The sequence below is a fragment of the Paenibacillus septentrionalis genome (assembly GCF_042659865.1).
GTDB lineage: Bacteria > Bacillota > Bacilli > Paenibacillales > Paenibacillaceae > Pristimantibacillus > Pristimantibacillus septentrionalis.
In genome coordinates, this window is the sequence record NZ_JBHSTE010000003.1 from 187,484 (window position 1) to 237,056 (window position 49,573).

Annotated in this window: 39 protein-coding genes and 1 riboswitch (1 of these 40 only partly in view); of the genes, 6 read left to right on the forward strand and 33 right to left on the reverse strand. The window is 44.9% G+C overall.

Going from position 1 to position 49,573, the window contains the following annotated elements; all coding sequences use genetic code 11:
* The 5 genes from ACFP56_RS09295 to ACFP56_RS09315 form a co-directional block, all read right to left on the reverse strand.
* Positions 1-168: the 5' portion of a hypothetical protein gene (locus ACFP56_RS09295; RefSeq protein WP_379233643.1), read on the reverse strand. Its footprint begins 120 nt before the window's first position; only the first 168 of its 288 coding nucleotides appear in the window; the start codon lies at positions 166-168; the stop codon falls past the left edge of the window.
* A 370-nt stretch (positions 169-538) separates the two neighbouring features.
* A complete protein-coding gene (locus ACFP56_RS09300; protein ID WP_379233645.1) occupies positions 539-1,096 on the reverse strand; it encodes a hypothetical protein in 558 nt (185 codons plus the stop codon).
* Between the two features lie 668 nt (positions 1,097-1,764).
* Positions 1,765-3,720: an LTA synthase family protein gene (locus ACFP56_RS09305; protein ID WP_379233647.1), complete on the reverse strand. Its 1,956-nt coding sequence runs from the start codon at positions 3,718-3,720 to the stop codon at positions 1,765-1,767.
* Positions 3,717-5,675 carry an FAD-dependent oxidoreductase gene (locus ACFP56_RS09310; protein ID WP_379233649.1) on the reverse strand — a complete coding sequence of 653 codons (1,959 nt, stop codon included), beginning with the start codon at positions 5,673-5,675 and terminating at the stop codon, positions 3,717-3,719. The genes ACFP56_RS09305 and ACFP56_RS09310 overlap by 4 nt, the downstream gene beginning before the upstream one ends.
* 360 nt (positions 5,676-6,035) lie before the next feature.
* Entirely contained in the window at positions 6,036-7,985 is a 1,950-nt protein-coding gene (locus ACFP56_RS09315) for a glycoside hydrolase family 127 protein (protein ID WP_379233651.1), read from the reverse strand.
* Positions 7,986-8,205: 220 nt separating this feature from the next.
* Here ACFP56_RS09315 and ACFP56_RS09320 point away from each other — a divergent pair, with 220 nt between their 5' ends.
* Positions 8,206-9,066 carry a helix-turn-helix transcriptional regulator gene (locus tag ACFP56_RS09320; protein WP_379233653.1) on the forward strand — a complete coding sequence of 287 codons (861 nt, stop codon included), beginning with the start codon at positions 8,206-8,208 and terminating at the stop codon, positions 9,064-9,066.
* Between the two features lie 120 nt (positions 9,067-9,186).
* On the opposite strand, the gene ACFP56_RS09325 is transcribed toward ACFP56_RS09320, so the two are convergent.
* From ACFP56_RS09325 to ACFP56_RS09335, 3 genes are all read right to left on the reverse strand, one after another.
* On the reverse strand, positions 9,187-9,822 hold the full coding sequence (locus ACFP56_RS09325) for a pentapeptide repeat-containing protein (protein ID WP_379233655.1): 636 nt from the start codon (positions 9,820-9,822) through the stop codon (positions 9,187-9,189).
* Between the two features lie 34 nt (positions 9,823-9,856).
* Positions 9,857-11,605: a methyl-accepting chemotaxis protein gene (locus ACFP56_RS09330; protein ID WP_379233658.1), complete on the reverse strand. Its 1,749-nt coding sequence runs from the start codon at positions 11,603-11,605 to the stop codon at positions 9,857-9,859.
* A gap of 439 nt (positions 11,606-12,044) precedes the next feature.
* Entirely contained in the window at positions 12,045-12,797 is a 753-nt protein-coding gene (locus ACFP56_RS09335) for an IclR family transcriptional regulator (RefSeq protein ID WP_379233660.1), read from the reverse strand.
* A 251-nt stretch (positions 12,798-13,048) separates the two neighbouring features.
* On the opposite strand from ACFP56_RS09335, the gene ACFP56_RS09340 reads away from it, so the two are divergent.
* Together ACFP56_RS09340 and ACFP56_RS09345 are read left to right on the forward strand one after the other, a co-directional pair.
* Complete coding sequence (locus tag ACFP56_RS09340) at positions 13,049-14,035, forward strand: alpha/beta hydrolase (RefSeq protein WP_379233662.1); 987 nt, start codon at positions 13,049-13,051, stop codon at positions 14,033-14,035.
* A 164-nt stretch (positions 14,036-14,199) separates the two neighbouring features.
* Positions 14,200-14,928 carry a class I SAM-dependent methyltransferase gene (locus ACFP56_RS09345; protein WP_379233664.1) on the forward strand — a complete coding sequence of 243 codons (729 nt, stop codon included), beginning with the start codon at positions 14,200-14,202 and terminating at the stop codon, positions 14,926-14,928.
* An 80-nt stretch (positions 14,929-15,008) separates the two neighbouring features.
* Here the strand turns inward: ACFP56_RS09345 and ACFP56_RS09350 are convergent, their stop codons facing one another.
* From ACFP56_RS09350 to ACFP56_RS09405, 12 genes are all read right to left on the reverse strand, one after another.
* A complete protein-coding gene (locus ACFP56_RS09350) occupies positions 15,009-16,487 on the reverse strand; it encodes a UDP-N-acetylmuramoyl-L-alanyl-D-glutamate--2,6-diaminopimelate ligase (RefSeq protein ID WP_379233666.1) in 1,479 nt (492 codons plus the stop codon).
* 307 nt (positions 16,488-16,794) lie between these two features.
* On the reverse strand, positions 16,795-17,385 hold the full coding sequence (gene folE, locus ACFP56_RS09355) for a GTP cyclohydrolase I FolE (protein ID WP_379233668.1): 591 nt from the start codon (positions 17,383-17,385) through the stop codon (positions 16,795-16,797).
* Positions 17,386-17,417: 32 nt separating this feature from the next.
* On the reverse strand, positions 17,418-17,675 hold the full coding sequence (locus ACFP56_RS09360; RefSeq protein ID WP_379233670.1) for a YneF family protein: 258 nt from the start codon (positions 17,673-17,675) through the stop codon (positions 17,418-17,420).
* 90 nt (positions 17,676-17,765) lie between these two features.
* Complete coding sequence (gene queG, locus ACFP56_RS09365; RefSeq protein ID WP_379233672.1) at positions 17,766-18,914, reverse strand: tRNA epoxyqueuosine(34) reductase QueG; 1,149 nt, start codon at positions 18,912-18,914, stop codon at positions 17,766-17,768.
* Complete coding sequence (rnhA, locus tag ACFP56_RS09370) at positions 18,914-19,351, reverse strand: ribonuclease HI (RefSeq protein WP_379233675.1); 438 nt, start codon at positions 19,349-19,351, stop codon at positions 18,914-18,916. Before rnhA ends, queG begins: the two co-directional genes overlap by 1 nt.
* A gap of 15 nt (positions 19,352-19,366) precedes the next feature.
* Positions 19,367-19,891 (reverse strand): signal peptidase I, encoded by a 525-nt coding sequence (gene lepB, locus ACFP56_RS09375; RefSeq protein ID WP_379233677.1) that lies wholly within the window; start codon positions 19,889-19,891, stop codon positions 19,367-19,369.
* A 4-nt stretch (positions 19,892-19,895) separates the two neighbouring features.
* Positions 19,896-20,447: a DUF402 domain-containing protein gene (locus ACFP56_RS09380; RefSeq protein ID WP_379233679.1), complete on the reverse strand. Its 552-nt coding sequence runs from the start codon at positions 20,445-20,447 to the stop codon at positions 19,896-19,898.
* Between the two features lie 177 nt (positions 20,448-20,624).
* Positions 20,625-21,566: a copper amine oxidase N-terminal domain-containing protein gene (locus ACFP56_RS09385; RefSeq protein ID WP_379233681.1), complete on the reverse strand. Its 942-nt coding sequence runs from the start codon at positions 21,564-21,566 to the stop codon at positions 20,625-20,627.
* 296 nt (positions 21,567-21,862) lie between these two features.
* Positions 21,863-22,894, reverse strand: a complete 1,032-nt coding sequence (locus ACFP56_RS09390) for an alpha/beta hydrolase family protein (RefSeq protein WP_379233683.1) — start codon at positions 22,892-22,894, stop codon at positions 21,863-21,865.
* Positions 22,895-23,124: 230 nt separating this feature from the next.
* Entirely contained in the window at positions 23,125-23,895 is a 771-nt protein-coding gene (gene srtB / locus ACFP56_RS09395; RefSeq protein WP_379233685.1) for a class B sortase, read from the reverse strand.
* A gap of 113 nt (positions 23,896-24,008) precedes the next feature.
* Complete coding sequence (locus tag ACFP56_RS09400) at positions 24,009-31,064, reverse strand: carboxypeptidase regulatory-like domain-containing protein (RefSeq protein WP_379233687.1); 7,056 nt, start codon at positions 31,062-31,064, stop codon at positions 24,009-24,011.
* 530 nt (positions 31,065-31,594) lie between these two features.
* Positions 31,595-32,020 (reverse strand): GNAT family N-acetyltransferase, encoded by a 426-nt coding sequence (locus ACFP56_RS09405; protein WP_379233689.1) that lies wholly within the window; start codon positions 32,018-32,020, stop codon positions 31,595-31,597.
* Positions 32,021-32,321: 301 nt separating this feature from the next.
* Between ACFP56_RS09405 and ACFP56_RS09410 the strand changes: the two genes are divergently transcribed.
* A complete protein-coding gene (locus ACFP56_RS09410) occupies positions 32,322-32,930 on the forward strand; it encodes a superoxide dismutase (protein WP_379233691.1) in 609 nt (202 codons plus the stop codon).
* A gap of 163 nt (positions 32,931-33,093) precedes the next feature.
* Here the strand turns inward: ACFP56_RS09410 and ACFP56_RS09415 are convergent, their stop codons facing one another.
* Positions 33,094-34,455, reverse strand: a complete 1,362-nt coding sequence (locus tag ACFP56_RS09415) for an IS1182 family transposase (RefSeq protein WP_379234651.1) — start codon at positions 34,453-34,455, stop codon at positions 33,094-33,096.
* A 220-nt stretch (positions 34,456-34,675) separates the two neighbouring features.
* Between ACFP56_RS09415 and ACFP56_RS09420 the strand changes: the two genes are divergently transcribed.
* Positions 34,676-35,575 (forward strand): hypothetical protein, encoded by a 900-nt coding sequence (locus tag ACFP56_RS09420; protein ID WP_379233693.1) that lies wholly within the window; start codon positions 34,676-34,678, stop codon positions 35,573-35,575.
* An 89-nt stretch (positions 35,576-35,664) separates the two neighbouring features.
* Here ACFP56_RS09420 and ACFP56_RS09425 read toward each other — a convergent pair whose 3' ends face one another.
* From ACFP56_RS09425 to ACFP56_RS09435, 3 genes are all read right to left on the reverse strand, one after another.
* Entirely contained in the window at positions 35,665-36,777 is a 1,113-nt protein-coding gene (locus ACFP56_RS09425; RefSeq protein WP_379233695.1) for a S1C family serine protease, read from the reverse strand.
* Positions 36,778-36,847: 70 nt separating this feature from the next.
* The gene (locus ACFP56_RS09430) at positions 36,848-38,056 is read right to left on the reverse strand and encodes a hypothetical protein (RefSeq protein WP_379233697.1); all 1,209 of its coding nucleotides are present in this window, start codon (positions 38,054-38,056) and stop codon (positions 36,848-36,850) included.
* Positions 38,057-38,414: 358 nt separating this feature from the next.
* A complete protein-coding gene (locus ACFP56_RS09435; RefSeq protein WP_379233699.1) occupies positions 38,415-40,085 on the reverse strand; it encodes a ribulokinase in 1,671 nt (556 codons plus the stop codon).
* Between the two features lie 379 nt (positions 40,086-40,464).
* Here ACFP56_RS09435 and trxB point away from each other — a divergent pair, with 379 nt between their 5' ends.
* Positions 40,465-41,388, forward strand: a complete 924-nt coding sequence (gene trxB / locus ACFP56_RS09440) for a thioredoxin-disulfide reductase (protein ID WP_379233701.1) — start codon at positions 40,465-40,467, stop codon at positions 41,386-41,388.
* A 97-nt stretch (positions 41,389-41,485) separates the two neighbouring features.
* On the opposite strand, the gene ACFP56_RS09445 is transcribed toward trxB, so the two are convergent.
* From ACFP56_RS09445 to ACFP56_RS09485, 9 genes are all read right to left on the reverse strand, one after another.
* Positions 41,486-41,932, reverse strand: coding sequence for a DUF2269 family protein (locus ACFP56_RS09445; protein ID WP_379233703.1), 447 nt, complete (start codon positions 41,930-41,932; stop codon positions 41,486-41,488).
* A 24-nt stretch (positions 41,933-41,956) separates the two neighbouring features.
* The gene (gene thiD / locus ACFP56_RS09450; protein ID WP_379233705.1) at positions 41,957-42,760 is read right to left on the reverse strand and encodes a bifunctional hydroxymethylpyrimidine kinase/phosphomethylpyrimidine kinase; all 804 of its coding nucleotides are present in this window, start codon (positions 42,758-42,760) and stop codon (positions 41,957-41,959) included.
* A gap of 127 nt (positions 42,761-42,887) precedes the next feature.
* Positions 42,888-44,015, reverse strand: a complete 1,128-nt coding sequence (gene thiO / locus ACFP56_RS09455) for a glycine oxidase ThiO (RefSeq protein ID WP_379233707.1) — start codon at positions 44,013-44,015, stop codon at positions 42,888-42,890.
* Positions 44,016-44,034: 19 nt separating this feature from the next.
* On the reverse strand, positions 44,035-44,811 hold the full coding sequence (locus ACFP56_RS09460) for a thiazole synthase (RefSeq protein ID WP_379233709.1): 777 nt from the start codon (positions 44,809-44,811) through the stop codon (positions 44,035-44,037).
* Between the two features lie 5 nt (positions 44,812-44,816).
* Positions 44,817-45,014 (reverse strand): sulfur carrier protein ThiS, encoded by a 198-nt coding sequence (gene thiS / locus ACFP56_RS09465; RefSeq protein WP_379233711.1) that lies wholly within the window; start codon positions 45,012-45,014, stop codon positions 44,817-44,819.
* On the reverse strand, positions 44,998-45,648 hold the full coding sequence (gene thiE, locus ACFP56_RS09470; RefSeq protein WP_379233713.1) for a thiamine phosphate synthase: 651 nt from the start codon (positions 45,646-45,648) through the stop codon (positions 44,998-45,000). Before thiE ends, thiS begins: the two co-directional genes overlap by 17 nt.
* Before the next feature lie 20 nt (positions 45,649-45,668).
* Entirely contained in the window at positions 45,669-46,679 is a 1,011-nt protein-coding gene (locus ACFP56_RS09475; RefSeq protein WP_379233716.1) for a ThiF family adenylyltransferase, read from the reverse strand.
* Between the two features lie 78 nt (positions 46,680-46,757).
* A riboswitch (TPP riboswitch) is annotated at positions 46,758-46,867 on the reverse strand.
* A 139-nt stretch (positions 46,868-47,006) separates the two neighbouring features.
* Positions 47,007-48,185, reverse strand: a complete 1,179-nt coding sequence (locus ACFP56_RS09480; RefSeq protein WP_379233718.1) for an acyl-CoA dehydrogenase family protein — start codon at positions 48,183-48,185, stop codon at positions 47,007-47,009.
* A 124-nt stretch (positions 48,186-48,309) separates the two neighbouring features.
* Entirely contained in the window at positions 48,310-49,344 is a 1,035-nt protein-coding gene (locus ACFP56_RS09485) for a LacI family DNA-binding transcriptional regulator (protein WP_379233720.1), read from the reverse strand.
* Positions 49,345-49,573: the final 229 nt, after the last annotated feature.

A 49,573-nucleotide genomic window follows, 5' to 3' on the forward strand; every position in this document is an offset into this window, starting at 1 on the left:
ACTAACTCCAACAATCCTGACACCATCAATCCCATGTGGGAGATTGTGGTAAACGATTTCGTTATTTTCATTTTTAATTGCAAATACATATTGGTTCTCATTCGTTATTAACGAGCCTAGTACAACCTTTGTTACTTCTCCTGTTTCCTCTGATACATCTATATACATATTTACTGGATTTATATTTTCAATCTTGTCGTATACCTCTCTGACTAGACGACTGTAGGGGGAGCTATGAGACTCGGTTATAACTTGCGAGTTATACGGATTTACCGAATTTTGATTCGATATCTTCAAATAAGCATAAACAAAGATTGCTATTATTAATAATAAAAATAGCAATGCCAGAACGGTCAAAATGTGTTTTGAACGATATTGAATACAAATTCCTCCCTTCAGCAAATCAAAATGTTATTAAAATAACATTAACGTATTCTACAAATACTAGCAACTTATCCTCTACATATAATGTAATATTTTTCGACTTAAAATAAAAATTGTGGAGAAGAAAATCTTCTCCACAACGACTAACATTACATTAATTAAAGATCCTTCCCGTTCCTTCTAAATAATATGAATAAGTGGTTACTGGCTTAGAAAGACGGAAATAAATATCGCCTTTTGGTACATTATTGAATGTTACACTATGAGTAGTTGGGCCGTTAGGACCATCACAATGTACTGGCATATCTAAAGTGTAGCCGATTAGTGTACCGTCACCTTTGTATAAATATATAGCAAAATGTTGATGTTCTAGGGAGTATCCGTCTATACTAGTCCAACAAGCATCATCAATTCTTATTGTAACATTGCTTCCATTATTAGAAAAAGTTCTTGAAGTCAGATTAGATGAAAAATTGAATTCAAAATTAAAAGGTAAAGCAGTAGAGGAAAATGCAGAAAACTGACTATCCAATGGACTATATGTAATAGAATTATTCGAAGTATTTACTCGTGTCTCATAAACAATTGTAGGTTGAATTTCAGATAATCTAGCTTCGCTTACATAATCAACACTATCAGCACTTACCAAGGACGCCGATAAAGAAAATGAAAGAACCAGTGTTAAGATAATTATAGTAATTTTATTTCTCATTAAATTACCTCCCAATTAAGCTAAATCTTTTACTCTACCAAATGTTTAGATTACTCGCTAACTTTGCAGTTTAGTGGTTTAGACAACAAAATAAAATTTCTTACTTAGAGCATTTACAAAAAATACTTATGATAATACTTCTATGTTGCAAATCTTTGTCATTGTTCTGTTTATACATAATCGACTTAAACTGTTTGTTGATTATACTCTATTGATTCACCCCCTTTATATTAACGGTCAATAATAGTATAAAACATACTTTTTTTGTTTGTAAACTGAAAAACTAACAAATATATCCTTTTTTCCACCCCAATGAAACCAATCATTCCTCTAACAATTTGTATTGCCCTTCAATAAAGCTACAAGCAAAAACTAGATATACTAAAATTTGTCTTGTTCTACATATTTTTAACTAACAACATCTCGTAGCTTTGCTAATGTAATATGTCTATTTTTTATCCATTGTTGGTTGTTGAATGTCCGCCTGTATGCTCAGAAAAAAGCGACCATGCCCTCGTGGGACTGACCGCTTCCTTCCTATACAACAATAGCTAACTATTCGCATCGCTTCGGACAGCTTTTCACAAAATGATCTGAACGGATATAACGATGTACTCGGCATGCTCGCTGACTACTATCCACCTTCATGAATGGTAAAGCTATAGCAACTAATCCAGCGTATAGCCTTCTAGCGGTGTCTTGCGAATAAATGCGCCGTCTACATAATCGGCCAAGTATCGCTTGCCGAACATCAAATCATACTGCACCTTGCGGTAATCATCCACCAATGACTTGGAGTGCTCAGGTACTTTGGCATATAACTGGCTCTGCGCATCAACATAGAGCGGTCCTGTCATAACGGGAAGCTGCTTTGCCAGCTTGGAGCCAAGCGCAAACTGCGCAGGCTTGCTTATATGGAGCCCATCCATGATGACGGACCCGAGGAAGGCATAGCTCAATGCGGGATACGATTGTTTATCCATTGGAATGTTTGACCAGGTGGCGAATGGAATGCTTCGCATCCGCTGCCACTCCTCAAGCGACCAGTCCCATGCGCTAGAGCTGGAAATGAGTCCCCCTTGCAAATAAACGGAATATTGCTCGCCCAGCATCGGCAAATGGTCGCCGTAGAAAATAATTACGGTCGGCTCGCCTGATTGCTCAAAATGCGCAATTAAATCTCCCAGCGCTCTATCGGCATCGCGCACACCTTGAGTGTATGTTTGCAAAATCTGAGCCGCATCTTCTGTCAGTTCCCCCGAAACCTGCACCTCATGCTCCTGGTAGCGCGGTTTGCTGTACGGTCCGTGATTTTGCATCGTAACAGCATAAATAAACATCGGTCTGTCGGAAGCTGTAACCTCCTCGATAATGCTCTTTGTCACTTCCTCATCTGAGATATATGCGCCTTTGAACTGAGGATTATCAAAGCCTGTCTTGCTCTTGAAGCGCTCAAAGCCAAACGACTTGTACACCCGATTGCGGCTCCAAAACCAGCCGTCATACGGATGAATCCCCATGCTGTAATAGCCTTGGTCTTCAAAATAGGAGGCCAGTGTCGGCAGTGAATCGCCTACATGCTGCTGATAAGGCACCGCCCCTTGCGGCAGCAAACTCATCGACAGACCGGTCAACACCTCAAACTCGACATTGCTTGTCCCGCCGCCAAACTGCGGCGACAGCAGATACCCTGAGGTAAACTGCTGCTGCAAACCTCGTACAGTCGGGATCGGGTCCTCACTGAAAGACACATTCGGCAGCAGCGTCGGGTCCCAGAAGGCTTCATTCATAATGAAAATAACATTCGGCTTAACCTCGCTACCGGCTGCCGAATTGTCCTGCCCATCGTTAGCCGACTGAGCGCTGGCCTGTTGAATGGCGACTATGCTTTCCGCAATTCGGGCAAGCTCCTCCTTGCTGTAGCCCTCGGGCCGTTCAATAATGGTATGCTTTACATTCATGACGAAAGCAGCTGCCAGCCCGTTATCGGTGTAGTTTTTATTCTGATTCCAGACGGTTTCCTTATAACCAAGCTCCTTGGCCAGCTTGCCAGCCCATGGTGACTGCACGCCTGCCGCGTACAGCACATATATGGACAACAGGCCAAGCCCAAGCCGCGCCAGCAGCGGCAGCGAAAGCTTTGGCACAACGATACGCAGCAGAAATATGCAGGCGATACACAGTAATACGACCAGCAGCTTGAAGGCCGTCGAGAAGCTGGAGATGTAAGAGAAAATATTAAGCCCCTCTTTTCTCAGCATCAAATCCCAAGGGAAGAACGGCTCTCCAATGAGCGAGGACTTGAAATAGCTGGTCAAGGCTGCCAGTGCCAATAGCAAAGCCGATAGGCCAGAAGCAACCAGAAATCGGCCGACAAGCGCATAGATCAAAACAAACACAGTCAAATAAATACCGTAATTGAACATCGAGATGGTAGTGTTCTCCAACATCCATGCAAACGCGCTGATCAGAGAGCCGCGCTGCAGCGTCTCCGTCCACAGCATTAAGCCAATCGGCAGCAACAGCGTCATGCCTGTTATAATACTGTATTTTCGCCGCAGACTCCCCTCTAAAATTCGCTGTAGCCCAGCTCGCCAGGCATTGATGCGTGCAGTAAATATCATTGTGCATCACCTGCCTTGCCTGAGGGTGAGGGAGCACTTGATCCATACTCCGAATAGTTTGCATAATTTCTCAGTACATCATCAATAATCAAATACACTTCTCCGTTCGTCAGGGATGTCCAATCATCGATGGCAGCCAATGTTTCACCGACAAGCCATTTTTGATCAACAAAATGCTCCACTGTTCCTTTCTGCTGATCCAATCCCATCAAAGCAGACAAAATATGAATGGCGCATTCCAGAGATAGCGGACTGCTCTTCATCTCCTCTTCAGCAATATCCTGTACGCCCGCAGCAGCATCTCCGGCAAATTTGTCAGGTACGGCTTGACGCAATTTAGGCGTATGTCCAAGCAGACGCATCGGATTCGATGGCTCGTCCAGCTTGAAGCCTTCATTATTATAACTGCCGGTCGTAATTAGCAAGCCTATAGCTGTCAGCAGACCGCGCGTCGCTTTATGCTTCAGATAGTAAGGAGTCGGAAACTTGTTCATTTTCAGATCAACGCCTTGCTCTGTAAGCAGGCCGCGCAGTTTTTCCATATACTCCTGCGACTTCGACATTTCTCGTACAGTGATGCCTTCATTAATCGACATTGCTGCGGCTGCTCCTGCCGCTTGGCCTGTCGCCATTCCGAGCGGCACGACTCGCGCGCTGCCGTGGGCCATTGATTGAAAGCTTGCTGAACGGCCCACAACGAGCAAATCATCAACCTTCAATGGAACAAGCGAGCGGAACGGCACACCGTATTGCATTGGCTTCATCAGAATATATCCGGCATCCTTGCTGCCTGTACTGTGCAGATCGACCTGGTAGGAGCCGTAAGCAATAGCATCATAATGATCGCGATTTTCCATCAGGTCACGGATCGAAAGAACATATTCGCCTACAATATGTCGGCTTTCCCGAACGTATAGTTCTTCTGCTACACCTGCATATTCCACTGCTTCGAATTCTTTAACAGTTTGTTTCATATAGTCAATAAAGCGCGGCGCTTCTTGTTTGCCGATCTCATAGCCTTCCTTGCGCGAATTCGGATCAAGCGGATCAACACCGAACACCATCATCGCATTAATTAGCGCTGTACCATCAGCCTGCCGACCAATGTTGAGCGATCTTACGCGCACCCGATCCGGGTCAGTAGCAACGTATCCTGCTGCTTCAGGAAACCCCCAAATGGTTGTCCCGAACTGACCGCTGCCCTTGCGCTTGCCAAAGGCTGTCCAAACTTCATCGGTAATGCCTTTAATTTTAATAACGAGTGTTACAGCCGTTTTTGCTTCTTTATCGCCCATATCCTCACGCCCTGTCAGATATGGCACTCCTGCTGCTGCAGCAATATCGGCATCCTGCGTAGCATCAATCACGAGCTTGGCTCGAATGCGAGTTTGATTGTTGTCCTTGCTGACAACGTCAAGTCCGCTCACCTTTAACGTCGAGTCGTTAGCTTCAACCACTGGTTGCATCTCGGAAACGTTCATCATCAGATCGATATTTGGTTCGTCCTTCACCATCTTGAAGAACACATCCGCCGCTGTTTGCGTGTCGAAGGAAGTGCCTTCGAGCTGATCGAACCATTCGCGGAACAATCCTTCGTTGAGAAACTTCAGTTTATTGGAAAACGACGGTTGTGACGGCGAATTATTAAGATCAAGCGTATTTAACCCTCCCAAGGTAAACAAGCCGCCCAGTCGGTCGCGGTCGCGCCCATCGATCAGCAGCACCTTCATGCCGTTACGGGCTGCCGAGATGGCAGCCATCACGCCTTCCGGGTCGGTTCCGGCAACAATCACATCATACTCTTCTTTTTCTACCTTCGTATATTGGCCAACGTCCATCGATTCCGGCTGATTATTGCTCTTGTCCTCAGACTTGTCATTGATGACTAGTATAATTGCAACAATAGCGATAATTAAGAATATAGATAACAGTCCAAGTCCAAGCTTTGTTTTCATCGTTAACAGCTCTCCTTCAATTGTTTGCATGAGTCCAATTGTAGAGAGCTGTGTTTAATTACTACTGTCAGATCGCTGTATAGCGGCTGAATAAATGCTTAACATTTGCTTAATAAATACATGCGAAAACTTCAGCTTTCAGCGGGTAAGAGTAGAGCTGTTAAGCCAATCTACACGATTAACAATCAAGTTCCTGCTTATCTAGCTTCATCGCAATATACACGATCAGTATTGGTAGAAAGTGTGCGCCTCTATTCACGGGCAATAATAGAATAAAGTATACTTTTTTGTGTTTGTAAACTAAAACCTTAATAAAAAAAAACTTCACCTAGTCGAAACTAAGCGAAGTCTTCATATTTACTATTCTTTTACCCAAACCATCATTTCGCCTTCACCGCGATTGGCCCACGTATAGTATGGGATAAAGGTGAGCTTCTTAGGCTTTTGCTGAAGCTCGGCATTCGCCGCATACAACTCGTCGCTCCAATCACTAGCCTCCTCAATCAACCCGTCAGCCTCGATCGTTACGACACCGCCAGCCAGCTCATCATTGAATGCAAGCTTCAGCTCGGCATTTTTCGGCAAGCGTACATGCTGCAGGTTGCCTCCGTTGTCTGCTTCCTCGATGCAATACACGATTGGCCCGCGCTGTAGTGCAACCTTGCCCGCATTGGCTCTAATTTTCGGGTGGCTCTTCATTCTCTTGATCGACATATCAAGCTTCAGCTCTACTTTATCTCCGTTCTTCCACTCTCTGTGGATCACAGCATAACCATCCTTCATCAAGCCGGACAGCTCGATTTCCTCGCCGTTTACATAGATTGAAGCATGGTCTGACCAGCCAGGAATGCGTACAGCCAGCCCGAAGCTAACAGGTGCGTCAACTGACACCTCGTATAATACCTTGCCCTGCCACGGAAGCTCAGAGACTTGTGTAAGCTCAATGCTGTTGCCATTAAGCTCAACCTGCGTTTTGCCTCCAATAAACAGATGCGAATAAATCGTATCGTTGTTTACAGAATACAGATAGTCACCTAGTGAAGACAACAATCTTGCTAGGTTCGGAGGGCAGCATGCACAGCCATACCACTCTGGTCGAACAGGCTTAATATGGTTGTAGTTATGGTTATGTCCATGGCATTGAGATGGAAATACCTCTAGCGGATTAACGTAGAAGAAATGCTTTCCATCCAGTGCCATGCCAGAGATGACAGTATTGTACAACGCGCGCTCCATCACATCTGCATAATGTGCATGAGGCTCAAGCTGCAGCATGCGTTGAGCGGAAAAGATCAGCCCGATTGAAGCACAGGTTTCAGCGTAAACCGTGTCATTCGGCAAGTCATAATCAACTGAAAACGCCTCGCCATGTACCATTGATCCAATGCCGCCTGTAATGTACATTTGCTTGCCTACAATGTTGTTCCAAAGCGTGCGGCTCGCATTAAGAAGCGTCTCATCATTCGTTTCTCTCGCAATATCGATCATGCCTGACAACATATAAACAACACGCACCGCATGTCCTACCGCCTCTGCCTGCTCTCGTACAGGCTTATGCACCTGGAAATATTTTTTGTCGATATGAATACGGTTTTTGTGCCATATACTCGTCCAGCCGCGCTTTTCAGCTTCCTCCTCGAAGAAGTTGTTCGTGCCGCGCATATCGATAAAGTATTTGCTCAAGTTTAAATATTTTTCATTGCCCGTTGCATGATACAGCTTTACAAGTGCAAGCTCAATCTCCTGATGACCGTCATAGCCAGGAAGCTGATCCGGACCATCGCCAAACACCTCTGCGATATGGTCAGCAAAACGGCATACGATATCAAGCAGCTTAGTTTTGCCTGTCGCTTCATAATAGGCTACTGCCGCTTCAATCATATGTCCAGCCGTGTACAGCTCGTGCGCTTCTGTCAGGTTCTTCCACTTGTCTTCCGGTGCCTTAATCGTGAAATACGTATTCAAGTAGCCATCAGGCTGCTGAGCTTTTTCAATAATGTCAATCATCTCATCCGCGATTGCTTCGAGCTCCGGATTAGGCTGCTTCATTAATAGATACCCTACCGCTTCCAGCCACTTAGCTACGTCAGTATCCTGAAAGACAAAGCCGTAAAATTCACCTTCCGCGAGGCCTGCTGCTATTTTAAAGTTTTGAACCGCGTGACTTTTCTCAGCGCCCTCAACACGATCATTAATGGCTTCCCACTGATAAGGAACGACGACATCTCTGACAAGCTGCGTATATTGCCCCCAGAACGAATCATCAATATTCACCTGCTTCATTGATACAAAGCTATTTGCTGTAACCATAATAATTCCTCCCCATGATTGGCTTAAATCTGTATTTGCTTCAATTGCTGCTTTGATAGCCTGGACATATTTTTCATAGAAACGTTTCTTGCCTCACATTACATGGTGAAGCTACGTTAATTTCACACTACAGCTTTATTTTATGTGTTATGATTACAATACACGATACAGAAAACCAACTAATTTCTTATAAAATCTCACACTAAGACAGGTGAACATGATGAGCTATATTTATTTTAACAGCCCGCCGTCACCCTACTATCTTGAAAGCGGCTTTTCAGACTATGAGATCGGGGAATCGCATCCGAACAGACACAGTCTTAACCTATTCGACCTCATAATCGTTCGCAATGGCAGTCTGCACTTGGGAGAGGAAAAAGAAAGCTGGCTGCTTCACGAAGGACAGACATTAATATTACTGCCTGACCGTTACCACTATAGTGTGGAGCCTGTTACGACTGATACATTTTTTTACTGGATTCATTTTCAGACGGTTAATGATTGGGTTGAAAGCGAACAGCTACATTACAAATTTCAGACTGAAAAACATCAGGATTGCTTTAATCCCGCTCCTTACACGATGCAAATTCCAAAATCGATGCAGCTCCTCTACCCACAGCAGGCCTACCGGTTAGTTGAGCAAATGAATGACGCGAATAAGCAAATAGAGCCCAAGGCGTACTGGCAAAAGCAGCATGCTTTCGAGGAGTTGTTGCTTATGATGGACATGAAGCAAACCAACAGGCAAACAAGCAGCATCGTACGTCTAGCGGAGCAGGTCGAGCACTATATTCGCAATCATTACCGACAGCAAATCACCAATCAGGCACTATCACTCATTTTCAACTATCACTATAACTACATTACGAAAGCGATGAAGCAGGTGTACGGCTATACACCAAGCGAGTATGTCTTGAAGGTGCGATTGGATCAAGCGAAAATGCTACTGCTTAATACGCATTTATCCATCTCTGATATTGCCGAAAACGTTGGGTTCGATAACGCCCCGTATTTCTCAAACTGCTTTGCAAAGCATGTAGGCGAAGCCCCTTCCAGCTACCGCAAAAAATATTATGAGTAATGTAAAACAATCAACGCCTGAAAAGTAGTAATACTCGTAAAGAACAAAAAAAGCTATGCACCCACCTTCACACGACGCTCAGATGGCTCTGAGCCTCGGTTAGGCTATGCATAGCTTTCTTTAATCTTTAATGACGAGTCCCAAAAGCGAAGCAAATTGCATCGCCTGATAACGCGATACCTTGCAGCCCTTCAGATGCTCAATTGCTACAGTCAAGGATGAGAACTCTGAGCTGCTCATATCGACCTCCTTCAAAGAGGTTCCGTCAAAGTTAACAGCATCGAGTTTGCATTGCTCATAACTTACCTTTTTCAGCTTACAATTAAAAAAATCAGCATCCTGCAGCAGACTGTCAGTAAACAACGTTTTCTCCAGCTTCGACTCACCGAAGTTTGATAAGATTAGATTGCTTAGCAAAAACTGTGTAGTGCCAATACTCGACCTCGTAAGCTCGGTTCCGACAAGCTTACAATTTACGAATTCGACTCGATGTATAGAAGAGCGGCTTAGCTTGGCATTGGAAAGATCACAATGCTCAAGCCTCACATCAAGCAAATCCAGTGAATCAATGTTGCATCCCTGCAAGCTACAGCCCTTGAGTACAACATTAGCAGCTCTAAACCGGGAGAAGCTTTGTCCATCGAGCTGTTGATTCGTAATGATGATATTTTCTAGCTCAACAGAATGGTCTTCCGGCTCCTGCCAAACTCCTTCTATTAAATGCGAGCTTAATTTCGGCGCATCAAGCTTCATCATTCTGCCCCTCTCCTGTATAGCTTTATATTAAAGCTTAAACCTTAAATTTACCAACAGCCTGTCTAAGCTCATTAGCAAGGTTCTGCAGCTGTTGAGAGGAATGCGACAATTCTTCGATTGAAGCAAGCTGCTCCTCAGAAGCTGCGGCAACCTCTTGCGAATGAGACGAAGATGCATTGGCCATTTGCTCCAGTTCAACCATTGAAGCAGCAATTTCTTCACTTCCTGCAGACATTTGCTCAGATGCAGCAGACACTTCTTGAACTTGTCCAGATACCTGGTTCACGGCTTCATGAATAGAGCGGAAGGATTCGCCTGAAGCGTTGACCAGTTCTGTACCTACTCGAGTTTCACGTGCAGATTCAGACAACGAAGCGCTAACTCCTTCCGATTTGGAACGGATTTCCTCCAGAATGGCTGCAATTTCATCAGACGATTCCTTCGAGCGCTCCGCCAGCTTGCGAATCTCCTGTGCAACAACAGCAAAGCCTTTCCCGTGTTCACCTGCGCGAGCAGCTTCAATTGAAGCGTTCAGCGCAAGCAGATTCGTTTGATCTGCAACCTCCGTAATATGACCAATTATATCGCCAATCCGCTCACTGGATTGATTAAGCTGCAGCATTACTTCGGCAGCACCTGTTACTTGCTTTTCAATCGTATGCATCTGCTTCACAGCTTGACTTACCACAGTTTCGCCTTCCGCTGCTAGATGTGAAGTATCTGTAGCTAGTTCGGATACTGTTGAAGAGGATTCTGCAATTCTCTGAATAACAATCGCCATTTCTGTCATTGCACGTTGACATTCCTGCGCACTTGCAAGCTGTGTTTCCGCTCCTGCGGATACGCTTTGAATTGCTGATGAAATATCATTCATAGCAGACTCTGATTGACCCGCTGTCTCTTTTATTGCACTGGAGGATTCGGAGACTTCCTTCGATGTATGATCGATATGTACAGCAAGCTCTCTTAAGCTTGTAACCATTTCATTAAATGAACGAGCAGCTTGTCCAATTTCATTGCCAAAGGTAGTCGGAACTTGAACCGTAAGATCACCATTCGCAGCTTTCTTCGCAAGTCTAACAAGGGTACGTAATGGCTGGATGACAATTCGAATAATCAAAGTAGCTAATATAATGGCGATTATAGCTGGAATAACAGCGATTATCGTACTTTTAAAGAAGGTTTCAATTAAAAAATCCTTCACGATGTCATAATCAAAGTCAAGCCCCATCACCGCGACAGTTGTGCCTTGTGCATCACGCAACGGCGCTAAATATGTTATCCAGTCACCATAATCATCAGTATATTCTTCCGATAGTCCTGACTGATTATTTAGTGCTTGTTGAAATTGTTCAAGAAGCTCTTCGCTTGCTATGTAGATATCCCCTGCCTGATGACCTACATCCATAAATGTATTGCTCGTTTGCAAAAACGTTAGCTCGTTTTGTTCTTCAGTTTTCGTATAATTCGTTGTAAGAAAATATGCTCTTACAATAAGCTCATCATCGATCGTCGCATTCAACAAACGATTCAAAATATCCATTTCGGCAGAAGAGGATGTGCGATCTCCATTCATCCATTCCATCGCTGATTCTATATACTGAATATCCATTTGCGCCTGAGCCTGTAATTTTTCTCCGATCGCTTGAAATTCACCGAACTTCGCTTGTTTCTGCGCATCATACGACACGTAATTCATAACTATTGCCTGTGTCATAAAAAGAACGGCCAAAAGAATAGAGCTGGAAAAAACTAATGACTGCTTCTTAATCCATTTGATCATTGCTGTACTCCCCTTTTTGCTGGTGAATGTGAACTTGATGATAATAGCTGCTAATTGTTAGTTGCGTATAAGGAAAGAATAAGAAACCAATGAGCAAATATCTAAACTTTACTCAACGCAACTAGCAAACATATCATCGGTTTTCCAAATCGATTGATATAGTCCTTTTGTACAAATCAGGAAATAACACCAAAGAAATAGTTCTTAAGAATGAAGGAAATACTGCTTGCTACATAGAAAAACAAGATTTTTAATCACATGTACCTACTCCTAAAGTAACATGTTTCTTATCCATTAATTGTTAAATTGTGATTAGAGAAAATTTTTCCATTGACTAAAAAAGAGTACAAAAACCCCGAACTGTGCTACGAAATACAAATTTCGTATGACAATTCGGGGTTTTTATAAATACCTGGTTGCTTATTGCGTTCGGTTTTGACTACAATCTTGTCATCATGCTCATTCGTTTGGCAGCACTTTGCATGATAGGTGCATATTCTCTCATCCGATCCAAGTCAAGTCTTCCTGATGGACCTGATACAGCAAGAGCAGCGATGATATGTCCTTCTCGATCAAAGATCGGTACCGAGACTGCAGCCACTCCGCTTTCACGCTCCTCAAAGCTGACGGCATAGCCTTGCTCAAGTACCTCGCATAATTCACTCTGATACGTATCCATCGTAAGCTGATCTCTTAGCTGCCATGTTGGATGCTGCCAGATTTCCTGCTGGTCCTCTTGGCTTGCGTAAGCAATCAGCACCTTGCTTGAGGCCCCAGCATAGAGAGGAAAGCGAGCACCTACTGGCGCTACTCTTCGAACTGGCTCATTGCTTTGTACAGATTGAATACGAATCCGTTCAACACCTGAGCGTACATAGATACTAACCGTTTCACCCAGCTGATCTCGTAGTCTCTCCATTTCCTTCTGCCACATCATGGACTGATCATTGGTTGTTGACAGATTCGCAGACAACTCCCATACCATTAATCCGAGCTGGTAACGATCGGTTGAAGCGTCTCGTTCAATGAAGCCCTTATCCTCCAATGTTGCCAACATGCGATGTACCGTACTTTTATGCAAACCGACCTCCTGCGCCAATTCAGTCATGGCCCAGCTAGGGCGAATCGTAAAGCAAAGTAAAATATCGAGCGCTCTTTCCACCGAACGAACGGTGTTTTTCCCTTCTTCCACGAGCATCCCTCCTGCTTCCATTGTATCATGTGACAATCGGAACTAACAGTAGATTGTTTCATACAATAAAACTAATTTTCAAATCCATTGATATTTATTCTCATTTAGTATACTATGCTTCCTTTTAGATGTACATTTCATTTTGCCGATTGGATAAGCATATTCATGCAAGTATGAGATAAGTTCCAGTTGACAGTCGAAACATGTCAGTCTAGCATTAAATGAAAAGGCAGGTAAAGAGGTGAGTCAACATGAGCAGCCCAATTATGCAAGCAACTGCAACAGCAGCTGCACCCGACATCAAGTTAAATCGCAAATCAAAACTTACTCATTTCTCAATTGCCAGTACAGTCGCACTGCTTGCCTTTATCGGCATCATCGTCATTGTTAGTCATGCTATTATCGCTTGGAATCTAGCTTTTCCTTATGTACCGCCGCTTGAAAGCAACCCTTTGGAGAAAAAACAGCTTTCCTATGAGGTAGTGGTTTATCCAAGCAGAAGTGGGGAAACGACTGTTGACAGCTGGTTTATTCCTGCAACTCATGGTGCTTCAGGTGATGAATCGAAACAAACGATTATTTTATCTCATGGATATGGTGCCAATCGTGAAGAAAGCTGGGTCCCGATGTACGATTTGGCTGAACTTATGCATGAGCTTAACTATAATGTCATCATGTTTGATTATGGCTATGCGTCAAAAAGCTATAATGCACCTGCTACATGGGGAGCTGAAGAAAAAAATCAACTGCTGGCGGCAGTTGATTATGCTAAAGAACGTGGTGCGCAAAAAATTATCGTTTGGGGCTTTTCAATGGGTGGCGGCACCGCACTCCAAGCAGCTTTAGAATCGGACCATATCGATGGATTAATTTTGGATAGCCTGTTCTTGCCCAGTCCTGATACGCTCTACACCAATATTAAACAGTATATCGGACTGCCGAAGTATCCGACAACTGCGATCATTAGCAGACTGCTTCCCCTTTGGACGAATCACGCTTTTTCAAACAAACCTGCGGAGACCATTCTCCAGAAACAATATGAAATCCCATTGTTTATTATCCATGGTACAGCCGACAATAAAGCTGATGTTTACATTGCAGAGCAAATTGCAGCCAATCAATTAGTTCCCCAATCTCGGATTTGGGTTGTCGAGGGTGGTCAGCATGAGCTTATATTCCGTAAAGACCCCAATGTATATATGAAAAATATCTCGCAATTTTTAAGTTCATTTTATTAACGATCTAGTATGCTTATGAGGCAGCCAAGTATTCTAATTTGGCTGCTTTTCTTTTTGCTGTTTTTTGCTATAATTCAAACAACAGGATAGGTTATACAGCTAAATGGCTTCTTATTCTGTTGAAGATGAGACGAGTAAGTTGAGATGAGGAGAGATGAGTGAGTATGTACAATGAACCCTTGTATGAACAAAATGGAGTTGCGATGACCAGTCGTGCCTTCGATGAGTATTGTCGCATGTTTTTGCTTGAAAACGAACTGCCGGCTAGTGGCCGGATTCTGGATGTGGCAGGTGGCGCATCGTCATTTACCGCTGAACTGTGTAAGCGAGGCTATGATGCATTTGCTTGTGATCCGCTTTATAAGCTAACGCCTGATGCCATGCTTGAGCATGGATTGAAGGAACTTGAGCTTGCTGCTGCAAAACTGGCTGCCAAGCTGGAAGCTTTCGTATGGAAGGATTACTCCTCATTAGAAGAGCATGATGCAATTCGTCATGACGCATTACAGCAATTTATTATGCATTATCGCCATGAAAAACAGCAGCAGACGCTTTCTCATAAGCCATTACGCTACGTTACTGCCGAACTGCCAACGCTGCCGTTTCGAGATCATAGCTTCGAGCTTGTATGCTGTAACCACTTTTTGTTTTTGTATCAAGAACAGTTTGATTATTCGTTCCACCTGCAAGCCTTACAGGAGATGCTGCGTGTTACCAAGCAAGGAGGGCGTATTGTTGCGTATCCGCTTGTCGGTTTCCGCAACGAGAGATATCCGCATCTAGATGAGCTGATCCATGATCTGCAAAAACAGCAAATATCAGTGAGACTACGTAGTACACCTTTTCGCTTTCTTCCTGCTGCCGAGCATTTTCTCGAAATAACGAAACAATAAAACGAGGGCGCAGCATAGTCTGCTACTTGCCTGTTGGCGGTATAGACTATGCTGCGCCCTTATTGCATCACAATTGCAAATTAAGACGAAGCGTTATAGCCGAGCTCGATCAGTTTGTCGCGCGCGACTTCTTTATCATCAAAATGCGTTTTTTCCGTTCCGATAATTTGATAATTTTCATGACCTTTGCCTGCAATGACAATAATATCACCTTCACCTGCACCTGCAATCGCTTGTTCAATAGCAGCCTTGCGATCCACAATTGACGTATAATGTTCAGCACTTAGATGACCTGTCATATCCTCTAGTATCGCAGCAGGGTCCTCCGTTCGAGGATTGTCTGACGTAAAGTACACGTAATCAGCTAATTGAATAGCAATATCGGCCATAATTGGTCGTTTTGTACGATCACGATCACCACCACAACCAACAACGCAAATGAGCTTGCGTGGCTCAAGTTGACGGGCTGTATTCAGCACATTTTCCAGACTGTCTGGTGTATGTGCATAATCAACGACCACTGCAAAAGGCTGCCCTTGCTGCACCGTCTCAAAGCGTCCCGCTACTCCTTTTACACCCTCGATTGCAGCTTTTACCTGCTCCAAGGTAAGTCCCTCGGGCAAAACGGCACTAATCGCTGCCAATAGATTGTAGACATTGAACTTACCGATTAGCGAAGTTTGAATCGTTGTTGTTCCTATCGGCGTTTGCAATGAGAAGCTTGTGCCCGAAGCTGTAATGTTAATATCCGTAGCTCGTACAAGCGCTTGCTCGCTTAACCCGTACGTGATCAATTGCGCGCTTGTTACACCCGCATAAGCTTCACTCCAAGGATCATCCGCGTTCAGAACAGCATATTTGGGCTGAGCGTAGTCATTGCCGAGTTGTGAAAACAACAGGCTTTTTGCTTGCCCATATGCATCCATCGTCTTATGATAATCGAGATGATCCTGTGTCAAATTCGTAAATACCGCTGTTTTGAACTGACAGCCATGGACACGTCCCAGATGCAGCGCATGCGAGGATACCTCCATTACGCCGTACTCAACGTCTGCTTCCACCATATTATGAAAATAACGCTGCAAATCGTAACAAACTGGCGTCGTAAGCTTCGCTTCTTCTTGAAAGCCCGGGTAGCGAATTTCAATTGTTCCGATTACCCCGGTCGCATGCTGGTGGAACGTTAGCAAATGCTCAATCAAATTCGTCGTCGTCGTCTTTCCATTCGTACCTGTAACACCAATCAGCTTCAGCTTAGACGTAGGAGAGCTGTAAAAACGATCCACCATCAATGAGGCTGCTCTTACAGTACTAGGCACATGCACATAAACAATGCCCTCCACCTGCTCGACTTCCTGTTCCACGACAATGACGGTAGCGCCTCGCTCAATTGCTTGTGGAATGTAGTCATGCCCGTCCATATTGGCACCCTTCGTACAGACAAACACATTGCCTGCTTCAACAACCCGCGAGTCATTATGAATGCCTGTCACTTCCGTTTCAACGTCACCCGTTACATTTACAAATAATAATGGCTGAATCAGCTCTTTTAATTTCATCTATAACACTCCCTTGGCCTATTACTCCGGCCCAAAATGATCCCGTAAAAATGTTCCCTGTATAAATGCTATGCATTCAATGCCAGCGTTAATACGCATTACTGATCATGATGCAGTATGGCTTCCATAGCTACTTCGGTTCGTCACGATGTATGCAGTATTATGAACATTCATTGTGCTATGAAGTATTTGCAACTCTCTCGCCATTATACTCTATTTAGTTCCTCGTATACAGTTTATGAGGAGCGAAAGCAAAGAGGCGCTCAACTAGTATAGCAACCGTTGAACGCCTATCATAATCTTGCTGTTATTTGATTAATTGCATAAATTCAGATCGTAGCGCAGGATCATGCTGATACAAGCCTCGCGCTGCCGTCGTAACCGTTTTGCTGCCTGGTTTTTTAATGCCTCGAGCACACATACATAGATGCTCGCCTTCAACTACGACAAACACGCCTTGTGGATCCAGCTCCTCATCAAGCACGTTGGCGATTGTTGAAGTAATGCGCTCCTGAACCTGCAAGCGGCGAGTAACGGCTTCAACCAGACGAGCCAGTTTGCTAAGGCCAACGATTTTACCGCTTGGCAAATACCCAATATGCACTTTACCAAAGAATGGCGCCATATGATGCTCACACTGACTGTAATACACAATATCCTTTACAATGACGAGTTCTTCATGATTTTCATCAAATACTGCACCTAGTACTTCACGCGGCTCAACCTCGTAGCCTGCGAAAATTTCCTCGTACATGCGCGTGACACGTGCCGGTGTTTCAATTAACCCCTCACGCTCAACGTCCTCGCCAATTAACTTCAATATTTCCTTGATATGCTCTTCTATTTTTTCACGGTTGCTGGAAACCTGGGAATTGACGTAATCTTTCTTGCCCGCCATCCTAGTTCGCTCCCTCCTGCTCCTACGTATAATTATTTACGAGGAAACTTTTGATTTTTCATCATTTGCTGTGCTTTTTGCATTTGCTTGCTGTTCAAATTATAGCCCATTTGCTTTGCCATTTTTTGCATCATTTCAGGATTCATATTCGCAAGCTGTTTCTGCATCATTTCTGGGTTGTTTTGCATATTTTCAAGCTGCTTGCGCAGATAAAATACTCCGATGATAAATCCACCAATTAGCCCAACCACAAGCGTTACAATAGGAATTACAATATCATACCACGCCATATAGTTCACCTAGACCTTTCAATACAATGTTAGCTTTGACATCCCTGTATCATATCATGAAGCAAGCATTTAAGCAACAAATGTTCGTGCTTATTGCTCAGTATTCTGCTGAGACAACGCTTGCTCTATCTTAGTCCTCGCAGCTTCATCCTTTTCATGTGCAAGTGCTCGTTCAAGTGACTCTCTCGCTGCCTGCGTACCAATTCTGCCAAGCGCCCAAGCAGCTGTTGCACGAAGTACCTCGCGTGGGTCTTTAATCAGCACCTCTGTTAAGGCTGGTACAGCTGTGGCGTCCTTAAAGTTCCCAAGTGCTATGACCGCATTACGCTGGATCGGCTTTTTACCTCGCCACGCACCCGAAACATGACCGAATTGCTCCTTGAATTGTTTATTGCTAAGCGACAGCAATGGAATTAGCAGCGGCTTGGCGAGCTCAGGATCAGGTTGAAGATCGTCATGCTGCGTCCAGTTTTTCCCGCGATTAATCGGACATACGATCTGACAGGTATCACAGCCATACAAGCGATTGCCGATTTTACGCATATATTCATCGCTAAGCAATGTTTTCGTCTGCGTTAAAAAGGAGACGCATTTCTGCGCATCCAGCTCTCCCGGACCAACAAGCGCACCGGTCGGACAAGCATCTATGCATTTCGTACAGCTTCCGCATTGCTCCGTTACTTGCTCATCAGGCTCGAGCGGCAAATTCGTGATCATCTCGCCAAGATATATCCATGAACCTAGCTCTGGGTTAATAATGGAGCAGTTTTTTGCACTAAACCCTATTCCTGCGCGCTCGGCAACCGCGCGATCAGACAATTCTCCGGTATCAACCATGCTCTCCGCTCGAAGATCTGGTACGCGCTCACGAAGCCAATTCTCCAGCTTGCTTAGACGATCGCGCAGCACATGGTGGTAATCATTTCCCCAGGATGCGCGGGCAAAAATTCCGCGTCTTGCCCCTTCCTCCGATTTCGGAGCATTTTCCAGCTTGGAGGAATAGGCAACCGCGATGGCAATTATTGATTTGGGACGATCGAACAGCAGCGATGGATCCGTGCGTCGATCCAGATCCTTTGGCTCAAATCCTGATTCTCTGCCTAGCTCCCGATGCCGGATTAATCGCTCCTTTAACGTAACAAAAGGATCAGGTGACGCAACCCCAATCGCGTCAATACCCAAATCCTTTGCTGCTTGCTTCATGTCTTCTTTTAATGTTGCCCATTGGTTCATATTCATCATTTATAACCCTTAATAGCGGCACGAGCCAGCTCGTCACAGCGATTGTTGAACTCGTTGTCGCTATGTCCTTTTACTTTCACATATTGTACCTGATGCTGCTTCATCAAGCTCCACAGCTGCTTCCATAGATCTTGATTCTCAACAGGCTCCTTCTTGCTGTTCATCCAGCCATTGCGCATCCAGCCATATATCCAGCCCTTCTGAAAGCAGTTCACCACATAAGCAGAATCGCTATAAACCGTAGCCTTGCAGGGCTCCTTTAAAACCTCCAACGCTTTAATGACCGCCATAATCTCCATCCGATTATTAGTTGTTGCGCGATCACCACCGCTGAGCTCCTTGACATGCTTGCCGTAAAACAACAACGCTCCATAACCGCCTGGCCCAGGATTGCCTGAGCAAGCACCGTCCGTATAGATCATAACTTCCTTCACAAGCCAGGCCTCCAGTTAAAACCACTTAAATTCAGATAATGGCCAGATTACGCCATCAATGCGACCCAAAATCTCATCTTCAGCAATTGGACCAAAGCTGCGACTGTCATTACTCATCATCAGCTTGCGGTTGTCACCCATCACATAGTAATGCCCTTCAGGGATAATTAGATCGATAGATTCGTTGCCTTCGATCTCGGAGTTCGTGTAGTCTTCTTCAACAGCCTCTCCGTTGCGATACAGCATTCCGTTCTTGATTTCTATATGGTCACCGCCAACACCAACGACACGCTTGACAAAATATTTATTGTTAGGTTCTGTTTCAATTCGTGGATTGTTCAGCACAACGATATCGCCCGTCTTAGGCGAGCCGATCAAATAGACAATCTTGTTAGAAAATAGCCATTCTCTATCTACCAGGGTAGGTTCCATTGATTTGCCGCTGACAATAGCTGGCGAGAATAAAAAAGCTTGTACTAAAAATACTATAACAAACGAAATGGCGATCGTTTTAATCCAATCCCATAATTCTGACAACATGCCGTTACCCCTCTCCATTAAGCTCCATCCACTTATTATAATAGTATTTTACGGTCTGTTCATGGAATGGCGCCTCTCCCTCTTCTATGCGCTTTAACAACTCGTGAAGGCCTGCTCGAACCTTTTCTTCAACGACGTGAGAATAATGATATAGCTGCTTGTGTTGTTCGTATTCATCCTCATCCACGACGACACATCTTCCGTCCAGCGTTAGCAGCACATCAAGGTCATAATCGATATACGTAATCGTCCCTTGTGCGTAATAAGGAGGCGAAGCAATGTTGCAATAATAGCGAATCCCGCTATCTTCCAGCAGCGCTACAACATTGTACCAGCAGCCTGGTATGAAAAACGAAACAGCAGGAACACGACTCACCCACTGCTTGCCATTGGCCTCAACAATCGGTGTTTGCTGGTTAACGATTACGATCATTTCCTCCTGCTGATGCGGCTCGAGCAGTTCAGCATGCGGAACTAGCCAATTTTGTTGCCAAACACGATGCACATGTCCATCATGCTTAAAGCTCTTGATCACACAATGCTTAAATCGACTCATTCTGCATGCCTCCCTTCTTTATTGCCTATTATTATACCCTAAGAAGTAGGCCGCTGTCTCTTTTTGCATACAATTGCTAGTTGTGAATGTCAGGATTTATTCATTCAAATTCAATTGTACAAGCTTGACACAAAGAGCACGCAGCGATTTCTTAATACTCACTCCGCGCTCTTTTTATTAATCAATCTTCTCTGCTAGTTTCATGGTGTTAGTCACACCTTCATTGCTTATATCAATAGTTAAAAACTTTATCCTTGAATTGTCAGAATCAAGTAATGCGATATTTCCTGTTATGGAGGCATTTGACGACAAGGACCAACTATTAAGGTAATCTCCACCGTTACCAAAAAGATTGTTAGTAGCTAGGGCAAGCGATAAACTGCGTGAAGGTGCATGTGTTACGGCTATCTTCTTCTCCAGATCAGAATTTTCAAAAGAGATTGTATTCTTGCTTCGATTAGCAATTGTGACCGTCAGCCATAAAACATGATTCGCTGACTTATAGTTTTGAAAGCCATATCTATCCTGTAATGCTTTAGCTTCCGCTGAATCAGTTTTGAATAAATAAGCTTCTTCTAGCGTAACTTGAAGCCCGTTAGCGGAGACTGTCACTGGCAGTTGTTCAATCTGTTTATAACCGATGTCGTCGAAATTATCGCTTACTTTCTCCGTTCCTGTCATAAAATTAACGGTATTGGTATGTTTATTATAGCTGACCTTTAAACCAAGCCCCTCTGCAACAGAACGAACTGGAATAAATACACGCCCCTGCTTCATTTCAGCTGATGTGTCCATTGTAACGGATAAACCATTAACCGTAATTTCCTTCTTGCCAACAGTAACGGAAACGGTATTACTGCCCCGTGTTAAGGTCGCAATTTGCTTAGTATTATCCCATTTGATGTCCTTGCCTTCCACCCCAACTACATTAGCAATTAAACGCAACGATGCCATATAGCGATTTTCCTTATTAATGTATTGTTGCGGCTCTCCAGCTGGCGTAACAAACAACCTTCCATCAACCCTGAAAGTCGGTACATCGTCCTTAGCTGCCGACACACTGCCAAGCATCGTAATGAGCAAAACAACGGCTAAAACAAGACTTACTGCCCTTTTCATTTCTATCAAACTCCTTTTTTCATTAGATCATTATTTTCATAACTGTGAAGCCGAATTTTTTCGTGCTTACATCCACGCATCCACGTAGAGTGCGACAGCCCGCACATTTTACCCTTGCGCAGTAGGCACTTGCAAACGTTTTAGTGCGGCTCGGTTTAAATGCACCTTAAATTGGTTTTATTTGCACTTCACTAATGCCAAAATCCCTTATTCTATGCGTGGTGCGGATCTTCCAGTAATTTTATGTTCGCTTCCGACCCGCACCTTGCTCTGGCTTAACATAACGTCCATATCAACTAACCCTCTGCCATGAGCTGCTCATATAACCAGTCTACCGAGCTTTCCCCAGATATTTGATGTCCCCCCTTATGGATATCGCTTGCTAGCTTCTCCTCTGCCCCCAACCGTATATATGTCTCACGCAGCTCAGCAAGCGCCTTTACTGTATACTCAATAGGAAAAATCTGATCCTGCTCACCCGCTTCTACAAATAAAGCTCGCGGCGCAATCAGTCCGATAAGATCAGGCTGTTCAGCCTCAAGCGCAATACCTGGCAAGTAGTTATCGATACAATGCCGCATCGCCAATATGCTGCCAGCAAACGTATTCACCCAGCCACAAAGCACCGTTGCCCTAACACGCTCGTCCAATGCTGCTGTATATGCTGCAATTAACCCGCCGCCCGAAAAGCCAAATATTCCGATTCGATCTTGCTGTACATCATCGCGTCCCTGCAGGTAGTCTAATGCACGCATTGCTTCATACACCCGCATGCCAGCAAGCGTTCTACCATTAGCAAGCAGTTGTGCCGATAGTGTTGGGCAAGAATTATAGTGGGCATCAGCCTTCTTTTCCTCAGACATGCGCCGTACACCAAATCCCATAATCTCAGGAACTACAACCAGCATCCCCTTTCGGACCAATTGAACGGCAAATCGATTATGAATGCCTGGTTCCTCTAGCAGACTCCCCGACTGATCCATGCCAATTGCTTCATGCTGACCGCTGCCATGCCCATGACAGGCAAGCACAGCGGGCCAAGGACCTGCTCCTGCAAATTTAGGGATTAACACCATCACCGGAACATTCACATGCTCCATCGTACCGTATGCAATCCGCTCCAAGTAAAAGTCGTCATACTCTCTGCGCTCGAGCAGCTGTGGCTCAAGTGGGATCTTCGTCTCTGGAAATGCCCCCAGCGCCCGTTGCAATGCTGCTAGTGCTTGATGGTGACGCTCAATCGAAGACAAGCCCCTCTGCTTCTGTTCTCGTAATCTAACGGTTTGTTCGTTCAATCCTCGGATTAATGCATCAGTCGACCAATCCAATTTTTCCAGCTCCTTTACATGCTTTTTTTATATGAAACTTGATTGCGCAGTCCGTTTATTAGCTTGTTGTTCATTCCTACTATGGTCTTTCTGCCTTAAACGATAGAATCCTGCATCTAGCAAGCTAATAGATACTTTTATATGCGTATTAACTACCCTACCAAAGCAAAAAAAGACGACCACCCAAAGATCATGACATGATCTTCAGATGGATCGTCTAACGTACCACTCTATTCCACTCGTTTGGCATGTACAATAAATCTTGCATCGCTTACCTCATACGTACACGTAACCAATGTTAGCAATTGATCATCCGCCGTAATCTCAATGTCCGACTGATAAAGCGAGCTGTCAACAATGGCATGCAAATATTCGCTGTACTCCTGCTTGCTCTCAAATTCATACTGAAAAAACTGATGCTCGGGGGAATAGACATAGACGGAAAAAATCTGCCAACGAGTAGGCTGTTCCAATGTGTCTAACGTAATGATCGCATGCTCCTTAAAGGTTGCCACATCCTTATAACGGAACAACTCGCCAAACATGCTGCCATCCTTCATATGGTGACCATAAATAACAGTATGCGTGTCCGTAAGTACGCTCTCATTTCGATAATCCATAAAAATCGCACCATGAGACGATCGTTTTCGATCAATATTGTGATTCAGGTAATATTGATTGTCCGTATGCTGCACGACTGGATAATCTATCTCTGTGCCTGCGATGCTGAGCCATCCTACAATATCGGCATTAACCTCAAGCAGGCCATTAAACCGTTCTTGATACTGCTGCTGCAAGAGGTGGGAGGAAGGTTCTTGTTCTATGCCGCTTTCTGCAGGTGGTTCAGCATTGGCTTGAACAGCCGCCGCATACTGCTGACGCAGTTGATCATTCATTTGACGATTCAAGTATCCATCGTATAGGTACGTTGCGATATTGATGCCGCTATACACAAAAATACCAACCAGTATGATGAGCAGTAGATACTTCAGTTTTTTCACAGTTATACAGCCCCGATCTATGACATGACAGATAAACGATTCGGTATATCTCTAATAAGGAATGCGTACATCCTATAAGAATGTACGCATTCTGGGATTAAACATTCAGAACATTATTGCTTGTGCACTCTTCTTTTTCCGAGCAGCAGCATTGCTGCAAGAAGTAGGCCGCTTCCTACAAACAACCAAATCATCATAGAGATTGAATCACCTGTTTTTGGCAAATGATTCGAAGCACCTCCAGCGTTAGTGCCTTTATTGCCTGTAGCACCACTGTTTGGATCTGGCTTCTTAACGCCACTCACTGACTCACCATCCTTAGGGCCTGATCCTGGGTTGACTTCATCATCTGATCCGTTTCCAATTGGGGAAACATCGCCATCTCCAGGTGTTGGAGTTGGTGCAGGCGTTGTTGGATCTGGTGTTGGTTCAGGAGTCGGTTCTGGTGATGTTGGATCTGGTGTTGGGCCTGGAGTCGGTTCTGGTGACGGCTCCGGCGTTGGTTCTGGTGATACTGGATCTGGTGTTGGATCTGGCCAGTAATATGGCTTCACTAACGCATTACAGTTATCTTTTATACTAATCGTACCAAGATAAACTGCACCCTCATATACCGTGTAAAGCCCCGGTTCAATCGTATAAGGGATCGTTGCCTGACCATTTTCATCCGTTGTACCTGTTGCCATTACCACTACTCGGCTTACATCTCTAATTTCAAATGAGACATCTTTGCGCGGTGCACCGTTTACGTTTTGAATAGTTAACGTAAAGACTGGACATGCATTTACCGATACCGCGACAGTCGCTCTGCACATTTCATCAATGTAGCTTACGGTAATGACGCCAAGCTCTTTGCCTGACTCATTCAGTACAGTGTACGTCTCACCTTGCTGCAATTTGGTCTTATCGCTAAATACGATTTGACCATTCGCATTGGTAATGCCCGTTTCTACAATTTCACCTGCTTGGTTCACAATTGTAACTTTCACATTTGAGCCAACAGGAGCAGAATCACTATTGATTACCGTTAGTACAAAGGTTGGACATGCATTTTTAATCACGATGCCTTGACACTGATTTTTGTACGTAACTGTAACCGTGCCTAGCTCAGCGCCTAACGTATCGTCGCTATTAGCTTCGTATACGGTAACTTGACCTGGCGCCTGATTAGTCGGCAGAACGATTTTTCCATCTGCATCAGTTATATAGACTTTTTCAGTACCTGCGCTGTCCTTGACAATAACGCGAGCATTCGCTTTAGGTGTTACACCGTCTGGACCGATAACTGTAATTTCGAATGCCGGACATACGCGAAGTTTTTCAACTTCAGCTTCGCAATTACCTGTGTAAGATACCACAAACGTACCTAGCTCCTTGCCTGCCTCAACACCAAAGCCGGCAATCGTTACACGGTATTGTCCTGGCGCTGTTGTCGAAGAGAATACAACTTGACTATCTTCGTTAACTGTTCCTGTGAAGGAAGAATTCGTTGTCGTATTCGTCAGCATAACTTCTGTCCCTGGTGCTACGAGTCCGTCCTCGTCCTTCAATGTCAGAACGAAGGCTGGACATGCAGGCAATGGCTGTACGGTTGCTGCACAGTCTGTTCCTACTACGAATTCACCAAGCTTCGTAGTGCCCTCGTACACTTCATATTGACCAGGTACAAGATTCGTAATCGTAGCTTTACCCGTTGTATCCGTTGTAACAGTCGTTACTGGATTATTCGTCGCTTTATCAACGAGTGTTACGGTTGCAGTAGCACGCGTTCTGCCATCTGCATCATTTACCGTTAGTACAAAGACTTCACACACTCTTGATACTTGCAATTCAGCCTCACAATTAGCCCCTTGGTAGCTAATGACAACATTGCCGAGATACTGTTGATGTTCATACAGCTTGTAAGTGCCAGCTGCTACCGTAGTCGGAATCGTGAACTTACCGTTCTCATCCGTTGTTGCAGTAGCAATGACTGCATTTGCCGTATCCTTGAGCGTGACTGCAACATTAGGTCTAGGGCTTCCACTCTCTGTGTTCACTGTAATCGTGACGACTGGACATGCATTTTCAGGAATGATCACTGTTGCGCGACATTCTTCATCGATGTAGCTGACTGTAATGACACCAAGCTCTACGCCAGATTGGCTCACGACCGTATATGCTTCATCCTGCTGCAGCTTAGTTTTATCGTTAAATACGATTTGACCATTGCTGTCTGTCGTACCTGTTGCTACAACCTCATCTGCCTCATCCTTAATCACGACATTCAAATTAGCAATTGCCGTAATTGAATCGATATCGTGGACAATCAGTGTGAAGGTTGGACATGCATTTTTAATAACGATGCCTTGGCAGTCTTGTTTGTACGTGACTACAACCTGACCTAGCTCTTCACCAGTCGTATTGTCGCTATTAACCTCATATACGGTTACCGGACCAGGTGCCTGTGAGGTTGGCAAATAAATTTTTCCAGCAGCATTCGTTGTGTAAGGTATTTCAGTGCCTGCGCTGTCCTTAACAAGTACGCGTGTATTAGCCTTTGGTGTTACACCGTCTGGAGCGATAACTGTAATTTCGTATACGAAACATGCACGAAGCTTCTCTACTTCAGCTTGGCAATCTCCTGTATACGTCAGGTTAAATGTGCCCAGTTCCTTGCTGGCATCGCTGCCCGTGCCAGGTATCGTTACGCGATACTGTCCTGGCGGTGCAGTAGTCAAGCTCGAATCTAATGAAACCTGACCGTTTGCATTTACAGTTCTTGTGAACGAAATGCCTGAATCGTTGATATTCGTAATTGTAACTTCTGTGTCAGCTGTTACTAGACCATCCTCGTCTTTCAGCGTCAAGACAAAGGTTGGACAAGCAATTGGCTGCTGTACGGTTGCTGCACAGTCTGTTCCAACTACAAATTCATCATTAATCGCAACACCATTTACAGCTACTAGATATGTGCCCGGCGGAAGATTTATAATGGATACTTCTCCATCTGCATCAGTGTTCGAAACTGGCTGCGGCACCACTTTAGCTGGATCATTTTTATCGGTAATCGTTACCGTCGCATTTGCATGCGGCTCGCCATCTGCATCTCTAACGGTTAATACAAAAATTTCGCAGACTCTTGCTACCTGCAGTTCGGCTTCACAATTTCCTAGATAACTGATCACGACATTCCCGAGCAACTGGTTTTCTTCATACAGCTTGTAAGTACCTGCTGCTACAGTAGTCGGTACCGTGAATTTGCCATTGTCGTCCGTAGTTTCCGTTGCAACTATATCTCCAGCTGTGGTCTTTAAGGTTACTTCAACATTCGGCCTTGGGCTTCCATTCTCTGCATTCACTACAATGGTGAAGAGTGAACAAGCAGGTGCCGGCTGTACTGTTCCTTCGCAATCACCAACAGTATACTTAACCGTGACTGTACCTAACTCACTATTATCCACTGCGCCAAGGACTGTATATACGCCTGCTTGCACAATAGCACCAGATGTACCTGGACGATTCATCGTTACTTGGCCTAAATCATTAGTCGTACCTGCATAAACTTCCACATTGTTTCCATCAACGAGCCTAATCTCTTTGTTAGGATCAATAAGTCCGTCAACGTCCCTTACAGTTAGCGTAAACGTTGGACAAGCGTCTGTAACAGCAACAGTCTCATAGTTGTTAATGACGTAAGGTCTGCCGCTTCTTGACGTGTCGACAGCTGCACCCATTGTAATCGTAATGTCTGTTGCAGTTTCATAGCCAGTCGGTGTCGTTTCTCTCAATGTATACTGACCGTAGCGAACGTCTTCAAATGCAACAAGTCCATCAGCATTTGTTGTTCCCTCATAGAGCATCACGTTATTGGCTTTGTTCCACAGCTCGAATTTAACGCCCGGAAGCTCGATAGTGTTACCCGTCAAAGGATTCACACCAAACTTTTTGAGCTGCAGCGTTCCTCTTGTACCGGAAGCACCCGTATCCGAAACGCTGTACTTGAATACATCCTGGTCACTGCCTTCCGTGCTTACTCCCGCACCTGAAGAACCATGATAATTAATTGACGCTTCATTGGATATAGGTTCTCCAGCATTGCCGTCCCCTAGAAAAAAGGTTGAATACGTAATGATAAAGCCTTTTCCATCTAGATTTCCGAGATCTAGACTAAAGCTGCCATCAGCATTGACCGTAATATCGTCAGGATCAATATCAACTGAGCTTCCTACATCTGACGTTCCACCTGAATTCAACTTAATCTCTTGCTTTTTGAACGTATTCGTTAATACCTTCTGGTTGGATGATGGTTTATCCGTTAGGATGATATTTCCAATTTTTGAATTGGAAGCATTCACCGTAACAGTCCAATTCGTAACATCATCATCAGGACGTACTTGAGCTGATTTCGTGATGAGCTCATTTGCATGGCTGCTAATCGTTGCTGTTTCCGTGTGTTCATAGCTGCCATCATGCGGTGTACGAAATACGGCTGTATTTGTGTATTGTGTAGCGTTAGTTCCCGGCTGACCATAGATGTCATCGGAATCCTTTGATTTGTACTCGATTAAGTACGCTTCACGATTCTCCGTTGGCGTTAAACCTGTAAAAGTTATGACGAAGCCTGTTACTTTTCCGTCTGCGTCTGTTAAACTTTCGGTAACGTCCCATTTAGATGGATCTAGCTGAGGCTGATTTGTTGTTACTCCATCTTCTGTGCGTAAATCCAATCTCGTAACTGTAATTTGATCCTTCAAAGTACCATTTGGAACAGGAATGTAATGACCGCTGCCTAACGTATCTGTTAATGTCGCTCCATTAATATCCTGCTTGTTAATATTCACTGCTACGCGCCAAGCAAATTCTTGAGTGTCATTGTACACATTCACTCGCTTGTAACCATTGTCTACGGTAGTGGTGCCTGGTCTATAACTAGCTGAGTCTAATGCCTCGTTGTTTGTACTAGTAATACCTTCCCATGTTGCATTAGCGGTATTTTCATACTCCCTTGCAACTCCGCCGTTTGGCTTAATGTCAAACTTAGTTTTGTATTGAATGGTAACGAGACGCTCTGCAGGAATGCTGTCAATTGCCACCTTGAAACCTTCAATACCAGCAGCTGGAGCATTGTCGTTCGGGTCTGTAATCGTAACTGTTAATCCATTTGCACCCGTAACGCGGAAGAAATCTGATCCTTCCCACTCTGTTAGCGTATGCTTTAGAGAATCTACAGTATCTCGTTGAACCGTTGTAAATGCATCCTCAACGACAAAGTTCCTTAACTCTTTTTCAGCTCGAATGGTCAAGGTCCATGTAATCGTTTTGTTCGCATAATCAATGGTCCCGCCACCTGTTTTAACAAAGATGTTCGGCGTCAGATTTACCGTTGCAGTCTTGGACTCACCACTATCCTCTCTCGTTACCGTGTTGGTAATCGTACCCCTATTATCATAAGTAACGAACTCATCCTCAAGCACGGTCTGATACTCAATAAGGTAAGCGGCAGTCACTTTCCCCTCACTATTGGCCTGCTTGCTGAAGTCAAGCTCGAAGCTATAGTCTTCAGAAATGAGGTCATAGTCGTTTGGATCTACGAGCGTTAAATTTTCAGCATTTTGACCATCGTTAGACAATGTTACTTGATACACCTTGAAGGTTGTATAGTCAATTTTGTGCTTACCAGTTCCAGTGAGCTCACCTTCCATCTTATCTGTAAGCTTTGCCTCACCAGCATCAATTTTCTCCCCGAGCCAGTTGTACTTAATCTGCCATTTTGATTCATATTTGCCACGGTAGTTATCAAGGCTCTCGTGATTTTTCTCGAGGCTTGGTCCGTATTGAACAGTTTGACCTGCATCAACTTTGGTATTAGCTGGAATACCATTTCCAGTTAACTCAGCAATATTTGTATATCTCATGCTTGATGAGGTCGGATCTGCAGTTACTTCCGTGTAATACGTTACTTTGTAAGCAAAATAACCATCCTGCAGATTAATAGGGAAAGCAGCAGCGCTGTTATCCGTAGAGACAACAGTACCCGGATTGTTTCGATCAAAGCCAGCCAACCCAACCTTATACTGTTCGACTGTAATAGCCCCTGTCAATTCATGCTTAGAATCCGGCTGATCATCCAAACTGGCCCCTTCAAGCTTCTGTCCAGCTGTGTTCACCCAGACCGTCCATGGAATCGTTACAGTTCCTTCGGCATCACGTTCAATGGCTCCAGCACCTTTTGTAATTAAGCTCCCGCTACCAATCGGATCAAATACAAACGGAAGCATAACATTTGCCGATCCTAAAACAGGAATATCTAACACTTGCTCAAGCTCACTCTCATCTGCAAAGTTATCAAACTTTGCAATGAATCTGAAGAAGATTGTACCGGGCGAGCCTGACTCCAGATCGCTGTCCAACGTTACCGTTACTTCCTTGGAAGTCGCATTGTACGTAGAGTGATATGCGAGCCAGCCATCTGTCTCTTCCAATTCTCTTCTTTGATTAAATGAACCAGGAGTTTGCTCTTCAATCATATGAGCGGGCAATTGGAAGGTGAAAGTAGATCCTACTCCATAATCCATTGATGGATCTATTTCGAACTCGTACTGTAAATGTACAGTATCACCTTTTTTAGGATTAGGACCTGTGTAGGCAGCTAAATCATCGGCATCTGCTATGAGTTGACCACTTGCGCTAAAAAGATTCAGACCTACAAATTTCATAGCAATATCTGTTGCTTCAAGCTCTGTAGCTAGAAAAGCCATCATTGCTAGTTCTTCTTCCGATTCAGGAGCATTCTCTTCTTCATTATCCTCAGGTGTTGCTTCTGCTCCATCCTCAGGAGTCGCTTCTGTTCCATCCTCCGGAGTCGCTTCTGCTCCATCCTCAGGAGTCGCTTCTGCTCCATCCTCAGGTGTTGTTTCTACTCCATCCTCTGGAGTCGCTTCTGCTCCATCCTCAGGTGTTGCTTCTGCTCCATCCTCAGGTGTTGCTTCTGTCCCATCTTCAGGACTAGTTGCAGTGCCTTCCTCTGGTGCTTGTGCTGCATCATCAGCTGGAAGTGTGCTTTCCTCTGATTCACTCGTAGCTGGTGGCGGTGTCAGAGGATCATTTTCAGCAAACGCTGTAATCGGTGCAAAGATGACCTGAAGCACCAAAAGCACTGCAAGTATTGCGGTATTAACTCTCTTCATCCTTCTCTCCTTTTCTCGGTTGAGAGAGCGATACCTATGTTTGCTGACAAACGCAGCCAGTTCACTGGAAGGGTTGCAGCAATACATAAGGTCTGCCTCTCTTCTTCCAGTGTATTAATTCTCGTTTGCAGAATACGTAAACGCCTTTGAAGGGGTATGAAGACAAGCCGTTAAGCAAGTCAAACATGAAGCGTTTAGTAAACGCAACCCTTTAATCGAGCCAATGACTATTCCTCTCACCTCCTTTCAAAGTCACGGCTCTTCCAATTTTTGTGCATTTTGTTCCCAGTATACGAAATCAATCTAAAAAATTTCTGAACAATTTCTGTACAAGCTACAAATGAGCTCTAATCATCCTATTATTTCGTTTTAGTTTTAGTTTTATGTTTCTATTTTTGGAAAATAAAAACAGGCCGTGTCTTATCAGCTTGATAAGGCACGGCCTGCATTCTACCTATTATGGTTTGCTATACAAAAAAGCATTCGCCATGAAAATCCACAGCAAATGCTTATAAAATGGCTTGTCCGAACTAACCTGCAACTATACTTAATTTTTTAAATGATTTAATAAAGTCAGTTGCTGCAAAACCTAACGATTCAAATAATGGAAAAATCGGTTCGTTAGTCTCGTCAGCCGTAACATAAATCTTCGAAACTTTCTTTTGATCAAAGCGCTGCTTTAATGCTGATATTAGCTGCTTGTCAACCTCTTGCTCCTGATACGCCTTCGCAATAACAATGCGATAGTAATATCCCTTGTTGTTATCTATGGTGCCTATGATTACGCCAACTATGTCATTGTCAGCTTCTGCAACGATGACTAGATCGCTATCCCAGCCGAGTTGACGGCCAAATGCAACTAACGTCTGTTCACATACTTCTTCAGAAAGCACTTCTTCAAAGAGCTCTTTGACACTGCGATAATCAGCCAATTGAATCGAACGTATATTCATCATTTACACCTACTTCTAAAAGTTCAATACCAGAACATAATGCGACAGTTTCTAGTAAAATCCTTTTTATTTAGACATATTATATATTGAATTTGTGTAAATGAACATTATTTTTTCTTGCAAACGCTATCATTTACGCCTGTAAGCGTATTTTTTTGATTAATATGTATAAGTTGACAAGTATGGCAGCAAACTAGGCTGGGCTTAAAAATACAACGTACTTTTTCAACACGAATGTTGCTTTATTCTGCCAAATGGGTGATAATAAATAAAGTAACTACATAATTAATTGGAGGTTATAAAAATGGCACATCAACTACCAGCACTACCATATGCTCATAATGCTCTTGAGCCGCACATCGATGCTTTGACGATGGAGATTCACCATGGCCGTCATCACAATACTTATGTAACAAACCTTAACGCAGCTTTGGAATCAGCTCCTGAGCTACAAAGCAAATCAGTGGAAGAGCTTATCGCTAACCTTGACAGCGTACCTGAAGCAATTCGCACTGCTGTTCGCAACAATGGTGGCGGACATGCTAACCACAGCCTTTTCTGGGAAACAATCGGTCCTAACGGCGGTGGCGCTCCAACTGGCAAGCTTGCTGCGGCAATTGACAGCAAATTTGGCAGCTTCGACAACTTCAAAGCTGAATTCGCTAAAGCAGCTACAACTCGTTTCGGTAGCGGCTGGGCATTCCTTGCTGTGAACAACGGCGAGATTGAAGTATACAGCCTGCCAAACCAAGATAGCCCAATTATGGAAGGTAAAACTCCTGTTCTTGGTCTAGATGTATGGGAGCATGCTTACTACTTAAACTACCAAAACAAACGTCCTGACTACATTGCAGCGTTCTGGAACGTTGTAAACTGGGACGAAGTTGGCAAACGCTACGAAGCAGCTCTTTAAGAGACGTTCATCCTAATGAACGTGAGCAGCCTGAACACTATGTTCAGGCTGCTCAGATTGATGACAAAAGGGACTTAGAATCGTCGATTCTAAGTCCCTTTAAGCACTTTTAAAGGATTTTTTATGAACTTAAGTGCTAGTTGTACGTTCTCGATTGTACTTGTTATGCGTATTCCGGACCTTGCCACGTCCAGTTTGCTATCTTCTTTAAATTCATGGCAGCAAACGTAAGCATCGCCTGCATGGACAATTTTTTCAGCCCTCTTAGGGTTGTCCATCGCATGCCATGCTTTTCTTTGGCGTCTGCAAATACACGCTCAATCGTTTCTTTTCGTTTTGCGTAGATCTGCTTCACGTCAAAACGATGTCGCAAGTGCTCCGTTTCTTCTATGTATTCCTGCCAGATATGTCGAGTAACGACCTTTTGTTTACTTTGACTCGTCGTACATCTTGCTATGGATGGACATTGCTGACAGACTGTACGTAACGATTTATATTCACGATATCCTTCCTTGTTCGTCGTCGAATAACGAAGAACTTGGCCCTCTGGGCATAGATAACAGTCATAATGCTCGTCATATACGTAGTCGTGTTTGTAAAAGAATCCTGTTTTGGTACGTGGTCTTGTGTAAGGTAATACAGGTAACATCTTTTGGTCTAACAAATACTTCGTAAGGGCGGGTGTTTTGTAAGCAGCATCTGCAGCTACAGCTTTGGGTTTTCCTACATGTTTCGTTACTTGTTCAACTAGCGGTACTAAAAGATGACTGTCATGAACATTCCCAGGTGTAACCTTTGCACTTAAAACAAAGCCATTTCGGTCGGATGCGGCATGAAACGAATAAGCAAATTGCTTCGTTCGCTCATCTTTGACGTAATAGCCGCTCTCTGGATCTGTCGTGCTTTCTTTTATCTCTTTTTCTTCTTCATCACCCTGGAACTTATCTGGAGGGAAAGGCTTTTTTTCGTGTTCTTCACGGTCTTGATTGATTTCTGTTTCAAGCATCGATTGATAGGCGCGCGTCTCTTTACGCACCATCTTCTTTTCAAATTTACGTTTGTTTGCACTTGCTTTGACATGTGTGGAGTCCACAAATACATGCTCAGGGCTTAATAGTTTTTTCTCCGCAGCGACTCGCAGAATCCGATAAAAGATTTGCTCAAAGAGGTCCGTATCCTTGAATCTCCGTTCATAGTTTTTACTAAAGGTGGAGAAGTGAGGGACCTTGTCATAAAATCCATAGCCCAAGAACCAACGGTAGGCAACGTTCGTTTCGACTTCCTCAATGGTTTTACGCATCGAACGAATCCCAAATGTATACTGAATGATCGATAATTTAATGAGAATAACAGGGTCAATACTAGGACGTCCATTTTCAGCATACAGATCCTTCACGAGATCATAGATGAATGAAAAATCTAAAGCCGCTTCCATCTTACGAACAAGATGATGCTCAGGTACGAGTTGTTCTAGCGCGACCATTTCAAGTTGCACTCGATTTTCTGACGTTTGCTTCGTAAGCATCATTTCTCACCTCCAGATTAGTTCATTCTATTTTAAAGCAAAAAAGACTGCCGATAAAGTCCTTTGGACTTTGTCGACAGTCTGAGCAGCCTGAACACTATGTTCAGGCTGCTTTTTTTTGTGTATTTACCGATGCGATATGGAACCCATTTCCATGGGCGCGCATAAGCTACTGCAGGACGAATGCCTAATTCACTCACAAAGGAGTTTGAATACTTACATGAGTAGCGAACAATTGTATTTTCAACCACCATCAAATCCGTGTGATTGCCGTCAAGCCTTTGGCTCCCCTGTAGTTGTGCCTGTACCTCCAGTTGTTTTCCCACCAATCGTTGGACCTGGACCATTTGCCCCTTGGGGGCAGCCTTATGGTCAACCATGGGGAACTGGCCCGTGGGCACCTGGACCTTGGGGACCTGGACCATATTCGCAGCCGCTGCAGCCATTAGCTCCAGGACAAACGCTGTTGCAGCCAATCCCGACACCTGCAGTACCGCGTGAAGAAGAATGGCAAAATTTCGAATGGAGCTCTTATGAATCAGATCAAGAATCAACAACAGATAGACCTACGCCTCAGCATGGACCTGGTCATGATGGGCATGGACATGGGCACGGGCATGGACATGGGCATGGACATGGGCACGGACCTTGGGGACCTGGGCCTTGGGGGCCTGGACCTTGGGGACCTGGACCTTGGGGACCTGGACCTTGGGGACCTGGACCTTGGGGGCCTGGACCTTGGGGACCTGGACCTTGGGGACCTGGACCTTGGGGGCCTGGAGCATTAGGGCCTGTTCTCCCTATCCCGCTACCTCTTCCTATTGGAGGACCGCGTGAAGAAGATGTTTATGTAAACATTAACGGGGGCACGGTATATCCTAACGCTACCGCAACTTATCGCGTTCAGTATCAGCCAGGTATTACTGTGTACGATGCGCTAAGCAGTACTGGTGCGATCCAGCTCTCTGGGCAAGGCGATATTCTTGTCGTTAGCGGAATCGCTGTTGGCGGAAACGTCAACTATGAGCTAAGTACAAATGGGCGTGCTATCTCAGAATCGCTGTTGAGCCATCAGCTGCAGCCGCATGACCAAATCAGCATTGAACTCCTTTACGCATAATAAACTGATAAAAGCGAAAAAAAGTATCCCTCCAACTTGAATCCTTGTTGGCAGGGATACTTTTTTGCTGAAACTAACGTTAGTCTAATTTATTGCAAATATTTGCTTTTGCTATTAAGCAGCTTTAGTTGGTCATCATCATAGCCTACGCGAAACGTGATTTGCTGCTTAACAAATTTGTAGGAGCCGTCCACTCGTTCATCCGCGGAAATAACAACGGTAACCATTGCTTCATCATCTGTAAGCGAGATATGCTCATCATCAATTGAAATATTACGCAAATGAATCAGGCTATCCCTGAACTTTACATAGCTTGTGCTTTCCTGCCAATCAACCCCGAGCAACGTGTAAGCATATACATAGTCACCGATATTGATTGCATCATAAAAGTGCTTCACGAGATAGCTCGCCATCTGGTCAAGCGGCTGCTTATCCTCCACCAACGTCTGTTCACCATCGGTTAATGAAATACCAGGAAGCATCGTCATTGGCTCTAATGACCAGCCCTCAATGAGAGGGAGCACATTTACAATCGGAATACTGAAGCCAATCGAGCTGTTTTCCAAGCCCGCAGAGTTAATGCCGAGCACTGATCCAGTAGTCGTATCTACAAGCGGACCTCCACTATTGCCATGCGAGATCGGTGTAGAGATCTGATACAAATCGTTATAGGTATATGGCGAAATGAGCAAGCTTCGTCCAACACCACTAATCATGCCTGTTGTCACCGTGTTGTGCAGCCCAAGTGGACTGCCAATTGACAGCACCTCATCCCCAACACTTGCTTTTTCATACTTTACTAGATTCAGACTGTCATGGCCTGCAAGCTCTGGAACTCTAACAACTGCTACATCGATTTCCGTACTGATGCCTATCACTTCACCTACTAATTCACGTGCATCCGCAGTTTTCACCCGAACATGCCGCACGCCAGACACAACATGGGCATTTGTAATTAAATCGCCCTTGTCATTATACAAAAATCCAGATCCTTGATTGCCTGAGTCCGTTTCAATCATCACTACATATTTTTGTGTTTCAAAAATAATGTCCTTCAGTGATTTTGTTTTTTCCCCGACTGCAAGCAATGGCGCTCCTTTCAACTGTCTCGGGATCATTTCCTTTAATTCAAAATAGGTAACAAAACCTCCACCCAGCATAAGGAGAATACCGAGAAAGACCAGTACAGCTCTCCAGTTCATACCTCTCCTCCTAACACAAAAACACGATGCAGCTGCTCAACCCTTCTTAACATAAAACAGATGGTCGAGGCTATTCCAGGCTCCATGAGCTCTCTACAATCTTAAGATTAATTGTATCCTCATAATCTGTATCATCAGGCAAGATTACCGTAAATTTCATTCCTTCTCCTGATGCAATGTAGTCTGGGGTTACGCCCGTTTTTCCGCTTCTAATGAGTGTTCCGTCCTCGTTTTCAATCTTGTACGTAATGGATACATTATAGATAGCACGCGTCGCTACGTTTTTCATATCCGCAACGATGACAATATCTCCTAACTCATTCAACCCTTTTTCAAATTCAATCAGCTCAATAGCTGCTGTCTGATTTATATAATCCTCTGCAGCAGCTTCCTCCATCGCACGTTGAATCCGCTCTTCCTCAGCTAGTGCATAAGCTGCTTGCTCCTGCTTTACGCGCTGCTTCAAATCCATAAGCACATCATCTCCACGAACCCAGCCAAGCGCTTCATCCGTAATCGAGATTGCAGACGTGTACCGTTTACGATCAAGCAATGCATTGACCTCTGCAGTGGCAGTCGTGCGAATACGTTCAACAATTTGATCCTTCAAGGTAGTCGCTTCTTCTCCAATCAAACCATTCACGACATTTAGCAAATTTCCAAGGTCCTCAATCGTACCAAGTCTGGCCAGTTCATTAGTCAAGCTCAATACCGTAAACTTCATATTCAGCTCTTCCAAACGTTCACGATGCTTGTCGAATAATGGTTCCTTGTAGCCTTTTAGCTCTTGTCTCAGCTCTTCGAGCTGAAGCTCTGCTTCGCCTTCCTTGCTTAGCCTAATCGTTTGCTCAAGCTCATCCCCCATACGCTGAATGCGAATCGCATGATAGACGATGCTTTCGTCCTCCGTTAATGCATTAAAATGCGGTCGTAAAGCAATCGCTTTCTGCAGCAGCTCAAGCGCTTTCTCGTAATTGCCCGCGAGCGCCTCCACCTTTGCTTTTGATTGAAGGCTAAGCACATCCTCATTTACGGAAAGCTCAAGCTTATAATAACGGAACAAGCATCCTGTAATCACAACAAAAATGATAATCAATCCAACTGTAGCTTTGATTGCAAAATTATTGCTTCTTTTTTTATCTGCTTGATGCTCATCTGCTTGTCCAACGCGTTTTTTTTGCTCAGACGCAATAGAGGCCGTATCATCACCAAGCTCATGTGTTCCATCTTCGGGCCAAATCCCGACCTTTTGGATTCCAGTTATATTGTGCTGAAGCAATTTCCTTCCACATTGACTACAGTATATAGCATCCTCAGCAAAGCTTCTTTCGCAGTGATGACAATACACTTTTGCTCAGCCCCCACCCTGTTTAACTAGCAGCCCTTTTCTCTTTACACGGGCCTCATTCTATTCTAACCTAAATAGTTAATGTTCTCCATTTCAAAATAAACCCAACCAATAGAATTGGTTCTTTTTTCCTTATGCTAATAGTCCTGTTTGTACACTAGATACTTAGTAATACGAACAATTACCTAAAACTTTTCATAAATTTCTCCTTTAAAATTAAATAAGGAACTGCCTTATGACAGCTCCTTTACTCTTTTCATTGATGGTCAATTTTAGTCTTTATCATTTTTTACTCGCTAGCCTTTGCTTTTATTTCCTTTAAGCGTTTCATTACTTCATTCGTTCCACGTCCATAATAATCATGCAAAGCAACATATTCTTCGTATAATCTGTTATAGACAGCTACATGTTCAGCAATTGGCTTGAAGGTTTCCTCGCGGACACGCGCCATCTTTTTCGCGGCATCAACGATACTGTCATATCCACCCTTAGCGGAGCCTGCAGCAACCGCTCCAAACATAGCCGAGCCTAATGCAGGGGTTTGCTTGGAAGCAGCAATTTTAATTTCACGATTCGTAACATCGGCATAAATTTGCATCAGCAGCTTATTTTTTTGCGGCAAACCGCCACAAGCGTACAGCTCATCTACGTTTACACCGTTCGTATGAAACGCCTCGATGATCTTTCGTGTTCCGAAAGCAGTTGCCTCTAGCAACGCCCGATACATTTCCCAAGGCTTGGTCAATAGAGTCAGTCCTAGCATCGTACCCGTAAGATTGGTATCAACTAGTACAGAGCGGTTTCCATTCCACCAGTCAAGCGCAAGCAGTCCGGATTGACCAGGCTTCAATTCACTTGCTTTACGTGTCAAGTAGACATGGATATTTTCTCCAGCTTCTTCCGCTTCTCGTCTTGCATATGCTGGTACGCATTCTTCAACGAACCATTCGAAAATATCGCCTACTGCCGATTGACCTGCCTCATAGCCATAGTAACCTGGAATCATGCCGTCCTCAACAACACCGCACATGCCTTCCACTTCCCGCTCTTCTTCCCCAAGCAACAAATGACAAATGGACGTCCCCATTGCCATCACCAGCTTGCCCGGCGTTACAACGCCAACTGCCGGAACAGCAGCATGCGCATCTATATTTCCAACCGCAACCGCTGTTCCTGGCTGCAAGCCTATTTTTGCTGCCATGGTCTCAGTCAGTTCGCCCGCTTTAGCTCCAAGTGGAAGCACCGCACCGCGAAGCTTTGTTGACATCAGCTTTTCCAATCGTGGATCAAGCGCCTTGAAAAATGCCTCTGAAGGATATCCCTCTTGTTTATGCCAGTTTGATTTATAACCAGCGGTACAGCTATTACGCACAATAGTGCCTGTCAATTGACCAACAACCCAATCTGCTGCTTCTACGAATTTATCGGCTTCCTCATAAATACTTGGCGCTTCATTTAATATTTGCCATGTTTTAGCGAGCATCCATTCTGACGAAATCGTTCCACCATATCGCCTAACCCATTTTTCTCCTCTTGCAGCGGCTACTTCATTAAGTGCATCGGCTTCTGGCTGAGCAGCGTGATGCTTCCATAGCTTCACCCATGCATGAGGATTGTCTATATGCTGCTCTAAAAAGCAAAGCGGCGTTCCTTCAGCCGTAACCGGCAGCATTGTACAAGCAGTAAAGTCAATGCCAATTCCAATAACATCCTCTGGAGCAATCCCTGTAATTCGCAACACTTCGGGAATCGAACGTTCCAGCACTTCTATATAATCCTGTGGATGCTGAAGCGCCCAGTCGTGCTCAAGCTTAACGCCTGAAGGCAGCTCTTCATCCATCACATGATGGCGGTAAGGCGTAACGTGATCGGCAAGCTCTTCCCCATTTGACAAGTCAACAAGTACAGCACGGCCAGATTGCGTACCGTAATCGACACCAATTGCATACTTTTTATTCATCGTTTTCTCCCCTATTATCTCTAATCCATTCCAAAGACACCGCTTACATTTTCTTATAGATTGCGCATAAACAGCATTTAGCACGTGCAATAGTTACACACATGATTACAATTTTCTTTATTATAGCTTGTACCATCAATATTCACCAGCTTTGTTAACCGAAGCGAATAACGATATGACAAACTACACCACCGTTGTATTAAAACAATCCTATTTCATTATGATTTTTGTGTATATCCTACTCCCATTATTCAAACCTTAAATGATATGAAAGTTGTATGAACTGTGTTGACATCCGTTACAGTTTATTATACTTTAAAAGTACAATAACTGTGCATTGTTAATTACAGTTAAATTATAGATATCGGAGGAAACCATCGTGTACAAAACTGTCATTATTGGAACGGGTCCTGCTGGACTGACTGCTGCGATTTATCTTGCACGTGCAAACATGTCACCTGTTGTAATCGAGGGCTGGCAGCCTGGCGGACAGCTGACAACTACAACAGAGGTCGAAAATTTCCCTGGGTTCCCTGAAGGTATTCTTGGCTCTGAGCTGATGTCTAATATGCGCAAGCAGGCTGAGCGTTTTGGTGCTACATTCAAAACTGGCTCTGTTAAAAGCGTTGATTTCAGCAAACGTCCTTTTACACTTGATGTAGAAGGTCTTGGCGAGGTTGTTGCAGAATCCGTCATTATTTCTACAGGCGCTTCTGCCAAGTATCTTGGCATTCCTGGTGAGCAGGAAAACATCGGACGCGGCGTTAGTACTTGCGCGACATGTGATGGCTTCTTCTTCCGTGGAAAGAAAATCGTTGTAATTGGCGGCGGAGATTCTGCGATGGAAGAAGCGAACTTCCTAACTCGCTTTGCATCATCCGTTACGATCGTAAACCGTCGTACAGAGCTGCGTGCTTCGAAAATTATGCAGGATCGTGCACGTGCCAACGAGAAAATTGACTGGGCGCTTAATCGGACTCCCGTTGAAGTCGTTGCCAGCGGCATGGGCGTAACAGGTGTGAAGGTTCGCAACAACGAAACAGGTGAAGAAGAGCTGATTGAAACTGATGGCGTATTTATTGCAATTGGACATACGCCAAATACAGGCTTCCTTGGCGGTCAGGTTCATACTGATGCCAACGGCTACATTCTTGTTAAGCCTGGCACGACCTCCACGAATATTCCAGGTGTTTTTGCTTGCGGAGATGTTCAGGATACAACTTACCGCCAAGCGATTACTGCTGCAGGAACAGGCTGTATGGCGGCGCTTGAATGCGAACGCTTCTTGGAAAACGAGGAGTAATATCGTTCATCAAGTATATTCTTGATAATTAAGTATAAAATAGCGATAGCCTCTGCAATGGGTGAGCCCATTGGCAAGAGATGCTATCGCTTTTTTGCTAAAACGGCTTTGTAATCATTAACACAATAATGACTAAAAAGATCGCATGTTCAATACGCTCATAGAAGAAAAGCTTTCTAGATAGCGTGTAATATTGCTCGGGAATATGTTCACCCACATGCTCGTTCAGTAGACGCTTAATCGGACGCGAATGCGGTGACAGCACAAGCGGGCCAATCGCTAACGCGATAATGAACAGAATTAAACTCGTTATATACCATCCACTGGTAAATAAATATGGGCGCAGTATCCCCATCAAAAGCCCTGAAATCAACAGCAATGAACCACCGACCATAACGAGAATGTGTATTCGGTGTCTAATATAATAAACGTGCCTCAGTTCGCTCATAGTGCTGGCTTTGGTCACAATATAGGTCAAGATAAACCCTGGTCCCATACCTATAATGGCAGAAACAATATGCACAAATACAAGTACATGATACACCGTTATCGACACCTCTAATCTACACTAACAACTTTTCCTTTTGTATGCCCAGTGATTCGTTGGACCGCGACCATGACCGATTGCAATCCCGCCTTCAATTGCCGCTTGAATAAATGCTTTCGCCTGCTCTAGTGCTGCCTTGAGCTCCAATCCAGAGGCCAAGCCTGCTGTTAATGCAGCTGAAAAGGTACACCCCGTGCCATGCGTATGCACCGTATCAATTCGCTTGCCTTCCAGCTCGTAAAAATCACGTCCATCATACCACAGATCTGTAGCCTTCTGCTCATCATCGTCATGACCACCCTTGATAATGACGTGACGAGCTCCGAAAGCAGCAAGCTTGCGTGCTGCCTCACGTTTGTCCGTTGCACGTTTTATACTCAAGCCAGTCAGATGCTCTGCTTCTGGAATATTCGGTGTAAGCACCTCCGTTAGTGGCAGCAACTCGGTGATGAGCGCATGAATCGCTGACTCCTGCAATAATACTGAGCCACCCTTCGCGATCATAACGGGATCAACCACCACCTTCGTCCATCCATACTCACGGATCACAGCTGCAACTGCCTGAATAATGTCACTGCCAAACAGCATTCCTGTCTTAAGCGCATCTAACCCAATATCACTGCCAATCGAGCGGATTTGTGTTACGACCGCATCTGGCGTTGTTGGGTAGACAGCCTGAACACCTGTTGTATTTTGAGCTGTCAGGGCTGTGATCGCCGACATGCCATATACACCAAGCTCCTGAAAGGTTTTCAGATCGGCTTGTATGCCTGCACCTCCGCCACTATCAGAGCCTGCAATCGTTAAAGCACGCGGCAACGACAACGTACTGTCTCCTACTGCGCAGTGCTGACGTTGCTCCGACTGATTAGTTGTTAGCTCATCCCTACTAATGGTGATAACCTCCCGTTAACGTCTGTACGACAATATTTTTCTATGCCAGCTTCTAGTATTAGTGAGATTGCGCAAGAGAGAATCTTTCGGGTGAAAATGCGATATTATATGCCGCAACGTCCTTCTGCTCTGCAATATCCGATATGAGCTTCGCCGTAGCAGGACTAAGCAAAATACCGTTGCGATAATGTCCCGCTGCCAGTAAGATGCGCGACTTTTCTCCGCTTAGCCTCCCTATCAAAGGCATTCCATCCTGTGTCGAAGGCCGCAGCCCTGCCCAGCTATGAAAAGGCTTCATACCATCTAGCGCTGGAAAGATATGCTTATTCCAGCGTTTAAGACGCTCGATGCCCTGCTCTGTCACATTCGTATCAAAGCCTGCAACGTCCTCAGAAGCCCCGCACACAAGAGAACCGTTTTCTTTGCCTACCACGTACCCCTGACTGCTGAACACCATATGATTGACAGGGTGGGCCTTTCTGTCATACGCGCAAATTTGACCACGAATCGGGTAGATTGGAACAGACATCCCGAGCACCTCTGTCGTTTGCTGTGCCCATGCGCCCGAGCAGACAAGCAGTTGATCACCGCCGAATATACGTCCATCTGCTGCCCTGACCGTTACTTCATTGTTCCACTCCAGCAGCTCGACTTGACCTACATGCTCGTAAATGCGAACGCCAAGATTGCGGCAAGCCTGTTCCAACGCGAGAACATAATCAGGTGCGTACAGATGGCACTCCTCCGGGGTATATAATGCCGCTCTAACCTGTCTGGATAGCAAGGGCTCTAATTGAAACAGCTCGTCGCCCTCAATGATCCTGCCGGTAGAACCATACTTACGCTGCCAATGCAAGCGTCCCTCTAGCACAAGCAAATCAGCATCATGCTGTACCACATACAGACTTCCCGAGCTCGTATATTCAAACGACATGCCTGAGATTCGCTTGACCTCCTCCTGCCAATTCGCATATAGCTGGAGGCTGTATAGACATAATTGAAAAAATTCATCCGGACCTTCAACGTTCTCTGAATAGGGGGCAAGCATGCCCGCCGCTGCGCCAGAAGCTTGACCACCGCATTTATGCTGCTCCAGCACCACAACCTCGAAGCCCCTTTGTCGCAGCTCAAACGCACAAGACAGACCAATAACGCCCCCGCCTATTACCATAATCGTATTATTCATCTCACGCCCAACTTTCCTGCTAACTCAGCTTAAATGCGTCAAGCCCGCTGCTAGCAGTAGCATATTTCTTCTTCGGAATACGTCCTGCCAAATATGCAAGACGCCCTGCTTCAATCGCTTTTCGCATAGCCTCCGCCATACGTGCTGGATTACGCGCCTTTGCAACAGGTGTGTTCATGAGCACGCCCGACACGCCCAGCTCCATAGCCTGCACGACATCGCTTGCTGTCCCTAGCCCTGCATCGACGATAATCGGCACCTTCGCTTCTTCTACAATCAGACCCACATTATATGGATTCAAAATGCCCATCCCTGTGCCAATTGGCGAAGCGCCGGGCATAACTGCTGCTGCCCCTGCTTCCTCCAGCCGCTTACATAGAATCGGATCATCAGATGTATAAGGCAGCACCGTAAAGCCCTCGCTAACCAATATTTCAGTCGCCTTTAAAGTTTCGATCGGATCAGGCAGCAGCGTTCGCTCATTGGCACTTATCTCAACCTTAATCCAATCGCTTAACCCTGAAGCGCGAGCTAGTCTTGCTATTCGCACAGCCTCATCAGCTGTTCTTGCGCCAGACGTATTCGGCAGAAATTGAAATTGTCCTGGCTCAATATGCTGCAGGATCGAATCGTCCTCCGCTCGCTCCAAATTAATTCGACGAATCGCGAAGGTTAGCACTTCAGCCCCTGAAGCCTGAATTGCCTCCTGCTGCACATAGGGGTTCGGAAACAAGCCTGTTCCGATAAAAAATCTGGAGTGCAGCGTACGGTCACCTATTTTCCATGTATCCAGCATTTCGTTTACCCTCCTCCTACAAAATGAACCAGCTCAATCTTCATGCCAGGTCGTACAAGCGTATGTGTCCATTGCTCCGACACCAGCACCTCGCCATCGGCTTCTACTACAATCGGTTTGCCGGACAGCCCGAAGTGCTCGACGATCTCCTGTATCGTCTTCACCTCAAGCTGCTGAGTTGTGCCATTAATGATCAATTCCATGAGCTTCCCTCGCTTTCGCTGTGTCTAGCTTGCTTAAAAACTCCCGACAAGTCCGCTGAATATCTTCACTGCCGACAATTTCACTGACGGCACATATGCGCGTTGCGCCAGCCTTTATAACCTGATCGACGTTATGCAGCTTAATGCCGCCTATTGCCACGAACGGGATGTTGATCGTACGCGCCACCTCCTGCACATAAGAGACGGTTACCGGGGCTACCACATCCAGCTTTGTCTTTGTAGGAAAAACAGGCCCAACACCGATATAATCCGCTCCATCCCGCTCCGCTTGAATAGCTTCTTCGATCGCATGCGTTGAAATCCCAATTATTTTATTGCCCATTTTGCGCCTTGCTTCAGTGAGCGGCACATCTCCTTGTCCGAGATGCACACCGTCCGCGTCTACCTCTAAGGCGATATCAATATAGTCATTAACGATAAAGGTAACACCATATTGAGCGGTCAGTTCACGCAAAGCAGCGGCTTTCTTCCTGATCTTGGCCAAATCTCCTGATTTGTCTCTCAATTGAATAATGTCAGTCCCGCCTAATATTGCCTGTTCCATGACCTCAAGCATCGATTTGCCTGGATGAAATTGCTCTCCTGTAATCGCGTAAAGTCTAAAATCCTTCACTTGTGAACCCTCCTTCTTTCTTACATACCGATGTATCTGGCATAGATCGTCTTTGCACGCCCCAGATCCTCCGTACCCTGTACGAGCACTCTTCCATCTGCAAACAACACTAGACGTTCACCTTCGGGAAGCTCTACCTTCAGTAAATACGGATTGAATCTAACAGCACTCGCTACGCCTTCCAAGCGTTCCTTCCACATGCTTAAATCATGACTTGCATGACTAGTAAACTGTACTGTTTCTCTACCGCACAGCGTGATGATCATGTCCTGCTCCTGCTCCTGCAAGGCTGGATATTGCTTCGTTCCGCAGCACGGGCAGTTAAGGCGCGGTTTGTTGAACTTCATTTCATAGTAATGGTTATGCCAAATATCGAATGTAACGACACTTCGCCTTTGCTGCTCCGCTGCATCAACAAGATATTTGAGTGCTTCTACCGCTTGATAGGATGCGACCATATCTACGACGGGGGCAATGACGCCTACCGTATCGCAGGTCTGACCAGCGCTGTCGGCAGACTGAATAAAGCAACGCAGACAAGGCGTCTTGCCCGGAATAAACATCGCACTCATACCGCGAGAGCTGACTGCGCCTCCATAAGCAAAAGCAATTCCCTGCTTCCAGCATGCATCGTTGAGCAAATAACGTGTTTGGAAATTATCCGTTCCATCGAGCACCAGATCGATCCCATCAAGCAGTGCTTCAACGTTGTGAATGGAAACATCTGCAACAATCGATTCCAGCTGAACTGAAGAATTAATTTTGCCAAGCTTGCGTTCTGCTGCCACTACCTTTGGCAGACTTTGACTTGCATCGTCTTCGTCGTATAGCATTTGGCGCTGCAGGTTGCTCTGCTCCACATAATCGCGATCAACCATTCGTACGAAGCCAACTCCAGCTCGCACCATATGATTGGCTAATACCGTACCTAATGCACCCATGCCGATAATACAAACTGCACGTTGCTGCAGCTTTTTCTGTCCCGCTTCGCCAATCGGCTGAAAAAGCATTTGCCGCGAATATCGTTCCATCTCCCGTCTCCTTCCATTGGAATATTAAAGAAATTAAGCACAAAAAAACCATTCGAGAACTTTAAAGTTACGAATGGTTACAATTCGATAAAAATTCTCTACGCCAGCATTACCTGGATCAGATTAACGGTCAGAAACATACGGTTTCTATCTCAGCCGGACTTCATCCAGCACCCGTGTATCAATATGAAGTTACCAATACTATAAATGATGTGTTTTATGTTGGCAACCGCTTAGTTATAAAAAGATTAGAATGATCGTTACATGATATTTGTCCAGATACCTATCTAAACATTTGGCAAAAAGGCATTCGTTTAATCGATTGAATTAACTACGCTCCTGTTCCAAATCCGTGATCGCCATCTTCCCAAGCATTGATAGCACAGCATCCTCCATCGGCGGGTTATGTAAGCCAAATCGCACATCCCGGTACAAGCGCTGCAGCGGGTGATCGAGTGCAAGACTATGTGCTCCTACAATACGCATCGCTTTATCCACCACCGAGAGCGCAGCCTGCATAGCTGCAACCTTCACTGCATTCAGTTCAGGAATAAGCTGCTCTGGAGACAGCACCTGCTGATCCCATCTGGAGGCAACACTATATAAAAAGTGGCGTGCGGTTTGCAGTTCAAGCTCTATCTGGCCTAGCTGCTGCACAACATTAGGCAAATGGATGATCGATGTCCCCAAGGAGTTAGGATGATAATCATAAGCAAATGTTATCGCTTCTTTTCTTGCAGCAAGTGCAATACCTAGATAACTGGCAGGGATATGCAGCAAATGAGGAGCAGCAGCTTGCACTTTCCTGTGTGGAAGAATTTGCATGAGGGCTGCAGCAGGCAATGTTACGTCCTCCAATACAAGATCATGGCTTGCTGTCCCACGCATGCCAACCATATTCCATGTCTTTTCAATGCGCACTCCTGCTGTATTCCGCGGAATCTTAAATTCTGCAGTATCCTCGCCCATGCTTACTATGACAAGAAAGTAATCCAACACAGGCGATAGTGTCGTAAATGTCTTTCTGCCATTCAATATATAGCTGCCATTCTCAAGAAGCTCAGCTGTCGCTTGCGGCTTTCCACCGCGAGTCGGACTGCCGGACGCCCTTTCCGTTACAGCACGGTTAACAATTGCTTGTTGCTTCACAACCTGCTCATTCATTTCTTCGAGTGCGGCAGGTGACCATGCCTTGTTATAATTGAGCTCAAACATCACACTTAGGTGCCACCCTACGCCTAACGCAATGGCTGCATCGCCCTGCGCCAGTCGCTCCTGGTAAAGCAACAGCTCATACAACGAAACGCCTTGACCTCCTGCTTCTTTCGGGACTGTGTATGAAAAATATCCTATCTTGCGCAACGCCTCAATATGCTCATAAGCAAAATCATGCTCCGCATCCACGCGATGTGCTTCCTCGACAAAGCTGTCGGCAAGCTTGCCTATTGCATGTAACCGTTCCTGCTGCTCGCTTGTTAGCACAAACATATCATCCAATCGCTTCATTCTATTGCCCTCATCTTTATTTAAATTAGGTTGCTACAGCTTTTGTTGTAAAACAAGCGTCTGTCAGGTTTAGATGAGCAGACGCTTGTTAATGCTTTCGTATACAATAGCTTTCTTTATAGTATTACCATTTACACGGCCCAGTAGTTTCTCTTTCAACCACATCAACCGACAGTGATACTTTGCGCTGCGGAATATGGTTGCCATCGATTTGGTCGAGCAGCATGGTAACCGCTGCTTTACCCTTCTGTACGATATCCTGAGCGACAGTCGTCAAAGTTGGTGATGTATAGTTGGAAATGAACAAATTATCGAAGCCTATGACAGAATACTCCTCAGGCACCTTCTTGCCCAGCTCCTTCATTCGCTTCAATACCCCCATTGCGCCAACATCTGAAAATGAAAACACAGCTGTTACATCAGTAAGCTGCAAAATACGATCGACAGAGCGATAACCTCCCTCTAACGATGTCGGCAGCTGAATGATCATCTGTGAGTCATAAGCTATCCCTGCTTCGGCAAGCGCATCCTTGTATCCAAGCCAGCGCTCATGAAGCACCCCATAGTTTGGCAGTTGATCTTCAGGCACTTCCCCCGTTAATATCGCAATTTTTGAATGGCCAAGCTCTATCAAATACTTTGTCGCACAATAGCTGCCATATCGATCCTCGAGGCAAACCTGATAGTATTCATCACTGGCTAAGTAGCTATCGACAAACACAATTGGGATGTTCAGCTTGTTTAACCGTTCTATAACCTGCGAGCCCTCGTTTGTTCCAACTACGATCAAGCCGTCAAGCTGACGCTCTTTTACAAATGAAAATGTCTCGGTCGCTTCATCAATACCCATCAATATGATATGAAAGCGTCGATCTCTTGCCCCTTCTTCTACTCCAGCAAGCAAGTCCCAATAAAATGGGTTATCCTGCATTCGACCTGGCTTCATAACGGGAATGACCATGCCGATCAGATCGCTTCTTCGTGTTTTCAGATTCCTCGCAGTCAGGTTTGGCGTATAGCCAAGGTTGTCGATGATTTGTAAAATTTTTTTACGCGTTTTTTCGGAGACTCTGCCCTTCTGGTTAATGACATTGGACACTGTAGCGATTGATACGCCAGCTTCCTCTGCTACATCAACGATACTTATATCTTTCTTCATGAAACGTTCGCTCACTTTCACCCTTCTGACCTTGCATATGGATATATTTTACCATATTCTCGGGCAAGTCAATTGAATTATTTTCAGCGCTTCGCCTTACATGCTCTAACGCTCGAACATTCCTGCGGAATGAGGGTCGCTTTTAGAGCATGTATGGCTCCGCTGGAGATTTTTGCGGGTTGCTCGTGGGGGACTGCTTGGGGGCATCGCTTCGGGGTTTCTTGCTAGT

Coding starts and splice junctions, on each gene's coding strand:
- ACFP56_RS09300 (WP_379233645.1), bottom strand. CDS start 1,096: ATGAGAAATAAAATTACTATAATTATCTTAACACTGGTTCTTTCATTT.
- ACFP56_RS09305 (WP_379233647.1), bottom strand. CDS start 3,720: ATGATATTTACTGCACGCATCAATGCCTGGCGAGCTGGGCTACAGCGA.
- ACFP56_RS09310 (WP_379233649.1), bottom strand. CDS start 5,675: ATGAAAACAAAGCTTGGACTTGGACTGTTATCTATATTCTTAATTATC.
- ACFP56_RS09315 (WP_379233651.1), bottom strand. CDS start 7,985: ATGGTTACAGCAAATAGCTTTGTATCAATGAAGCAGGTGAATATTGAT.
- ACFP56_RS09320 (WP_379233653.1), top strand. CDS start 8,206: ATGAGCTATATTTATTTTAACAGCCCGCCGTCACCCTACTATCTTGAA.
- ACFP56_RS09325 (WP_379233655.1), bottom strand. CDS start 9,822: ATGATGAAGCTTGATGCGCCGAAATTAAGCTCGCATTTAATAGAAGGA.
- ACFP56_RS09330 (WP_379233658.1), bottom strand. CDS start 11,605: ATGATCAAATGGATTAAGAAGCAGTCATTAGTTTTTTCCAGCTCTATT.
- ACFP56_RS09340 (WP_379233662.1), top strand. CDS start 13,049: ATGAGCAGCCCAATTATGCAAGCAACTGCAACAGCAGCTGCACCCGAC.
- ACFP56_RS09345 (WP_379233664.1), top strand. CDS start 14,200: ATGTACAATGAACCCTTGTATGAACAAAATGGAGTTGCGATGACCAGT.
- ACFP56_RS09350 (WP_379233666.1), bottom strand. CDS start 16,487: ATGAAATTAAAAGAGCTGATTCAGCCATTATTATTTGTAAATGTAACG.
- folE (WP_379233668.1), bottom strand. CDS start 17,385: ATGGCGGGCAAGAAAGATTACGTCAATTCCCAGGTTTCCAGCAACCGT.
- ACFP56_RS09360 (WP_379233670.1), bottom strand. CDS start 17,675: ATGGCGTGGTATGATATTGTAATTCCTATTGTAACGCTTGTGGTTGGG.
- queG (WP_379233672.1), bottom strand. CDS start 18,914: ATGAATATGAACCAATGGGCAACATTAAAAGAAGACATGAAGCAAGCA.
- lepB (WP_379233677.1), bottom strand. CDS start 19,891: ATGTTGTCAGAATTATGGGATTGGATTAAAACGATCGCCATTTCGTTT.
- ACFP56_RS09380 (WP_379233679.1), bottom strand. CDS start 20,447: ATGAGTCGATTTAAGCATTGTGTGATCAAGAGCTTTAAGCATGATGGA.
- ACFP56_RS09385 (WP_379233681.1), bottom strand. CDS start 21,566: ATGAAAAGGGCAGTAAGTCTTGTTTTAGCCGTTGTTTTGCTCATTACG.
- ACFP56_RS09400 (WP_379233687.1), bottom strand. CDS start 31,064: ATGAAGAGAGTTAATACCGCAATACTTGCAGTGCTTTTGGTGCTTCAG.
- ACFP56_RS09405 (WP_379233689.1), bottom strand. CDS start 32,020: ATGATGAATATACGTTCGATTCAATTGGCTGATTATCGCAGTGTCAAA.
- ACFP56_RS09410 (WP_379233691.1), top strand. CDS start 32,322: ATGGCACATCAACTACCAGCACTACCATATGCTCATAATGCTCTTGAG.
- ACFP56_RS09415 (WP_379234651.1), bottom strand. CDS start 34,455: ATGCTTACGAAGCAAACGTCAGAAAATCGAGTGCAACTTGAAATGGTC.
- ACFP56_RS09420 (WP_379233693.1), top strand. CDS start 34,676: ATGAGTAGCGAACAATTGTATTTTCAACCACCATCAAATCCGTGTGAT.
- ACFP56_RS09425 (WP_379233695.1), bottom strand. CDS start 36,777: ATGAACTGGAGAGCTGTACTGGTCTTTCTCGGTATTCTCCTTATGCTG.
- ACFP56_RS09435 (WP_379233699.1), bottom strand. CDS start 40,085: ATGAATAAAAAGTATGCAATTGGTGTCGATTACGGTACGCAATCTGGC.
- thiO (WP_379233707.1), bottom strand. CDS start 44,015: ATGAATAATACGATTATGGTAATAGGCGGGGGCGTTATTGGTCTGTCT.
- ACFP56_RS09460 (WP_379233709.1), bottom strand. CDS start 44,811: ATGCTGGATACATGGAAAATAGGTGACCGTACGCTGCACTCCAGATTT.
- thiS (WP_379233711.1), bottom strand. CDS start 45,014: ATGGAATTGATCATTAATGGCACAACTCAGCAGCTTGAGGTGAAGACG.
- ACFP56_RS09475 (WP_379233716.1), bottom strand. CDS start 46,679: ATGGAACGATATTCGCGGCAAATGCTTTTTCAGCCGATTGGCGAAGCG.
- ACFP56_RS09480 (WP_379233718.1), bottom strand. CDS start 48,185: ATGAAGCGATTGGATGATATGTTTGTGCTAACAAGCGAGCAGCAGGAA.
- ACFP56_RS09485 (WP_379233720.1), bottom strand. CDS start 49,344: ATGAAGAAAGATATAAGTATCGTTGATGTAGCAGAGGAAGCTGGCGTA.